Source organism: Capnocytophaga endodontalis (genome assembly GCF_002209445.1).
GTDB lineage: Bacteria > Bacteroidota > Bacteroidia > Flavobacteriales > Flavobacteriaceae > Capnocytophaga > Capnocytophaga periodontitidis.
Window position 1 is genome coordinate 1,998,529 of record NZ_CP022022.1, and the last position, 57,671, is coordinate 2,056,199.

General features: G+C 35.9%; 49 protein-coding genes and 3 tRNA genes (2 of these 52 only partly in view). 36 read left to right on the plus strand and 16 right to left on the minus strand.

The window, feature by feature from the left end; genetic code table 11:
• The 11 genes from CBG49_RS08915 to CBG49_RS08965 all read left to right on the plus strand — a co-directional run.
• On the plus strand, positions 1–110 hold the 3' end of the coding sequence (locus CBG49_RS08915) for an MlaD family protein (RefSeq protein WP_088594219.1). It extends 841 nt beyond the left edge of the window; only the last 110 of its 951 coding nucleotides appear in the window; the start codon falls outside the window, past its left edge; it ends in the stop codon at positions 108–110.
• 8 nt (positions 111–118) lie between these two features.
• Positions 119–1,435, plus strand: a complete 1,317-nt coding sequence (locus CBG49_RS08920) for a 4Fe-4S dicluster domain-containing protein (protein WP_088594220.1) — start codon at positions 119–121, stop codon at positions 1,433–1,435.
• A gap of 91 nt (positions 1,436–1,526) precedes the next feature.
• Complete coding sequence (locus CBG49_RS08925; RefSeq protein ID WP_088594221.1) at positions 1,527–2,222, plus strand: cell division ATP-binding protein FtsE; 696 nt, start codon at positions 1,527–1,529, stop codon at positions 2,220–2,222.
• A gap of 42 nt (positions 2,223–2,264) precedes the next feature.
• Positions 2,265–3,224: a D-2-hydroxyacid dehydrogenase gene (locus tag CBG49_RS08930; RefSeq protein WP_088594222.1), complete on the plus strand. Its 960-nt coding sequence runs from the start codon at positions 2,265–2,267 to the stop codon at positions 3,222–3,224.
• 7 nt (positions 3,225–3,231) lie between these two features.
• Entirely contained in the window at positions 3,232–3,627 is a 396-nt protein-coding gene (locus tag CBG49_RS08935; protein ID WP_002678182.1) for a DUF937 domain-containing protein, read from the plus strand.
• A gap of 72 nt (positions 3,628–3,699) precedes the next feature.
• Positions 3,700–4,134, plus strand: a complete 435-nt coding sequence (locus CBG49_RS08940) for a nucleoside deaminase (protein ID WP_009413124.1) — start codon at positions 3,700–3,702, stop codon at positions 4,132–4,134.
• Positions 4,131–5,999 (plus strand): BamA/TamA family outer membrane protein, encoded by a 1,869-nt coding sequence (locus tag CBG49_RS08945; protein ID WP_088594223.1) that lies wholly within the window; start codon positions 4,131–4,133, stop codon positions 5,997–5,999. Before CBG49_RS08940 ends, CBG49_RS08945 begins: the two co-directional genes overlap by 4 nt.
• Positions 6,000–6,086: 87 nt before the next feature.
• Positions 6,087–6,374, plus strand: a complete 288-nt coding sequence (locus CBG49_RS08950; protein WP_088594224.1) for an ATP-dependent Clp protease adaptor ClpS — start codon at positions 6,087–6,089, stop codon at positions 6,372–6,374.
• A 47-nt stretch (positions 6,375–6,421) separates the two neighbouring features.
• Complete coding sequence (locus tag CBG49_RS08955) at positions 6,422–7,198, plus strand: 3'-5' exonuclease (protein ID WP_088594225.1); 777 nt, start codon at positions 6,422–6,424, stop codon at positions 7,196–7,198.
• 72 nt (positions 7,199–7,270) lie between these two features.
• Positions 7,271–9,469 carry a RelA/SpoT family protein gene (locus tag CBG49_RS08960; protein WP_088594226.1) on the plus strand — a complete coding sequence of 733 codons (2,199 nt, stop codon included), beginning with the start codon at positions 7,271–7,273 and terminating at the stop codon, positions 9,467–9,469.
• Position 9,470: 1 nt separating this feature from the next.
• Positions 9,471–10,013, plus strand: coding sequence for an RNA methyltransferase (locus tag CBG49_RS08965; RefSeq protein ID WP_088594227.1), 543 nt, complete (start codon positions 9,471–9,473; stop codon positions 10,011–10,013).
• Between the two features lie 58 nt (positions 10,014–10,071).
• Here the strand turns inward: CBG49_RS08965 and CBG49_RS08970 are convergent.
• The 7 genes from CBG49_RS08970 to CBG49_RS09000 form a co-directional block, all read right to left on the minus strand.
• Positions 10,072–10,144, minus strand: a tRNA-Gly gene (locus CBG49_RS08970).
• Between the two features lie 113 nt (positions 10,145–10,257).
• The gene (locus tag CBG49_RS08975) at positions 10,258–10,671 is read right to left on the minus strand and encodes a hypothetical protein (RefSeq protein ID WP_088594228.1); all 414 of its coding nucleotides are present in this window, start codon (positions 10,669–10,671) and stop codon (positions 10,258–10,260) included.
• 7 nt (positions 10,672–10,678) lie between these two features.
• Positions 10,679–11,209, minus strand: a complete 531-nt coding sequence (locus CBG49_RS08980; RefSeq protein ID WP_088594229.1) for an STM3941 family protein — start codon at positions 11,207–11,209, stop codon at positions 10,679–10,681.
• A 4-nt stretch (positions 11,210–11,213) separates the two neighbouring features.
• On the minus strand, positions 11,214–12,161 hold the full coding sequence (locus tag CBG49_RS08985; protein ID WP_088594230.1) for an NAD(P)H-dependent flavin oxidoreductase: 948 nt from the start codon (positions 12,159–12,161) through the stop codon (positions 11,214–11,216).
• 3 nt (positions 12,162–12,164) lie between these two features.
• On the minus strand, positions 12,165–12,584 hold the full coding sequence (locus CBG49_RS08990) for a VOC family protein (RefSeq protein WP_088594231.1): 420 nt from the start codon (positions 12,582–12,584) through the stop codon (positions 12,165–12,167).
• A 1-nt stretch (position 12,585) separates the two neighbouring features.
• Positions 12,586–12,942, minus strand: coding sequence for an MmcQ/YjbR family DNA-binding protein (locus tag CBG49_RS08995; RefSeq protein ID WP_088594232.1), 357 nt, complete (start codon positions 12,940–12,942; stop codon positions 12,586–12,588).
• A gap of 104 nt (positions 12,943–13,046) precedes the next feature.
• A complete protein-coding gene (locus tag CBG49_RS09000; protein WP_034555524.1) occupies positions 13,047–14,531 on the minus strand; it encodes a cellulose synthase family protein in 1,485 nt (494 codons plus the stop codon).
• A gap of 394 nt (positions 14,532–14,925) precedes the next feature.
• Here CBG49_RS09000 and gyrA point away from each other — a divergent pair, with 394 nt between their 5' ends.
• The 8 genes from gyrA (at position 14,926) to murC (ending at position 26,499) form a co-directional block, all read left to right on the plus strand.
• A complete protein-coding gene (gene gyrA, locus CBG49_RS09005) occupies positions 14,926–17,439 on the plus strand; it encodes a DNA gyrase subunit A (RefSeq protein WP_088594233.1) in 2,514 nt (837 codons plus the stop codon).
• Between the two features lie 107 nt (positions 17,440–17,546).
• On the plus strand, positions 17,547–19,886 hold the full coding sequence (locus tag CBG49_RS09010) for a hypothetical protein (RefSeq protein WP_088594234.1): 2,340 nt from the start codon (positions 17,547–17,549) through the stop codon (positions 19,884–19,886).
• A 15-nt stretch (positions 19,887–19,901) separates the two neighbouring features.
• Positions 19,902–21,122 carry an alpha/beta hydrolase gene (locus tag CBG49_RS09015; RefSeq protein WP_088594235.1) on the plus strand — a complete coding sequence of 407 codons (1,221 nt, stop codon included), beginning with the start codon at positions 19,902–19,904 and terminating at the stop codon, positions 21,120–21,122.
• A gap of 130 nt (positions 21,123–21,252) precedes the next feature.
• Entirely contained in the window at positions 21,253–21,969 is a 717-nt protein-coding gene (locus tag CBG49_RS09020) for a copper homeostasis protein CutC (RefSeq protein ID WP_088594236.1), read from the plus strand.
• Between the two features lie 44 nt (positions 21,970–22,013).
• Positions 22,014–23,225 carry a metallophosphoesterase gene (locus CBG49_RS09025; RefSeq protein ID WP_088595298.1) on the plus strand — a complete coding sequence of 404 codons (1,212 nt, stop codon included), beginning with the start codon at positions 22,014–22,016 and terminating at the stop codon, positions 23,223–23,225.
• 9 nt (positions 23,226–23,234) lie between these two features.
• Positions 23,235–24,314 carry an undecaprenyldiphospho-muramoylpentapeptide beta-N-acetylglucosaminyltransferase gene (gene murG, locus CBG49_RS09030; protein ID WP_088594237.1) on the plus strand — a complete coding sequence of 360 codons (1,080 nt, stop codon included), beginning with the start codon at positions 23,235–23,237 and terminating at the stop codon, positions 24,312–24,314.
• Positions 24,311–25,156 (plus strand): hypothetical protein, encoded by an 846-nt coding sequence (locus CBG49_RS09035; RefSeq protein ID WP_088594238.1) that lies wholly within the window; start codon positions 24,311–24,313, stop codon positions 25,154–25,156. The genes murG and CBG49_RS09035 overlap by 4 nt, the downstream gene beginning before the upstream one ends.
• Positions 25,153–26,499: a UDP-N-acetylmuramate--L-alanine ligase gene (murC, locus tag CBG49_RS09040; protein WP_088594239.1), complete on the plus strand. Its 1,347-nt coding sequence runs from the start codon at positions 25,153–25,155 to the stop codon at positions 26,497–26,499. The genes CBG49_RS09035 and murC overlap by 4 nt, the downstream gene beginning before the upstream one ends.
• A gap of 61 nt (positions 26,500–26,560) precedes the next feature.
• Here murC and CBG49_RS09045 read toward each other — a convergent pair whose 3' ends face one another.
• Together CBG49_RS09045 and fumC are read right to left on the minus strand one after the other, a co-directional pair.
• The gene (locus tag CBG49_RS09045; protein ID WP_088594240.1) at positions 26,561–29,488 is read right to left on the minus strand and encodes a M16 family metallopeptidase; all 2,928 of its coding nucleotides are present in this window, start codon (positions 29,486–29,488) and stop codon (positions 26,561–26,563) included.
• Between the two features lie 96 nt (positions 29,489–29,584).
• Positions 29,585–30,982, minus strand: coding sequence for a class II fumarate hydratase (gene fumC, locus CBG49_RS09050; protein ID WP_009413104.1), 1,398 nt, complete (start codon positions 30,980–30,982; stop codon positions 29,585–29,587).
• 172 nt (positions 30,983–31,154) lie between these two features.
• Between fumC and prfA the strand changes: the two genes are divergently transcribed.
• The gene (gene prfA / locus CBG49_RS09055; protein WP_009413103.1) at positions 31,155–32,228 is read left to right on the plus strand and encodes a peptide chain release factor 1; all 1,074 of its coding nucleotides are present in this window, start codon (positions 31,155–31,157) and stop codon (positions 32,226–32,228) included.
• A 174-nt stretch (positions 32,229–32,402) separates the two neighbouring features.
• Positions 32,403–34,025, plus strand: coding sequence for an IS1182 family transposase (locus tag CBG49_RS09060; protein WP_227002861.1), 1,623 nt, complete (start codon positions 32,403–32,405; stop codon positions 34,023–34,025).
• Between the two features lie 122 nt (positions 34,026–34,147).
• On the opposite strand, the gene CBG49_RS09065 is transcribed toward CBG49_RS09060, so the two are convergent.
• From CBG49_RS09065 to CBG49_RS09080, 4 genes are all read right to left on the minus strand, one after another.
• Complete coding sequence (locus CBG49_RS09065) at positions 34,148–36,049, minus strand: S9 family peptidase (RefSeq protein WP_088594241.1); 1,902 nt, start codon at positions 36,047–36,049, stop codon at positions 34,148–34,150.
• Positions 36,046–37,185, minus strand: coding sequence for a heparan-alpha-glucosaminide N-acetyltransferase domain-containing protein (locus tag CBG49_RS09070; RefSeq protein ID WP_088594242.1), 1,140 nt, complete (start codon positions 37,183–37,185; stop codon positions 36,046–36,048). The genes CBG49_RS09065 and CBG49_RS09070 overlap by 4 nt, the downstream gene beginning before the upstream one ends.
• 149 nt (positions 37,186–37,334) lie before the next feature.
• Positions 37,335–37,877, minus strand: a complete 543-nt coding sequence (locus tag CBG49_RS09075) for a DUF4199 domain-containing protein (RefSeq protein ID WP_088594243.1) — start codon at positions 37,875–37,877, stop codon at positions 37,335–37,337.
• A gap of 27 nt (positions 37,878–37,904) precedes the next feature.
• On the minus strand, positions 37,905–39,173 hold the full coding sequence (locus CBG49_RS09080; protein WP_088594244.1) for an acetyl-CoA hydrolase/transferase family protein: 1,269 nt from the start codon (positions 39,171–39,173) through the stop codon (positions 37,905–37,907).
• Between the two features lie 115 nt (positions 39,174–39,288).
• Between CBG49_RS09080 and CBG49_RS09085 the strand changes: the two genes are divergently transcribed.
• Positions 39,289–39,699 carry a BrxA/BrxB family bacilliredoxin gene (locus tag CBG49_RS09085; RefSeq protein ID WP_009751177.1) on the plus strand — a complete coding sequence of 137 codons (411 nt, stop codon included), beginning with the start codon at positions 39,289–39,291 and terminating at the stop codon, positions 39,697–39,699.
• A 76-nt stretch (positions 39,700–39,775) separates the two neighbouring features.
• Here the strand turns inward: CBG49_RS09085 and CBG49_RS09090 are convergent, their stop codons facing one another.
• Positions 39,776–42,952 (minus strand): efflux RND transporter permease subunit, encoded by a 3,177-nt coding sequence (locus CBG49_RS09090; protein ID WP_088594245.1) that lies wholly within the window; start codon positions 42,950–42,952, stop codon positions 39,776–39,778.
• 283 nt (positions 42,953–43,235) lie between these two features.
• Between CBG49_RS09090 and lon the strand changes: the two genes are divergently transcribed.
• Positions 43,236–45,692, plus strand: coding sequence for an endopeptidase La (gene lon, locus CBG49_RS09095; protein WP_088595299.1), 2,457 nt, complete (start codon positions 43,236–43,238; stop codon positions 45,690–45,692).
• A 36-nt stretch (positions 45,693–45,728) separates the two neighbouring features.
• Positions 45,729–46,400: a GTP cyclohydrolase I FolE gene (folE, locus tag CBG49_RS09100; RefSeq protein ID WP_009751174.1), complete on the plus strand. Its 672-nt coding sequence runs from the start codon at positions 45,729–45,731 to the stop codon at positions 46,398–46,400.
• 58 nt (positions 46,401–46,458) lie between these two features.
• Here the strand turns inward: folE and CBG49_RS09105 are convergent.
• A tRNA-Ala gene (locus tag CBG49_RS09105) sits at positions 46,459–46,532 on the minus strand.
• 91 nt (positions 46,533–46,623) lie between these two features.
• Between CBG49_RS09105 and CBG49_RS09110 the strand changes: the two genes are divergently transcribed.
• From CBG49_RS09110 to CBG49_RS09120, 3 genes are all read left to right on the plus strand, one after another.
• Positions 46,624–47,391, plus strand: coding sequence for an enoyl-CoA hydratase/isomerase family protein (locus CBG49_RS09110; protein WP_088594246.1), 768 nt, complete (start codon positions 46,624–46,626; stop codon positions 47,389–47,391).
• Positions 47,388–48,497, plus strand: a complete 1,110-nt coding sequence (gene alr / locus CBG49_RS09115; protein ID WP_088594247.1) for an alanine racemase — start codon at positions 47,388–47,390, stop codon at positions 48,495–48,497. Before CBG49_RS09110 ends, alr begins: the two co-directional genes overlap by 4 nt.
• A 69-nt stretch (positions 48,498–48,566) precedes the next feature.
• Positions 48,567–48,639: transfer RNA gene (locus CBG49_RS09120), tRNA-Met, on the plus strand.
• Between the two features lie 88 nt (positions 48,640–48,727).
• Here CBG49_RS09120 and CBG49_RS09125 read toward each other — a convergent pair.
• Complete coding sequence (locus CBG49_RS09125) at positions 48,728–49,198, minus strand: helix-turn-helix domain-containing protein (RefSeq protein ID WP_088594248.1); 471 nt, start codon at positions 49,196–49,198, stop codon at positions 48,728–48,730.
• A gap of 370 nt (positions 49,199–49,568) precedes the next feature.
• Between CBG49_RS09125 and CBG49_RS09130 the strand changes: the two genes are divergently transcribed.
• The 9 genes from CBG49_RS09130 to CBG49_RS09170 all read left to right on the plus strand — a co-directional run.
• Complete coding sequence (locus tag CBG49_RS09130) at positions 49,569–50,615, plus strand: M14 family metallopeptidase (RefSeq protein WP_088594249.1); 1,047 nt, start codon at positions 49,569–49,571, stop codon at positions 50,613–50,615.
• A gap of 102 nt (positions 50,616–50,717) precedes the next feature.
• Positions 50,718–51,200: an Lrp/AsnC family transcriptional regulator gene (locus tag CBG49_RS09135; protein WP_002678948.1), complete on the plus strand. Its 483-nt coding sequence runs from the start codon at positions 50,718–50,720 to the stop codon at positions 51,198–51,200.
• A 101-nt stretch (positions 51,201–51,301) separates the two neighbouring features.
• A complete protein-coding gene (locus tag CBG49_RS16105) occupies positions 51,302–53,563 on the plus strand; it encodes an AAA family ATPase (RefSeq protein WP_227002862.1) in 2,262 nt (753 codons plus the stop codon).
• Entirely contained in the window at positions 53,544–54,860 is a 1,317-nt protein-coding gene (locus CBG49_RS09145) for a 5-methylcytosine restriction system specificity protein McrC (protein ID WP_088594250.1), read from the plus strand. Before CBG49_RS16105 ends, CBG49_RS09145 begins: the two co-directional genes overlap by 20 nt.
• Positions 54,861–54,872: 12 nt before the next feature.
• Positions 54,873–55,568 (plus strand): class I SAM-dependent methyltransferase, encoded by a 696-nt coding sequence (locus CBG49_RS09150; RefSeq protein ID WP_088594251.1) that lies wholly within the window; start codon positions 54,873–54,875, stop codon positions 55,566–55,568.
• A 10-nt stretch (positions 55,569–55,578) separates the two neighbouring features.
• A complete protein-coding gene (locus tag CBG49_RS09155; RefSeq protein WP_088594252.1) occupies positions 55,579–55,977 on the plus strand; it encodes a hypothetical protein in 399 nt (132 codons plus the stop codon).
• Positions 55,978–56,049: 72 nt separating this feature from the next.
• Positions 56,050–56,883, plus strand: a complete 834-nt coding sequence (locus CBG49_RS09160; protein WP_088594253.1) for a hypothetical protein — start codon at positions 56,050–56,052, stop codon at positions 56,881–56,883.
• 12 nt (positions 56,884–56,895) lie between these two features.
• Entirely contained in the window at positions 56,896–57,384 is a 489-nt protein-coding gene (locus tag CBG49_RS09165) for a DUF1877 family protein (RefSeq protein ID WP_088594254.1), read from the plus strand.
• Positions 57,385–57,411: 27 nt separating this feature from the next.
• A protein-coding gene (locus tag CBG49_RS09170; protein ID WP_088594255.1) for an ABC-F family ATP-binding cassette domain-containing protein crosses the window boundary here: on the plus strand, positions 57,412–57,671 show its 5' portion. 1,360 nt of this gene lie beyond the right edge of the window; the window shows 260 of its 1,620 coding nt (coding positions 1–260); its start codon is at positions 57,412–57,414; its stop codon lies off the right edge, out of view.

Sequence of the window (57,671 nt, forward strand, 5' to 3'; positions counted from 1 at the left end):
AATTACTATTACAAGATTTGCGTTTGAATCCTAAACGTTACCTTCACTTCTCTGTTTTTGGTAAAAAAGCTAAAGTATACGAACCTAACGACGAAGAAAAAGCTGAATAAACATATTGATGAGCTTCCTTCCTAACATAGTATTTTTAATACTTCTCTGTATAGGAGGAGGCTTTTTTATTTATAATATACGCAAACTTATTAGGAATATCCGTTTAGGAAAAGCTGAAGATACCTCTGGTAATCACAAAGAGCGACTCAAAAATATGTTATGGCTTGTCTTAGGACAACAAAAAATGTTAGTACGTCCCATAGTAGGAATACTACATATTGTTGTATATGCAGGTTTTTTGATTATCAATATTGAGTTGTTAGAAATTCTCATAGATGGTATTTTGGGTACTCATAGAGTATTTGCTCCTTTAGGAAAATTTTATAATTCTTTGATAGCTTCTTTTGAGATATTAGCTCTTTTAGTAATTGTTTCAGTAACTGTATTTTGGATAAGACGGCATATCCTAAAAATACCTCGATTTCACAAAGCAGAACTCAAAGGTTGGGCTAAAAAAGATGCAAGTAATATCCTCTATGCCGAAATGGTGATGATGAGCCTTTTCTTGCTGATGAATGCTGCCGATGCCCAATTACAAGCACTGCAAGTACCTCATTATATACAAGCAGGAACTTTCCCTATAAGTCAATGGCTACGCCCTTTATTACAAAATGTTTCTGTAGGAACTCTTATTATCATAGAACGCAGTTGTTGGTGGTTACATATCATTGGAATATTATGTTTTCTAAACTATCTCTACTATTCTAAACATCTACACATATTATTAGCTTTTCCTAATACTTATTTTGCTTCTATACGTCCGTTAGGCACTTCTAAGGTAAACCCTATAGTAACACGAGAGGTAAAATTAATGTTAGACCCTAATGCCGATTCTTTTGCAACGGCTCAAGATACTAACCCTCCAGATAAGTTTGGAGCTTCGGATGTAACCGATCTTACGTGGATACAACTGATGAATGCTTATACTTGCACCGAGTGTGGGCGTTGTACTGATGAGTGTCCAGCGAATCTCACAGGTAAAAAACTTTCTCCTCGTGCTATTATGATGAAAACTCGTGACCGATTAGAAGAAATAGGTCGCAATATCGACAAACAAGGCACTTTTCAACCTGACGGCAAACAATTGTTAGGTGATTATATTACTCCTGAAGAATTATGGGCTTGCACTACTTGTAATGCTTGCGTAGAAGTCTGTCCTGTAGGAATTAACCCACTATCTATTATTATGGATATGAGACAATATTTAGTAATGGAACAATCAGCAGCTCCTGCCGAACTCAATGTAATGATGACTAATATAGAAAATAATGGAGCGCCTTGGGCATATAGTCAAGCAGATCGTGCTATAGTTTTTGATGAATAAAAGTGTGCTTATATTTCTGTTATCTAAATAATTTTACTACCTTTGCAGGAATTTTTTAAAGTAAAACACACAACTTTCAGTATTTATATCAATGGAAAATCCAGTATTACATTTAAAAGAAGTGTCTGTATATCAGAAAAATAATCTTATTTTATCCAATGTGAATCTCACTGTTGGAAAAGGAGAATTAGTATATCTCATCGGTAAGACAGGCTCAGGAAAAACTAGCTTAATCAAGTTACTTTATGGTGATTTACCCCTTACTAAAGGACAAGGAAAAGTAGTAGGTTTTAATCTTAAAAATCTTACAGAAGATGAAATTCCTCTGCTTCGTCGTAAGTTAGGAGTAGTATTCCAAGATTTTAAACTGCTTACGGATAGAAGTGTATATGATAATCTCGCTTTTGTTCTAAAAGCTACAGGGTGGACAGACAAAACCAAAATAGATAAACGCATTGAGGAAGTACTCGCCAAGGTAAAAATGCAGAATGCTGGATTTAAATTTCCTCACGAACTCTCAGGAGGTGAACAACAAAGAGTAGCCATAGCACGTGCCTTATTGAACAATCCAGAACTTATTTTAGCCGATGAGCCTACAGGTAATTTAGACCCTGAAACCAGCGTTGAAGTAATGCAAGTACTTAAGGAAATTAATGCCTCAGGGCGCACTATACTAATGGCAACTCACGACTATGCTCTTATTCTTAAATTTCCATCTAAAACATTAAAATGTGATGGTGAACGTATCTTTGAAGTAGTACAAAGAAGAGTAAAAAGCGAAGAATAAAAAATAAATAAAAATATAGTATATTTAAATAGACAGATAATAATGGCAATAAAAATATTAGCAAATGATGGCATTTCCGATTCAGGAAAAGAAGCATTAGAAAAAGAAGGGTTTGAGGTAATCACCACAAAAGTAGCTCAAAACCAATTGATAGATTATATAAACAAAAACGCCATTGATGTACTTTTAGTGCGTTCAGCTACTCAAGTACGCAAGGATATTATTGATGGTTGCCCTTCACTGAAGCTCATAGGTAGGGGAGGAGTAGGTATGGACAACATAGATGTAGATTATGCTCAAAGTAAAAATCTACACGTAATCAATACTCCTGCTTCTTCAGCTAACTCGGTGGCAGAACTCGTATTTGCCCACCTTTTTACTGGAGTGCGCTTTTTGCACGATGCTAACCGCAATATGCCTTTAGAAGGTGATACTCAGTTCAACGAACTGAAAAAAAACTATACCAATGGTGCTGAACTGCGTGGTAAAACCATAGGTATTATAGGTTTTGGACGTAGTGGGCAAGCAGTAGCTCGTATTGCTATAGGTTTAGGAATGAATGTATTAGCTTACGACCCTAAAGTAAAAGAAGCTGTAGTAACACTTGATTTTTTCAATGGACAAACCATACCATTCACCATCAAAACGGTAGAAAAAGAACGTTTATTGATGGAATCTGACTTTATCACCCTCAATAATAGTCCAGCTCAAGGAGGTTATGTGCTTGACACTCCTGAATTTAACTTGATGAAAGAAGGGGTAGGTGTAATAAACTTGGCAAGAGGAGGTGCCTTAAATGAGGTAGCTCTTATAGAAGCCTTGGAGCACGGCAAGGTAGCTTTTGCAGGTTTAGATGTGTTTGAGAACGAACCTAACCCCGCTATACAAGTACTAATGCATCCTCAAATATCACTCACCCCACACATAGGGGCATCTACTAACGAAGCTCAAAATCGTATAGGTTTTGAATTAGCTTCACAAATTGCAACCTTATTAAAATAATTATACTATGGCAGGAATTTTAGATTTTTTAGGAGGTGATAACCTCCAACAACTCGTGAAAGGATTGAGCGAGAAAACAGGTATTGGTGCTGATAAAGTAAGCTCTGTAGTAGATTCATTCAAATCTATGTTTGGCAATGCTGAAGGCAATGATATCTTAAACAAACTCACTGGCGATGGTAAATCGTCTACTTTGAACGCTATCAGTGAGAAAACAGGCGTTTCATTAGATGGTGTGAGTAAAATTTTTGAGAATTTAACCCCAATGATTTCTAACTTTTTCTCAGGTAAAGGTGGTAATATTGGTGAAATGATTACTTCTTTCTTCGACAAGAACAAAGATGGCAATGTAATGGATGATATAATGGGAGGTATAGGTAACCTCTTTGGAGGAAACAAATAATAATTCTCATACACTAAAATCTTATTACTTTGGCAGAGTTTTTGTACTTTGCCAAAGTAATTTTTATTTCAGATGAATACTGACGAGTACTTTATGCAAAAAGCTTTGGAGGAAGCTCAAATCGCTTTTGAAGAGGACGAAATCCCTGTAGGAGCTATTATAACAATTGACAATAGAATTATAGCTAAGGCACATAATCTTACTGAACGCCTAAAAGATGTAACTGCACATGCCGAAATGCAAGCCATAACTATGGCTGCTCACTATCTGGGGGGTAAATATCTCACAGATTGTACTATGTATATCACTTTAGAGCCTTGTGCAATGTGTGCAGGAGCTCTGTATTGGAGCCAGTTATCGCGATTAGTTTATGCTGCTGATGACCCTCATAGAGGTTTCAAAGCAATAGGAGGTAAATTACATCCTAAAACAGAGGTTGTTACGGGTATTTTATCTGAAGAAGCTACTACTTTATTAAAGCAATTTTTTCAGCAAAAAAGGAAATGAGAAAAACCTTTACTCTTATAGCACTCTTTCTCTTGGGAATGAATTATCTTCTTTCTCAAGAAATAGATACTTTAAAGGTAAAAGACTCGCTATTAGAAGGCATTTCACCTGAAAGAGAAGCTAAAAACAGAGTATTTTATGAGAGAATCAGAAACTTCTTTAGCAAATATAAGCTCACTAAAAATCTCAATAACTTTATTATAATTGAGGAAAAGACATCCGAAGGTACAAGCACCTCTACCGTTACTCCTAAAAAAGCCCCTTCTTATCAAGGGAAAATCATTAGAAATATCGTTATTACTACCTTAGACCCTTTTGGGTTTGATGAGAAAGATTTAAGCAAAGTACCTAACACTCGTTTGGAGCGTTTTGGCAATGCACTTCACGTGAAAACCCGCGAAAGTACGGTTCGCAAGTTTCTCCTGTTTAAAAAGGATAAGCCTTTAGATACCCTTTTGCTGAGTGAAACTGAACGTGTATTGCGCAATCAGCGGTATATCCGTAGGGCACAAGTGTGTGCTATCCCTGTGAGTCAAACCTCCGATTCAGTAGATGTGCAAGTGAATGTGCTCGATAGCTGGTCTATATACGTCGACGGGGACTTGGCAGGCAGTAGAGGCTGGACACGACTTACCGAGCAAAATCTCTTTGGGATAGGACACGAACTCTCGCTCACCTATCAACAATACTTTTCAGGAATCGGGAACAATGGTAAAGGCTTTAATTATGTGGTGAGAAACATCAAAAACACTTACATCAATGTGCGAACCGGTTATTATTCCGATTACAAGAACTATTTTTCAAAGAGCATACAGGTAGAGCGACCGCTGTATTCACCTTTGGCACGCTGGTCGGGGCGCCTAGGTTATTACGAATACCGATATGAAGACGAAGGTATTAGTTATCGCGACTCTATCTATATTCCTATCCTAATGACACGCACCTTCGATGCTTTTGGTAGTTGGATAAAGCCCCTCAGAAAAGTAGAAAATAAGTGCATCAATAACTTTATCATAGCTGGACGTTTTCGCAATATAAATTATTACGAGAAACCTTCTCCCGAGATAGACCCCGAGCAATATTACGGCAACGAGAACCTATATCTCACTCAATTCACTCTCAATAGTACAGGCTTTGTAAAAGACCGCTATATATTTCGCAACGGCGATATCGAGGACGTAGGAATAGGGCGTTCTTTGTTTCTCACCTCAGGCATACTGCGGAAGAACTACGCTACTTTGCCCTATCTTGGTATAGGCCTTGCTGAGGCAAACTATACCAAGCGTGGCTACTACCATTCTATCAATTTTGAGGTAGGCACATTCTTTAAGGACGGCACGAACAAAGAAACTGTGCTAAAAGGTGAAGGCACCTATTTCAGTAAATTGTTCAACATAGGCGATTGGCATTTTCGTCAGTTCTTGCGTTCCTCATTTGTAGTAGGTTTTAACCGAAATGTATACCAGCGAGACAGGATCAACTTAAATGAATCTAATGGTATCTTAGGCTTCAGTAGTCGTGAAGTATACGGCACACGCAAACTAATTTTTACTTCTCAAACACAAGTTTATGCACCTTTTCAGTTATTAGGTTTTAGGTTCAGTCCATTCCTATCAGCCGATGCAGGTTTTATAGGTAGAAATAATACAGCTTTTTTAAAAACTGAAGTCTATTCTAAAGTATCTTTGGGGTTCTATATATCTAATGACTACTTACCCTTTGGCGCTATAGAGTTTTCATTTGGGTATTACCCTAATATACCTGGAACGGGTAGGAATATCTTTAAATTTACAGGGATTACCAACGACGATTTTAGATTGCATAGTTTTTCTCAACGATTACCAAATGTTGTGTCGTTTAGATAACAAATGCTTTACAATAAGAAATATTAAAATAAACATTTGCACAATTCATTTATTTACCATACTTTTGTATCATTATAAAAGCAAATTATGTTACAAAATAATTACCAAGAAGAAACCTTTGCAGAGGAAGACGTGATAGAGCTTATAGATGATGAATGTCATCTCATTTTATACAATGATGATGTCAATACTTTTGATCACGTTATCGATACCTTAGTAGAGGTTTGTCATCACACTTTTGAGCAAGCCGAGCAATGTACTATTATTGTGCATTTCAAGGGAAAATGCGATGTAAAAACAGGAAGTTATGAATATCTAGAACCTCTTTGTACCGCACTTCTTGATGCTGGACTCTCTGCTCAAATAGAAAATTAATAATTACTATTTTTAAAATTATTCATCTTTAACTATTCACTAAAATCGTGGAACTAAAACTATCAAAACCTATTTGTTTTTTTGACCTTGAAACTACGGGCATCGATATTACCAAAGACCGTATCGTTGAAATATCTATCTTAAAAGTCTACCCCAATGGCAATAAAGAAAGTAAAACGTGGCTCGTAAACCCCACTATTCCTATCCCAAAAGCTGCCTCAGATGTACACGGCATTACTGATGAGCGCGTTGCGGGGGAACCCACTTTTAAAGAGCTTGCCAAGCAAATCCATAATATGATAAAAGATTCTGACCTTGCTGGCTACAATTCCGACCGTTTTGATATTCCTTTGCTTGCTGAAGAAATGTTGCGTGCCGAAGTAGATTTTGATTTGGGGAACCGAGTATCGGTAGATGTACAAACTATTTTTCACAAAATGGAACAGCGTACCCTCTCGGCAGCCTATAAGTTCTATTGTGGTAAAGACCTTATTGATGCGCATACAGCTTCGGCAGATACTAATGCCACTTATGAAATCCTCAAAGCCCAGCTTGACCGTTATGACAGCTTAGAGAACAACATCAAAAAACTCAGCGAGTTTACTTATCGAAAACAAATAGCCGACTTTGCTGGGTTTATTGGCTATAATGACAAAGGCGAGGAAATCTTTACTTTTGGGAAACACAAAGGCAAACGTGTAGAAGATATTTTTGACGAAGAACCAGGATATTTTGGTTGGCTTCTCGGTGCCAACTTCCCATTGTATACTAAAAAAATCCTTACGGCTATCAAGCTCCGTAAATTATCGGCTACTATTAAATAAAAAATAGCTCTAAAACTTCAGCAAAGTTCCAAATTTTGCTGAAGTTAGAATTTTCTACATTCATTTTTATTTATGGAAACAAACACCGACTTAGAAGAAGAAAACAAAGCCATTGCCCGCGAGTATAAAGAACTCTTGCGTATTAGCTATCAAACCTTGAGTGATGAAGATAAAAAACTCATTCGCTTGGCGTTTGATACAGCTGTTGATGCGCACAAAAACCAACGCCGAAAAAGTGGGGAGCCTTATATTTTTCACCCTATTGCCGTAGCTAAAATTGTTGCTTCACAAATAGGATTAGACGCTATAGCCATTGCGTCGGCTTTGTTACATGATGTAGTAGAAGATACCGACTATACAATTGAAGATATGGAACGGCTTTTTGGTAAAACTGTAGCTCATATTGTAGAAGGACTTACCAAAATTTCGAGTATGAGCCGTGAAAATGATATCTCTTTACAAGCCGAGAACTTCCGAAAGCTCCTCCTCACGATGAACGACGATGTGCGTGTGATTCTCATCAAAATTGCTGACAGACTCCACAATATGCAAACGATGGATTCGATGGCAGAATACAAACAAGCCAAAATAGCTTCAGAAACACTCTATATTTATGCACCTATTGCTCACCGCATTGGCTTGTATAACATCAAAACAGAATTAGAAGACCTCGCCCTTAAATACACTGACCCCGAGCGCTACAATAGTATCCTAAACAAAATGGAGGAATCCAAAGAAGAACAACAGGAATACATTGAGGCGTTTACTAAAATCGTAGAAACCTCTTTAACACAACAAAAAATTGATTATTATATCAAAGGGCGCCCAAAATCAATCTATTCTATTTACCGAAAAATGGAATCGCAAGGTGTGAGTTTTGAAGAAGTTTACGATAAATTTGCAATTCGCATCATCTATAAAAGTGAACCAGCTGAAGAAAAGTTTTTGGCTTGGAAAATATACTCTATTGTTACCGACCACTTCCGTCCTAATCCCACCCGATTGCGAGATTGGATTTCCTCGCCTAAATCTACAGGTTATGAAGCCTTACACATTACTGTAATGGGTCCAAAAGGCAAATGGGTAGAGGTGCAAATACGCAGTGAACGTATGCACGAAATCGCTGAAAAAGGTTATGCTGCCCATTTTAAGTATAAACACGGCGATCAAAAAGAAGAAGGCATCGAAATGTGGCTTAATAGACTACAAGAAGTCTTTGAAAACAGCGAGGCAAATGCTGTAGATTTTGTAGAAGATTTCAAACTCAACTTGTATTCTAAAGAGATTTTCGTTTTTACCCCTAATGGTGAGATAAAATCTCTCCCGAAAGGTGCTACACCACTTGATTTTGCTTTTTCAATACATACAGGAGTGGGTTTAAAAACACGTGGAGCCAAAGTAAACAATAAATTAGTACCCTTAAACTATGTATTAAAGAGTGGTGAAACAGTAGAAATTATCACTGCCGAAAATGCAAAGCCCACTAAGAACTGGCTCAACTATGCTACCACTGCTAAAGCACGTAGTAAGATAAAAAATGCTCTGAAAGAAGAAACAAAAGCTGTTGCTGCTGAAGGAAAAGAGATTTTAGTTCGAAAATTAAAGCAATTGAAGGTTACTCTTAATGAAGAAGTAATGAATGAGCTAGTGAGTTACTTCAAAACAAAGACGAGTTTAGATATTTACTATCAAGCAGGAACGGGAGAAATCAGTAACCAAATGCTAAAAGAGTTTGTGTCTCATCGCACGTCTTTCTTTGGTTTATTCAAAAATAAAGTAGTTAAAAAACCTACTGAAGAACCTGTTTATTCGCCCAACGTTCACTATGATAGCATTGTGTTTGGTAAAGAAGAAGAATCTTTAGACTATACTTTTTCAAAATGTTGCAATCCTATCCCTGGTGATCCTATTTTTGGGTTTGTTACTATCAATGAAGGGGTAAAGGTACATAAAAAAACTTGTCCGAATGCCATTTCGATGCAATCGAATTACGCTTATCGTATCATTCAAGCTAAATGGGTAAAATCTGATGAAAGAGATTTCAAAGTGAGTCTTAGAATTAGTGGTATTGACCGCGATGGACTCATTAGCGATATCTCAAAAGTGATTTTGGATAGCAAATTTGTAAAGCTCACCAACATTAATATTGATACTGAAGGTAATGTATTCAGCGGAAAAGTCTCTATTTCAATCAACAACAATGCTACTTTAAAAAAACTGATGCAAGATATTAAGAACATTAAAGGAGTAGATAAAGTAAACAGACTATAATATGCGTAAATTAGCGAATAATGAACTCAATAGATTGGATATTGAGCAATTTAAGAAGGCTGAAAAAACACCTTTAACAGTAATTTTGGATAATGTGAGAAGTTTGAACAATATAGGTTCTGTTTTTCGCACTTGTGATGCTTTTTTAATTGAAAAGATATACCTCTGTGGGATTACCGCCACTCCTCCAAACAAAGAGATTCATAAAACAGCTTTGGGTGCGACTGATAGTGTGGCATGGGAATATGTAGAAAATACACTTTCGGCAGTAGAAAAGCTAAAAGAGCAAGGAGTTTATATTATTAGTATTGAGCAAGCTGAAAATTCTACAATGCTGAATGATTTTCAGCCTAACGGAAAGCAAAAATATGCTATTATCTTTGGCAACGAGGTAAAAGGAGTGGGACAAGAAGTGGTTTCAGCTTCTGATGAGGTGATAGAAATTCCACAGTATGGTACTAAACATTCTCTGAATATTTCGGTAAGTGCAGGAATTGCTATTTGGGAGTTAACAATGAAGCTCAGGAAGCATACAATGTTATAAAAATAGAAATGATAAACAAAAAGCCTGATAACAATATGTTATCAGGCTTTTTTTGTAGAGCGGGAGACGAGGTTCGAACTCGCGACATTCAGCTTGGAAGGCTGACGCTCTACCAACTGAGCTACTCCCGCAATTATAGTGATATAGATATATTTTCTGAGTGCAAATATACAGTCATTTACTATAATCTTCCAAATTTTTTAATACTTTTTTTGTTGAGCTTTCTGCAAATAAAAGTAAATACTTATAAATCAATCTCTTTTTTCTTACTATTTTTCTTTTGATAAAAGTAAAGACAAATGTATGAAGATAAATACCCAGCATTTATGGATAATAATAACAAAGTTCCACGTAAAGGGTGAGTCCAACTACCTATAAAACTTTCATCAATAGCATAAATCAACAATATAATATAAGGAATCCAAAATAAGATTGTTTTTTTTAAGAATAAAAAGCTACTGATAAGCAAACATAAAGGTAAGGCATAAAATAATATAAGTCCCACTATAAAACCCCACCCCCAAGCTTTGTTTGTATCAGCTTTTAACCAATCGATATAAGCTTTTTCTCCAAGTATATAAACTAAGAATGCTATACAAGTTGCAAATATAACAAATGACAATAGTATAATTACTTTGCATAAAGTTTTAAAGTGCATATTCTTACTAATTTTTATCTTTATAAGTAGCAAAACTTACTAAAAGTAGCGAAACAAGTTCTTTATGACTGATTTTCATTGTAGAACTTGCAATACTAATAGGAGCTCCATACATTTTCTGACTCCATTGCATCATCTTTTTTACAAAAAAGTTCTTTTCATTAGCAATAAGAGTTTCAGGATTTCTCACTTGTATCAAAATACTCTTATTTCCTTTGATTTCTAATTCTTGAAAGCCTATTATTTCTTCCCAAGGAATAAGATAATACTTTTGTATTCTTATGTGTAGGGCTTTTTCATCTATGGCAAGTACCCATTGATTGTTTAGCAAGTTTTTTATGATAAAAAATAGAGCTGTTAAAGCAAAAACTACAACGATAATACCTATAGCTTCTATAAAAACAATGCTTCTTTTGCTGTCTTTAGATAATCCATTGGCATTTAGAAAACAAAATAAGCCTATTGCGAAGAAAATAATGGTTAAGAATAGTAGAAAAATGTTTTTCTTTTTGCTAGTGTAAATTTCTATTCGTTCCATTGTTTTATTTTAAAGCTGTAAGTCTTTCTATACCTTTGTGATACTCTGTTATAATCTCATCAATAACTTCTTGTACACTTTGTACTTTAGTAATGAGTGAAGCTGCTTGTCCTATTTCAAGCTCACCTTGTTCCATATCTCCTTCAAACATTCCTTGTTTGGTACGACGATTTCCCACTAAGGCTTTTAGGTTCTCAACAGTAGCTTGTTGGGTATTGTATAGCTCTTTAACTTGTTGATAAAAGCCATTTTTTAATAACCTTACTGGGGCTAATTCTTTCAATGTAAGCTCAGTATCTCCTTCACCAGCTGCCACAACCTTCTCTTTGAAAGCGGGGTGTACAGACGCTTCAGTAGTAGCAACAAATCTACTGCCTATCTGTACCCCTTCGGCACCTAAGGCAAGAGCAGCAAGCATTCCGCTACCTGTAGCAATTCCCCCTGCAGCAATGAGAGGAATATCTAATACTTTACGTACAGCAGGAATGAGCACCATTGTGCTAGTTTCTTCACGTCCGTTGTGACCACCCGCTTCAAAGCCCTCAGCTACCACAGCATCTACACCGGCAACTTGGGCTTTAAGGGCAAACTTACTACTGCTCACTACGTGAGCTACTTTTATGCCTTCTTTTTGCAATAAAGACGTATAGGTAGCAGGATTTCCTGCCGAAGTAAATACAATCTTTACCCCTTCGCGCAAAATCACTTCAATAGCTTTGTCCATTTCGGGGTACATAATAGGAATATTCACCCCAAAAGGTTTATCGGTAGCCGCTTTACACTTACGTATGTGTTCTGTAAGGGTTTCGGGGTGCATAGAGCCTGCGCCCAATAGTCCCAAACCGCCTGCATTGCTCACTGCTGAAGCCAATCGCCAACCACTTGCCCATATCATTCCTCCCTGAATAATAGGATATTGAATATTAAAAAGTTCTGTAATACGTGTTTTCATTGTCTACAATTTAAGATTGTTATTCTCATCGAACGCCCAAAAAGGATTATAAGCGACTTCAAACACATAACCGTCTAAATCTTTAAAGTAACCGCTATAGCCACCCCAAAATACTTTTTGAGCAGGTTTTATTATAGTTGCTCCTAATTCTTTAACTTTGGCTAATACAGCGTCTACTTCCGCTTCCGAGGTAGCATTGTAGCTGATAGTCATTCCTGCAAACGAACTTGGCTCATAAGGCAAAGTAGTATCTTCTGAAAGTTCTTCTAAGGGGTAAAGCCCCAATACTATGCCTCCCAAAGGAAAAAGAGCATAGTTGTTCATACTTTTATCTGATTTTTGCCAACCTAAGCCTTCGTAGAAACTAAGGGCTTTTTGAAAATCGCGAACGCCCAAAGTAATCAAAGTAAATTTTTGTCTCATACTATTGATTTGTTATAAGTTCTTTTTCTTTTTTAGGAACTTTAGCGAGTACTTCTTCGTAAGAATGTTGTACCATTTCTTCAATAAGAGTAGGAGGGAGGCTCTCTACCAAAACTGTATTCCAAAGTTTTTTGTTTAAGTGATAGCCTGCTACAATCTTTTCAGGGTATTGCTCACGAAGCTCCAAAGCGCGCTCAGGGTTGCATTTGAGACTTGCCCTCAAAGGAACGCTTTCTAAATTCGTAAGCACGAATATCCTTCCACAAATGCGAAAAGCCAATATGTCCTCGCCAAAAGGCATATCTTCAGTAGTATGTGGTAAGGACAAACAAAAGTCTCTGAAAGTTTCTAAGTTCATTGTTTTAGGTAAGAGATAAGATAAAAGGGTTGCCTATTATTCAAGACAACCCTTTATTTTATACATTCCATTCATTTGCTAATTTACAAATATACTAATACTAATTAAGCTTTTGAGGTAAGCGATTTGAAAAATACAAATCCAAAACCTAAAGTAAGCATACAGTGGAATGGAAACATCCCAAAATCATTGAGACGAACAGCACTATATAATCCAAAAGCAAAGTACAACATTAGTAAAAACTCTACTATCATATTAGGTGATAGTTTAGTGTTGATATATTTATTGTTTTTCCAGCTATCACTTAGCGAACTGATGTTGAACTTAGGGGTACGTACAAACTCGCTGCGTTTGCCACTATGTCCTTCAAGTACAGCAATAGTATTGTGGAAAGAAAATCCTAAAGCCACTGAGAAGAATGTAAAGAATAGTTTTACATAGTTCAAAAAGTCATCAAAAGTCTTCCCTTGCAAGTTCTTATAAGTAAACCAATAGCAGATAAACAAAATAATAGTACTTGTTATAAAGAAACTAGTGAAGTGGAATATCCATCCTAAATGACCGTATTGATTTTTGAGGTATAACATTGGGATACTGAAAATGGCAGTGATAAACACCCATAAAAACATTGAGCTGTTCAAGAGGTGCATTACTCCGTGGAATTTAGTTTTCCATCCAATATTTTTAGCAGCGAGTAAACGACCTACACTTTTGCGGAAGTTTTCAGCACCTCCTTTGTTCCAACGGAATTGTTGTGAGCGCGCTGCCGAGATAACTACAGGAAGCTCTGCAGGAGTTTCTACATCTTCCAAATATTTAAACTTCCAATTTTTTAACTGAGCGCGATAGCTAAGGTCTAGGTCTTCGGTAAGTGTATCGCCTTCCCAATTGCCAGCATCGTATATACAAGCTTTGCGCCAAATACCTGCAGTACCATTGAAATTTATAAAGTAGCCTTTAGAGTTACGCCCTACTTGTTCAAGAGTGAAGTGAACATCAAGAGCAAGAGCTTGTATTTTAGTAAGGATAGAGTAATTACGATTGATATGTCCCCAACGGGTTTGTACTACTCCTATTTCAGGGTCTTTGAAGTATATTACAGTACGTTTAAGCCAGTCAGGTTGTGGTAAAAAGTCAGCATCAAAGATAGCTATAAAATCACCTTTAGCGATAGCTAACCCTTCTTTTAGGGCTCCTGCTTTGAAACCTTGACGATTTTCACGTCGTATATGCTGAATATCTAAGCCTGTAGCTTGTAAATTTCTAATAATTTCAGCGGTTTCAGCTACCGATTCGTCAGTAGAGTCATCAAGCACTTGTATTTCAAGTTTGGTGCGCGGATACTCAAGTTTAGCAATGTTTTCAAGTAAACGAGGTACTACGTACTTTTCATTGTAAAGTGGTAGTTGGATGGTTACGTAGGGTATCTCTTTTGGGTCAAGAAGGTTGAACTTAGGAGACTCGTCATTTTGTTTGCGGTGTTTTAAATAGTTCAGCAGCAAACTAAGCATTGAAAGACTATATAAAAAAATGCCTATCAAAGCTGTACAATAGATAATAATAATTGTGTAATTAATAAATGTTGCCATAAATTATTGTTTTATGTTCTTTTATTTTGCAAAAGTACGCGTTTTTTTGAATACGCCAAGAAAAAAAAGAATTATTTTTTAGAAAACGTTTTTAATTAACTGATTTTTAAAGTGTAAAAAAATAACCACTCTTGTAAATCAGGCTATTATCTATTTCAAAACAGAACCTCATTTTTCTTTGTATATTCTGCAGAAATAGCCATTTAACTTCCATCCAATTTGCCAAAATATTTTAGCTAATTGCTAATAGACAATTATCAATTACATATTGAATATCAAAAACTTAAAAAAAATAGAAAAAAAACATCAACTTTTTTTATTGCTATCTCAAAAAAACTTTGTATCTTAGCCCGCTAATTGTAATAAAAACCTTACTTTTATATAGTAAATAATTATGACAGAAGGAGAAAAATTGATTCCTGTTGATATCAGCGAAGAGATGAAATCTGCTTACATCGATTATTCGATGTCAGTAATCGTTTCGCGCGCATTACCCGATGTGCGTGATGGGTTGAAACCTGTTCACCGTCGCGTGCTCTATGGTATGTTCGATATGGGCGTACTCAGCAATCGTCCCTATAAAAAATCAGCTGCCATTGTTGGGGAAGTACTTGGTAAATACCACCCTCACGGCGATACCGCTGTGTATGATACTATGGTGCGTATGGCTCAGTACTGGAGTTTGCGCTATATGCTCGTTGATGGGCAAGGTAACTTTGGTTCTATGGGAGGTGACCCACCTGCCGCAATGCGTTATACCGAAGCCCGTATGCGCAAATTCTCAGAAGATATGCTTATTGATATCGATAAAGAGACTGTTGACCACCAACTTACTTATGATGATTCTCGTGAAGAACCTATCGTACTCCCTACCCGTATTCCTAATTTATTAGTGAATGGTTCTGCGGGTATCGCTGTGGGTATGGCTACTAATATGGCTCCTCATAACCTTAGTGAAGTAATTGATGGTACCATCGCTTATATCGATAATAATGATATTGAAATAGATGAACTTATCAAACATATCAAAGCTCCTGATTTCCCTACAGGTGGTATTATCTATGGTTATGAAGGAGTAAAAGAGGCTTTTAAAACGGGACGCGGTCGTGTGATTATACGTGCTAAAGCTGAGTTTCAAGAGGTAAAGGGCAAAGAATGTATAGTCGTTACCGAAGTACCTTATCAAGTAGATACATCTATCTTACTGAAAAAAACCTCCGATTTAGTAAAAGAAGGTAAGTTAGAGGGTATTACTGATGTACGCGATGAATCAGCTCGTGGTAAGATTCGTATTGTTTATATCCTAAAACGTGATGCTGTACCTAATGTAGTACTAAACAACTTGTTTAAACATACTGAATTACAAACTTCTTTTAGTGTGAATAACATTGCTTTGGTAAATGGTCGCCCTCAGCTATTAAACCTTAAAGAGCTTATTTATCACTTTGTAGAACATCGTCATGATGTGGTATATCGTCGCACTGATTACGAGTTACGTAAAGCTAAAGAACGTATCCATATCTTGGAAGGTTTTATGAAAGTGATGGCTACCGAAGATACAATGGGTAAAGCTATTGAAATCATCCGTTTTCACGATAAACCTAAAGAAGATTTGATAGCTGAGTTTGATCTTACAGATATTCAAGCCGAAGCTATCTTAGCCTTAGCTCTACGTCGTATCAACAAAGCGTTAATCTTACAAACTAAAGAAGAATACGAACAAAAATTAGCCGAAATACGTGATTTAGAAGATATCTTAGCTCGTAAAGAACGCCGAACTGAAATTATCAAAGAAGAACTTCTTGAAATAAAAGAAAAATACGGCGATGCCCGTCGCTCTACTATTGAGTATGCAGGAGGTGAGTTTAGTGTAGAAGATATGATCCCCGATGATAAAATGGTCATTACTATTTCTCACGCAGGTTATATTAAGCGCACTTCTCTCAGTGAGTATAAAACACAAAGTAGGGGAGGGGTAGGTCAAAAAGCCTCTACCACTCGCGACCAAGATTTCTTAGAACACCTATTTGTAAGCTCCAACCACCAGTACCTATTGTTCTTTACCCAGAAAGGTAAATGTTTTTGGATGCGTGTCTACGAAATCCCTGAAGGTAGCAAAACTGCCAAAGGTCGTGCTGTACAAAATCTTATCAATATAGAACAAGACGACAAGATCAAAGCCTTTGTGAGCGTTCAAAATCTCAAAGATGAAGAGTATATTAATAATAACTACCTCATTATGGCTACCAAACAAGGTACTGTAAAGAAAACCTTGCTCAAAGAATACTCCCGCCCACGTCAGAATGGTATCAATGCCATTACTATTAAAGAAGGCGATGAGCTTATCGAAGCTAAACTTACCTCAGGCAGTAGCCAGCTGATGTTAGCAGTGAAATCAGGTCGTGCAATACGTTTTGGGGAAGAGAAAGTGCGTGCCGTAGGGCGTAATTCTCAAGGGGTACGAGGTATCGACCTCAACACCGAAAATGATGAAGTAGTAGGTATGATAGCTATCGAAAACCCACGTGAAGAAACCGTATTAGTTGTCTCTGAAAACGGTTATGGAAAACGTTCATACATCGATGACCCCGAAACACACGAAGCAGTATACCGTATTACTAACCGTGGAGGTAAAGGGGTAAAAACTATTTCTATTACTGAGAAAACAGGTCAGTTAGTTGCTATCAAGAGTGTTTTGGAAGGCGAAGACTTAATGATTATCAACAAATCAGGTATTGCAATACGCCTCTCCATCGATACACTGCGCATCTCTGGACGTGCTACCCAAGGTGTAAAACTCATCAACATCAAAGGTAAAGACTCTATTGCTGCCGTTACCAAAGTAATGAAAGAAGATGATGATGAAACCGATGCTACTGAGGAAGTAACACCTCCTACCGAAGAATAAAAATCTGTGTTCATAATTTAATAAAGAAAGGTCAAACGGAAGTTACTTCATTTCTCTTTTGGTAAGAACTTACTTCCGTGATTACCTTTCTTTTTTTATTTTATACTATGGGAAAAACAATCAACATACAAAAAGTTGCCCTTAAGCAAAACGCCCTTTATGTTCCTGATAATATGGCCTCACAAAGAGCTATACAACCAGGAACATTAGAACTAGTAGCAGCTCTTCGCAAGCACGGCTTTGGCGTTACTGAAAACCTCCTTCACGCAATCAATGGTACTAATAGCGAGTTTCGCCAAGAGGTGATACGCATTATTAAGGAAGTACTCAACGTCAATCTCAATTGGGCACCTCTTATCAAAAACTGGGAAGTACCTACAGGCGAGAGTGCGATAGATCATATTATCACAGATTTCTACAATCAGTATCCAGACCTGATAAAATATGATGATGAGTACTCTAGCTATTATTACGATTACTATCAAGACGAAGATGAAAGATATAACGATTCTTACATACCTAAACACGAGCGATTTTTAGCTTGTGGACACTATATTCCTTATGGTACTTTCCCTTTGTGGCGTTATAATGGTTGTCCTTTCTGTGGTACCCCTTTTGAACTTGGAGAAATAGAATATCAAGGACAAGGTAGCAAACTCAAAATCCTTGATCTTTGGCGTGAAGCGGAAGCCAACACCTTTTTTCAAAACTTGCTAAGCTCTAAAACCGCCTTAGATGCTACTCAAGCAGATTCTCTTAAGCTTCTACTGCCTTATTTCTCTGTAGCCAAAGAAACAACTATTGAGATGAAGGAAACCCTTATCTTAGTAGTCAATAGCTACCTTTCTGAAGGAAAGGAAAAAGAAGCAGGAGGCTGTTTCCGCACTCCTACCGATATTCTTCGCTATTTATGGTATAAAAAAACAGGCTTCTTACAGATAATCCCTCCTAAAACAATTGTTGCTAAAAATGCTAAAAACAACCAGCATATAATGCGTCAATTAGATAAGAGTGAGCAAACTAAAGCTGAAGCAAAACAAGCTCTCAAACTCAAGTACTCTCGTGAGGAATGTGCCCGAGTAGCACGCTGGCTAAATGATTTGTCTCTTTCAGCTGAGAAGGCTTGTGAATTAATGCACCCTAAGCGCGAAATGTGGGTGCGCTTTATTCGTGCCTTGCGTTTAGCCGAGTATAGCAAGAAAAAAGGCTTTGAAAAGCTTGCTACACTATTAGACACCTTCTATCATCAGAAATACGAAGTGTGGCAAAGCAAGGTTCAACAGGCTTACCTAAATGTAGATACCGATGCTGTTTTAGAATATCTAAAAGAACGCCCTTCTCAGTTTGCGCGTTCACTATTCGCTACTATGTTATGGGTGGGTGCAGAAGATACGATTGTAGCCTTCAAAGAAGTAATAGACCAAGTGCCTATACGTTTGCTCTTTACCCTTAATAATTATGCTGATCTTTACTTTACACCACAGGGTACACGCCCTGTAAAAATCATTACAGGCGATTATATAAATGCTCCTAAAAATCAATGGGTAAATTTAGGTTATAACGAAGAGCAATTAGCTCAGATGAAAACAGCTGTAGAAGACCTTTGTTTGTGGACAATACGCAGAAAGTTCGCTACACAACCCAATCCTCATAAAACGATATTTATAGATAAACAGTTGTATTATATCCCTTTGCCTATAGGTGATAGAAGCAATAATATACAAGACTTCAATGCTACCCTAATGGGGACAAAATTTCCTTTAGAAGGCAACGAAGTACGCCTCTTTATGCAATGGGGTAAAGACCTCCCTGCCCAGCATCTCGATATGGACTTGTCTTGCTATATTATCTTTGACGAAGAATGTAGAATGGAAAATGAGATGTGCTTTTTTGGTAAACTTACCGCTACGGGGTGTCAGCACAGTGGTGATATTCGTAGTATTCCTAATAAAGTAGGTACTGCCGAGTATATCAATATCGATGTAAATATCTTGCGCCAAAAGAAAGCTAAATACGTAAGTTTTGTGTGCAATGCTTATTCTAATGGGGCACTATCTCCTAATTTAGTAGTAGGTTGGATGGATAGTAAGCATAAAATGAAAGTATCTGAGCGTACAGGGGTAGCCTATGACCCTTCTACCGTGATTCATCAGGTGCGTATCGCTCAATCATTACAAAAAGGACTCCTCTTTGGTATCTTAGATGTAGAGGCTAAAGAGATTATCTGGATGGAACTCCCTTTCCAAGGACAGCTTGCTAATGACCTATCTCTCAATACCGTAAAAACTCTACTCGATAAGTTAAATGCTAAAACTACTATCGGCAACCTGGTAACCCTCAAAGCCGAAGCTCAAGGATTGCAAGTAGTAAGCGACAAAGCTCTCGCCGATGAAGTGTATGATATACAATGGGCAGAATATGGGAAAGTAAATGAATTGTTTTTATAGTTAAAATAAACAGATATGAAAAAATACATACTATTCAGTGCTATAACCTTATTTGTTATAGGGCTACAAGCACAAAACAAATTCAAAGTAACGCCTGATGAGGCACGTAATGGTTCGTATACTATTAGCCCTACTTTACCTAAGGACGGAATGGTAAAAGCAGGCACGGTTCTTACACTCAAAGCAACCCCTGCCACTGGCTATATTTTTGATAGTGGTTATTACTCCTTACCAGAACAGTGGGGGGCTATGTTTTATGAACAATCTACACCTGAGTTCAAAGTGAAAGTAGACAAAGATATGAATGTAGGAGCTTGTTTTGTACCTAAAAAAGCGGAAGCTAATCTGAAAGTAGTGCAAGATATTGTTTATGCTAAACCGGGAGTAAAACCGCTGAAATACGATGTATATAGTCCTAAAGGTAAGCAAAACCTACCTTGTGTTGTAATTATCCACGGAGGTGGATGGAGCTCCAATACTGAATCGGTGATGAGAGGTTTGGCACGCGAACTAGCAAACAGTGGCAGATATGTGGTTTTCAACATTGATTATCGCTGGATAGACAAACTAGACGGAGATAGTACTCCTACTCAATTGCACCAAATTATAGAAGATGTGTATGGAGCTTTGTTACACATTGCTGAAAACGCTGCTAAATACGGAGGCGATAGCAGTAAGTTATTCCTTACAGGTGATAGTGCGGGAGGACATCTATCTGCCTCAGCAGCTAACTTTGTAGAACGTATAGGTGACAAAGGTTTTGGTAAAATACAAGGTGTGTATGAGTTTATGCCTACCTATATGCCTAAAGGAAAAACAGTAACTCAAGTGCGTAATGAGTTGGCTAAAGCTATCAAAGCTGTTGCCCCTAGTTATGGAGTTTTTCGTCCAGAAACTCTTGCTTTTATGTTTAAGAACTATCCTTTTTTGAACGAAATAGCTCCTATCAATAATATTCCCGAGGCTGCTAAAAGAGCTGTACCTCAATTGTTATTGCGAGGTTCAGAAGATATGCTCATCAAAGATGAAGAAGTAAAGGCTTATGAACGCGCTCTTGCCAAAGCTGGTCAGAGAGTAGAGTACATACAAGTAGGAGACGCCAATCACGCTTTTTTCGATTGGAAACCTGATACTAAAACACAAGCAACTTTCAACAAATACGGCAAATACCACGCTCACGAAATGTTGTTGTTCTTTGATTCAGTATTAGAAGATCTTAACAAAACTAACAACTAAAGAAACATCTTCAAATATAAATATCCGAGGAAGTATAATACTTTTCTCGGATATTTTTATATTAATTACTCATTCTTCATTGCTAATTATCAATTGTTTTGTACATTTGCGCTCTAAATTAACAAAGACTATGATTTATGAAATATGTGCCAGCTCTTTTGAGTCGGCTAAAAATGCTGAAATAGCAGGTGCTACCCGTATAGAGTTGTGTAGCGAATTAGGTGTAGGAGGGGTAACCCCCAGCTATGGATTAATTAAAAAAGTAATGGACGAACTCTCTATCGGTAACTGTGTGCTGATACGTCCTCGCAGTGGTAATTTTACTTATACCGATGAGGAGTTTGATGTGATGTTACGCGACATCAACCTCTGTCGTGAATTAGGTTGCCAAGGAGTAGTAACAGGGGTGTTACATCGCGATAACACAATTGATGAAGAACGTACTGCACGCCTCAAAGAAGCTGCAGGTACTATGGAATTTATCTATCATCGTGCTTTTGATTGTGCCCCCGATCCCATTGCTGCAATTAAAACCCTAAAACGCTTGGGTGTTGAACGTATTCTTACCTCAGGGGGTAAAAAATCAGCTATTGAAGGATTAGAACTGCTTAAAGAACTCAACCGCATAGCTGCAGGTCAACCCACAATTATGCCTGGGGGTGGTATCAATCCACAGAGCATTATACAGATAAAAGCTGCTGGTTTTACCCAAGTGCACTTTTCAGGTACAGTTTTTGAGGATTTGTGTACATCTTTGCCTTTCTCATTTAAAACAGAGGCGTTTTTAGACGAAACAAAACGCCCTATTTCTAATGTTGAAAACATTAAAAAAATTATGAATAATTAGCCAGTTTGTTGTCAATTAACAAATTGGTAAATTGACAAATGAATATGGTTTATATAATTCTTATTGGTATTTTTATCATTTATTTTCTACTAACATTTTATGCAAGTAGAAGTTTAAAAACCCTCAAAGTTCCCCGTTGGGTAGAATGGCTATTTTGGCTCATCACAATAGGAGTGGTAATTCACTTGTTGTACCATTGGTTCTGTAGAGGAAAAGTTGTATGGAGTGCCCCTCAACAATATGCTGTTGCAGGGCTACTTACGTGGCTTATTATCTGTTTGTTTGTAACTCTTCCTTTGTTATTAGAAGATATTACACGACTTATAAAAGCTATATTTCGCAAACCTACTAATGCATCACGTATTCCTTCTCGTCGTAAGTTTGTAAGTACTTTAGGTTGGGGATTGGCAGCTATTCCTTTTGCTTCTATCCTCTATAGTATTTTCAAAGGAAAATATAACTACAAAGTTTGGAAATACACACTGTATTTTGATAACCTCCCTAAAGCATTTGATGGCTATCGCATTACTCAAATATCCGATATTCATTGCGGTAGCTTTGATAACTATGAGAAAATACGCTATGGAGTAGAGCTTATCAACTCACAAAAAAGCGATGTAATCCTTTTTACTGGCGATTTGGTGAATAATTTGGCAAATGAGGTACACAATTGGAAATCACTTTTTGCTACTCTCCAAGCACCTGATGGAGTATTTTCTATTATGGGTAACCACGACTATGGTGATTATTCCTCTTGGGAAACTCCTGAAGCTAAACAACAAAATTTAGAGCATTTATTTCAATTACAAAAACAAATGGGGTGGCAACTATTGCTTAACGAACATTGTTATTTAGAACGTAATGGCGAAAAAATAGCTTTAATAGGGGTAGAAAACTGGGGACACGGTCGATTTTCTAAATATGGCGATTTGAATAAGGCTATGGAAGGTGTAAATACCGAAGATTTTAAAATATTAATGAGTCACGACCCAACTCATTGGCAAGAGATTGTGTTACCTGAAAATAAAGATATTCAACTTACTCTCAGTGGTCATACACACGGGATGCAATGTGGTATTGAAATACCTGGGTGGCTAAAATGGAGCCCTTCACAATATATTTACAAATATTGGGGAGGAATGTATGAAGAGGATGGTAAATACCTGAATGTAAATAGAGGTTTTGGTTATCACGCTTTTCCTGGTCGTTTAGGAGTATGGCCTGAAATCACAGTTATTGAACTTAAAACTAAATAACTAAATTGTATGAAAAAATTTATTATCTCAGGAGGTGGTACTGGCGGACATATATTCCCTGCCATCGCTATTGCCGATGAAATAAAAAAACGTTTACCTGAAGCCGAAATACTTTTTGTAGGGGCTAAAGATCGTATGGAAATGCAAAAGGTACCTCAAGCTGGTTATCCTATTAAAGGCTTGTGGATTTCAGGAATTCAACGTAAACTCACTTGGCAAAATTTGATTTTTCCACTAAAGTTTATCCATAGTCTATGGAAATCCCGACAAATCATTAAGCGTTTTAAACCTGATGCTGTCATAGGTACAGGGGGGTTTGCCAGTGGAGCTGTAGTAAAAGTAGCAGGACAAATGGGAATCCCTACTTTTATTCAAGAACAAAATTCCTATGCAGGCATTACCAATAAGATGCTTGCCAAAAAGGCAAAGAAAATATGTGTTGCTTATGATGGTATGGAAGTTTTCTTTCCAAAGGAGAAAATCGTAAAAACGGGTAATCCTATTCGTGGAGGTTTATTAAATATAGAGCAACATCGCGAAGAAGGTTTATCGTATTTCCAACTTAATTCTCATCAAAAAACACTTTTGATATTAGGAGGAAGTTTAGGAGCACGACGCATCAATCAGTTAGTAGAAGCTCAGTTGCCTTTATTTGAAAAATTAGGGGTACAAGTGTTATGGCAATGTGGCAAACTTTACTATGAAGAATACAAAAAGTATAATAGTTCACAAGTACACGTTTTAGCTTTTATTGATCGTATGGAACAAGCTTATGCCGTTGCCGATATAATTATTTCACGAGCAGGTGCAAGTTCTGTAAGTGAATTATGTGTAGTAGGCAAACCTGTTATATTCATCCCTTCACCTAATGTAGCCGAAGATCATCAAACTAAAAATGCACGTGCTATAGCTGATAAACAAGCTGCTATTTTAATAAAGGAAAATGAATTAGATAGTAAATTTGCAGATACTTTTAGCAGCTTGATAACTGATGAAACTCAACAGCAAAATCTTTCGTCTCATATTAAAGCGCTAGCTCAACCCAATGCAACCAAAGAAATTGTAGATTTAATAATAAATAACAGATGACTAAATTTTTAACCTTTATAGCTCTCTTAGGAGGAGGAGTGCTTTCTATAGCACAAACTATCTTAAAACCCTCTGTATTTATAGATACTAAAAGTGATGATTTCAAAAAAGGTATTGTAGAAATCAAAGAATATACAAACTATGAAGTATATCAACAATTACAACGCAATCTCAAATCAGGTAACTCAGCTGCTATCAATGCTGATATGATACGTCAGGCATTTATCACGAGAAAGATAGCTTTACAAAAAGGTACTTACATCATTGATAACAACGAACAACATTTCGAGTTTGAAATAGGTAATAGTGGTCAATTAGTAGGTGAAGGTAAATTTGTAAATAAAAAGCGTAACATTCCTTCTACTTATATTTTTAACAATGGAAAACTTGCTGAAATTCATATTTTTACTCCTGAAGGAAGATTACGCAAAAAAAATATCTTCAAAGGTAATACTATAGAAGGATTGGTGTATGACCATGCTGGAAATATTGCTCAAAAAATAGAAATATACACTAATTTAAAAGAAGGCGCTGACCAAATAGTAACTAATTATCACAAGAATGGCAACCCTAGTAAAGAAATAAATACTATTAAAAACACTACCAAAGAGTATTATCAAAATGGCAAACTCAAACTCGAACAAGTAAACAGTAAAACTACTACCAAATATGACCCTGAAGGAAAAATAACTGAAAAATGGTATGTTACTGAAAAAGGTAACTGTAAAGAGTTATATGAAAAAGGGGTAATCTCTCAAAAAATATGTGAAGATCGCAGTATAAAAGAAACCACTGTGAGCACTTATAAAAATGGTAAATTATTAGAAACAAAGAAATTATGAATTTACAACCAATAACAAACGTTTATTTTATAGGTATTGGAGGTATAGGAATGTCTGCCCTTGCACGTTATTTCAATGCCAATGGCAAAGTAGTAGCTGGTTATGACCGTACCTCTACTGATATTACTGAAATGCTTGAAAAAGAAGGTATAAAAGTACATTTTACCGATGAGGTAGAAGTTATACCAGCTTCATTCAAAAATACTACAACTACTTTGGTGGTTTATACACCTGCTATCCCTAAAGATCATAAAGAACTGACATTTTTTCAAGAAAATGGCTATCAAGTAGTAAAACGATCAGAAGTGTTAGGCTTCATTACTAAAAACTCCTTTTGTTTAGCTGTTGCAGGTACTCACGGTAAAACTACAACATCAAGTATTTTAGCCCATATTATGGTAGAAAGTGGAGCTTCGGTAAGTGCTTTTTTAGGAGGTATAGCCGAAAATTTCAATAGTAATTTGGTACTCAAAGGTAGTGAATATACAGTAGTTGAAGCCGATGAGTTTGACCGTTCATTTTTACGACTTTCACCTAACATTGCTTGTATTACCTCTATGGACGCCGATCACCTCGATATTTATGGTGATGAGCAACATCTTATAGAAGGATTTCACGAATTTGCTGGAAAAATTAAACCTGGAGGCAGTCTCATTGTACGCAACGGACTAAACATAGCTGGTGAAACGTATGGTTTAGATGATAATTCTGATTACAGTTTCCAAAATATTCATATTGTAGATGGTATTTATCATTTTGATTTCAAATATGCAGGAGGTATTTATAAAGATATTACCTTTATGAAACCAGGGCGACACAACTTACTCAATGCTTTGGCAGCTGTTACTATGGCTGTAAAAGCTGGAATTGCTCCTGAAAAATTGTTACCTCACTTAGCTACTTTTAAAGGGGTAAAACGTCGTTTTTCATATATCATTAAAGAAAAAGACTTTGTTTTCATTGATGATTATGCACATCACCCTTCCGAAATCAATGCGCTATATCAAGCAGTAGCTGAAATGTATCCTAATACTCCTAAAACTATTGTTTTTCAACCTCACCTTTTCTCTCGTACACGTGATTTTATGAATGATTTTGCAAAAAGTCTATCACAATTTGATGAGGTGATACTATTAGATATCTATCCTGCACGTGAATTATCTATAGAGGGGATTACTTCACAAGTTTTATTAGAGAAAATAACTACTTCTAAAAAAACTTTAGTAAGCAAAACTGAACTTATTCCTCTTCTACTCAAGAAACGTCCTCAATTATTATTAGCTGTAGGAGCAGGTGATATAGGAGCTGAAGTAGCTCATATCAAAGAAGCTATGAAAAAGTAAAAACTGAAGAAAATAACAAAAAAATGAGGCTCACCTTTTTTGATGAGCCTCGTTTTTATTTTTAGTATCCGAAGAGTTCTTCTAAAGAGAGTTTTTTGAAATCTCCTATTTTTTGAAGTTCATCTTTTGAAAGTTTCTTTTCAGAAGCTAAAATTACATAAGTATAAGGCTTTTTGGAAAGGTATTTATCGTGGAAAGTTTTTATCTCTTTCATTGTAATACCATCTATATTTTGATATACTTGCTTGCGTATATCATCCTTAAGACCTAATTCTTTTGCTGCTAAATAACTATAAATGATACCATCTTGAGTAATACGTTCAGTTTCTATTTCTTGTTTGATTTGTAGCTTGGCTAATTCGAGATTAGCTGGTAATTCAGGCATTGTATTGAGCAGTTCATTCATAGCCTCAACAGCTTCTTTAAATTTGTCAGCTTGCGAACCTACATAGGCAAGCACATAGTATTTATCAGTTTTCTTTCTTGGTGAAGCATAATAACCATAAGTACTATATGCTAACGCTTTGCTTTCGCGAATGGTTTGGAATACCAAAGACCCCATACCTCCACCAAAATAGTTATTGAATGCACTAATTACAGTACTTTCAGCAGGGTTGAAAGGAACAGTATTGCGCACCCAGCGTGTTTCAGCTTGTACCATTTCATAATCAGTAAAAAGTACTTGGTTTTTAGTCTGTTCTACTTGTTTAAACTCCTTTTTAGGAGCTACTTTAGCGAACTTAGTAGGTACTTTATGCAAAGGTTTTAGTTTAGCTGTAAGTTCTGAAAGTGTAGCAGGTCCATAATAAATAACGGTTTGCTCTACATTGTTCAAATTTTTAACTCTATCTACCAATTCCTTTGCACTAATCGTATTAATTTCGGCATTAGAAAGTACATTGTTCACCTTATTTTTAGAACCATAAAGAGCATAATTAGTAAGTGCTTGCATAATAGCCCCACGATTAGCTTTTACATCTACACGTGATTTAGCAACACGTGCTTTAAGTGCTTGTAATACTTGTTCATCTGGTTGAGCATTGAGAACTAAATCTTCATAAAGTTTAACAGCAGCTTCAAAATTCTCTTGTAAACCTTCTATTGATACATAAGTATATTCTTCTTCTGTAGAGATTTGGAAGCTGGATGCTATCTTATAAAATTCTTTTGAAATTTGTTCAGCTGATTTCTTATCAGTTCCTAAAAATTGGATGTATTGGGCTGCTATAGGCATTTTCAAATCATTAGCTGAACCTATTTTGTAGCGGAAACTCAAACGATACAACTCATTATCTTTATTTTGTACATACAATACTTCGGCATTACCTAATTTACCTTTTTGCAAATCTTTACTGTAATTTAAGAATACAGGAGCTACTGGAGTACTTGGCATCTCGTTGATCATTTTCACAAAAGCTGATTGTTTATCGGCATTAGTTTCAACAGGAGTAATAGCAGGTTTTTCAATTTTTTCTACATTGGTGCGTTGTCCTTTCTCTTTATAAATAGCCACATAGTTATTACCTAAGTATTTATTAGCAAAAGCGACAATATCGGCTTTAGTAAGTTTAGAAAGATTATTTACATAAGCTACTTGGTCTTTCCAGTTGAGATTATCTGTAAAAGCTGCCATCAACATATTAGCGCGATTGCTATAAGATTCAGTTGCTTGAATCGTTTGTTTTTTCAAATTGTTGATAATAGAAGGAATAAGATCGTCATCAAAATTACCTTTTTTAAGGTTTTCTATTTGCCCTAACATAAGATCTTTTACTTGTTCTAACGACTGTCCTTGTAAAGGAGCTCCTGATAGATATAGTACTCCATAATCTATAAGTGTATAAGCAAAGGCACTGGCTTTTAGTAATTTTTGTTTCTTTACAAGATTCAAATCGATAAGCCCAGCATTGCCATTGGTAAGGATTTCACCTACTAAATCAGCTAATAGAGCATCTTTATCTTGGTTACCTGGCAAACGGAATGCTATAGAAACACTTTCAGCATCAGGACCTACTACTTTTTTGATGATAGGGGCAGTGATAGGTGCTTCTTTCTCAAAAGTATATTGAGGTACAGGTTTAGGTTGCATATAGCTAAAAGCCTTATCAATTTCGGCAATAGCTTTATCAGGATTGAAATCACCAGCCAATATTACTGCCATATTATTAGGTACATAATAGGTTTGGAAGTACTTGCGAATTTCTTTTAATGAAGGATTTTTTAAATGTTCTACCGTACCAATAGTAGTTTGCAAGCCATAATTGTGTTTTTTGAACAACTCAGAGAAAAGAGTTTCAAATACTTCACTATTATCGCTATCCAAAGAGCGATTTTTTTCTTCATATACAGCTTCTAATTCGGTATGGAAAATACGAAGCACAGGATTGCGAAAACGTTCAGATTGTACAGCAATATACTTATTGATAGCATTTGCTGGTACATCATCAGTATAAACAGTTTTCTCAAAAGAAGTAAACGCATTAGTACCTTGTGCTCCCATAGCAGTCATCATCTTGTCGTACTCATTAGCAATTGCATACTTGCTAGCTACCCCCGATACTGAATCAATTTTCTTATAAATAACCTTACGTTTAGCAGGGTCTTTGGTGTGATTGTACTCTTCATAAAGGGCATCAATTTTGTCTAATTGTACCTTTTCTTTGTTCCAATCAAGAGAACCGTATTTATCAGTTCCCTTAAAGAGCAAATGCTCTAAATAATGTGCAAGTCCTGTATGAGTAGCAGGATCAGTTTTACTACCAGCCTTCACGGCTACATAACACTGAATGCGGGGTTCTTTATTAGTAGGACTTAGGATTACTGTAAGCCCATTTTTCAAGGTATAAAACCTTGCATTGGTAGGATCGTGGGTAACATATTTATAAGTGTACCCGCCACTTTGAGCTTCTTTCCACTCGTAGTTTTGAGCAGTAACCCCGAACGATATAGCTATAGTAAACAGCCATAAAAATAGATTTCTTTTCAGCATAAAAATATAGTTTTAAAATGTGTATTAAAAGAAAAGGGTATCTAAAAAGTTGTTTCCAGATACCCTCTATTTGTTACATAAGTTATTACTTATTAATTATTTAAGGCTTCCTACCATATCTTCAGGGCGCACCCATTTATCAAAGTCCTCAGGAGTAACATAACCAAGGCGTACAGCCTCTTCTTTGAGGGTTGTACCATTGCGGTGAGCTGTTTGAGCAATTTCGGCAGCTTTGTAATAACCTATTTTAGTATTAAGAGCTGTGACGAGCATCAACGAGTTGTCTACTAATTCTTTAATACGTTTGTAATTAGGTTCGATACCACTTGCGCAATGTTCTTCAAACGATACACAAACATCACCTAACAACTCAGCTGATTTAAGGAAGTTAGAAGCCATTAATGGTTTAAATACATTCAATTCGTAATGACCTTGAGTACCACCTACTGAAATAGCTACATCGTTACCCATTACTTGTGCTGCTACCATTGTCATCGCTTCACATTGGGTAGGATTTACTTTACCGGGCATAATAGAACTACCTGGTTCGTTAGCAGGGATGAGAATTTCACCAATACCAGAACGAGGACCTGAAGCCATCATACGAATGTCGTTTGCAATCTTGTTTAATGATACAGCCAATTGCTTGAGGGCACCGTGGCTTTCTACAATAGCGTCGTGAGAAGCTAAAGCTTCAAATTTGTTAGGAGCGGTTACAAAAGGTAGACCGGTGAATTTAGCAATATACTCAGCTACTTTCACATCATAACCTTTAGGAGTGTTGAGCCCTGTACCTACAGCAGTTCCACCTAAAGCGAGTTCTGAGAGGTGTGCTAAAGTATTTTTGATAGCGCGAATAGCGTGATCAAGCTGAGCTACATAGCCTGAAAGTTCTTGTCCTAAAGTAAGTGGTGTAGCATCCATAAGGTGTGTACGACCTATCTTTACTACATCTTTAAAGGCTTCAGCTTTAGCGGCAAGGGTATCGCGTAGTTTTTGAACCCCAGGAATAGTTTTTTCAACTACCATTTTGTAGCAAGCAATATGCATACCTGTAGGGAAAGTATCGTTAGACGATTGTGATTTATTCACATCATCATTAGCCTTTAACACGGGGTCTCCTTCTCCTATTTGTTTGCCAGCTAACACTTGAGCACGATTGGCTATAACCTCATTCACATTCATATTAGATTGAGTACCTGAACCGGTTTGCCAAATTACCAATGGGAATTGGTCATCAAGTTTGCCTTCGAGAATCTCGTCACAAACTTGAGCAATAGCATCGCGTTTTTCGGCTGAAAGTACGCCTAAATCGAAGTTAGCATAGGCAGCAGCTTTTTTAAGATAGGCAAAGCCGCGGATAATTTCAATCGGCATAGAAGCGGGTGCACCGATTTTGAAGTTGTTGCGTGAACGTTCTGTTTGTGCTCCCCAATATTTATCGGCTGGCACCTTCACTTCACCCAAAGTGTCTTTTTCAATTCTATAACTCATTTTGTTTGTATTAGTTAAAATAATCTTCTTTTAAAAAACGCTACAAAGGTACATTTTATTTTCTAAATATTAAAATTTTTTTAAGAGATTTTTTGTTATGATAATTCTGTAATTTGCTAATTAGCTAATTAATTGCTACCTTTGCGCCCTCAAAAAGATTATTCAGAATAAAATGCTTGATAAACTAAACATTGTTAAACAACGCTTTGATGAGGTATCGGATTTGATTATCCAACCTGATGTGATTGCCGACCAAAAACGTTACATTCAGCTTAATAAGGAGTATAAAGATCTAAAAGAGTTGATGGATAAACGAGAAGAGTACATCAATGTAACTGGCAATCTTGTTGAAGCTGAAGAAATTATTGCCGATGGTAGTGATGCTGAAATGGTGGAGATGGCTAAGTTACAATTAGAAGAAAGCAAAGAACGCTTACCTCAATTAGAGGAAGAAATCAAATATATGTTGATTCCTAAAGACCCTGAAGATGCGAAGAATGCTGTAATGGAAATACGTGCTGGCACAGGTGGAGATGAGGCTTCTATCTTTGCTGGAGACCTTTATCGTATGTATACTAAATATTGCCAAAGCAAAGGCTGGAGTACTTCGGTAATGGATTTCAATGAAGGAACTGCAGGGGGCTACAAAGAGATTATTTTTGAAGTTACAGGTGATAATGTATATGGTACTTTAAAGTTTGAAGCAGGAGTACACCGTGTACAGCGCGTTCCTCAAACTGAAACACAAGGGCGTGTACATACTTCAGCTGCTACTGTAATGGTATTACCAGAGGCTGAAGAGTTTGATGTAGAACTCAATATGGCAGATGTAAATATTATTCGTACAACCTCTACAGGCCCTGGCGGACAGTCGGTGAATACTACTTATTCTGCTATTCAACTCCAGCATATTCCTACAGGTATAGAGGTGCGTTGCCAAGATGAAAAATCTCAACACAAAAACCTTGAAAAAGCATTGAAAGTATTACGTTCTCGCCTCTACGAATTAGAACTTGCTAAAAAAATGGAAGCTGATTCTGCTCGCCGTAAGTCAATGGTATCCAGTGGTGACCGTTCAGCTAAAATACGCACTTATAATTATCCTCAAGGTCGCGTAACTGATCATCGTATCGGGCTTACTCTCTATGATTTACAGAATGTTATCAATGGAGACGTTCAACGCCTTATTGATGAATTACAACTTGCTGAAAACGCTGAAAAACTCAAAGAAGGTGATGTGTTTTAAAGAAGTAAGATAACAAAAATAGTGTTACTAAATAGAAAAGAGCCTGTCCGAAAAGTTTTAACAGGCTGATTATCAGCAATGAATAAAAAAGAGGCTATCTTTTGCCAGATAGCCTCTTATTATTTGGTGTTTTACCACAAAAGTTGTATCTTTGTGGTTCCTAAAAAAAACACAATGACAAAAGTATCATTTAAATCTGAACCTTACAAATTTTTAACACTTTTCCCCGAGAATATTTTTGATAAGTTAGATAGTAACCACCCTGCTAAATTAGTAGAAATGGTTGTTAATCAGTTAGATATAACTGATATTATTCAAAAATATAAGGGTGGAGGCTGTTCTGCATACCACCCTCGTACAATGATAAAAATAATCTTCTATAGCTATCTTTCTAACATTTATTCTTGCCGCAAAATGGCTATTGCTGTCAAAGAAAATCTCCCCCTTATGTATCTTGCAGGAGGTACAACTCCTGATTTTAGAACAATCAATGACTTTAGAGGTAAAATTTTGAAAGATTCTTTGCAAAAACTTTTTGCTGAAATAGTAAAACTCTTAGTAAAAGAGGGTTATCTAAGCCTTGATGTACAGTATATTGACGGTACAAAAATAGAATCAGCTGCTAACAAATATACTTTTGTGTGGAGAGGTTCTGTAGAGAAGTACAAGGAGAAGTTAGAGGCTAAAATAAATAAAGTGCTCTCTGATATAGAAGATAGCATACAATCAGATAACCAAGAGATTATTAAGCAAGAACTTCCTAAAGAAATTAATACCAAAGAACTTAAAGAGAAATTAGCTGAGATTAATAAAAGGCTAAAAGAACCTACTAAAAAACAAGCTAAGGAGTTAGAAAAACTTCAAAATGAGCATCTTCCAAAGTTAGAAAAATATGAAGAAAGTCTAAAAATAATGGGAGATAGAAATTCTTATAGCAAAACAGATACAGATGCAACTTTTATGCGAATGAAAGATGACCATATGAAAAACGGTCAGCTCAAACCAGCTTATAATGCTCAAATATCCACTGAAAATCAGTTTATTACTCACGTTAGTATACACCAAACACCAGGTGATACCAATACTTTAGAGAGCCATTTAGATGGTTTTGAAAAGAGCTATCAGAAACAAAGCAAAGAGGTATGTGCCGATGCAGGTTATGGTAGTGAAGAGAACTACCAAATGCTGAAAAAGAAAGAAATAGAGGCTTATGTGAAGTACAATTATTTTCATAAAGAGCAGAAGAAAAAACAAAAAGAAGATCCTTTTTTGGTTCAGAATATGTACTATAATCTAAAAGAGGATTATTATGTATGCCCAATGGGACAGAAATTGAGCAATGTAGGGAAAGGAAAACGGACTTCAAGTAATGGATATGAATCAAAAGTTACTTATTATCAAGCACAAAGGTGTGAGGGGTGTCCACTAAGAGGCTTATGTCATAAGGCAAAAGACAACCGAAGGATAGAGGTTAATTATCGATTAAATCACTTAAAAACAGAAGCAAGAACCTTATTAATGAGTGAAAAAGGGCGGTATCATCGCAGTAAGCGACCGATAGAAGTAGAAGCAGTATTTGGTCAACTAAAAAGTAATAATAAGTTCAATCGGTTTACACATAGAGGCAAAGAAAAGGTAGAAATGGAGTTTTTACTAATGGCAGTTGGGCATAATTTTAGAAAATTAGTATCCAATAAGGCGACTACTACCAAAAAAGAAGCAAAAAGCAATGAAAATGTGGTAAAAACACCTCAAAATGCTACTTTTTCATTTTTTTACCTTGCCCAATCTGCTTAGGAACTCTAAAAACAATCTTTTTTTAGCCAACCATAGAGTAATCCTCAAAAAAAAGAGGCTGTCCTTAAAAGTTTAAACTAAACTTTTCGGACAGCCTCTTTTCTATTTGTTGTTCCATTATGTTATAGTGTTTCTTTTAGCCATTTGAAGAACGTTCTCTGCCATAAGAGTCCATTCTGAGGTTGTAATACCCAGTGGTTCTCATCAGGAAAATAAAGTAACTCACTTTTGATGCCTCTCAGTTGAGCTGCTGTAAAAGCTTGGAATCCCTGTTCTTCGGGTACTCGGTAGTCCTTTCCTCCGTGAATGATGAGAATAGGGGTGTCCCATTCTGTAATCTTCTCTATAGGATTGAACTCTTTATACGATTTTTGCGCTACGGCGTTCTTTTTATCCCAATAAGCACCTCCTATTTCGTTGTTGTTGAAGAAGAGCTCTTCGGTAGTACCATACATACTTTGTAAGTTGAATACTCCGCAATGGGCAATAAACGTCTTGAAACGTTTTTGGTGAATACCTGCTAAGTAGTAGATTGAATATCCTCCGTAGCTGGCTCCTATAGCTCCCAATCGTTCTTTGTCTACATAAGGTTCCTTAGCAATATCATCAATAGCCGATAGGTAATCGCGCATTGGCTGTCCGCCCCAATCTCCACTAATTTGCGCATTCCATTCTACCCCAAAGCCTGGTAATCCTCTGCGGTTGGGAGCTATCACTATATAACCTTGCGAAGCCATTACTTGAAAGTTCCAACGGAAACTGTAAAATTGGCTCACAACAGATTGTGGTCCTCCTTGGCAGTAGAGTAGGGTAGGATACTTCTTGTTAGGGTCAAAGTTGGGTGGGTAAATTACCCAAGCGTGCATTCTCTTACCGTCAGTAGTTTTGATGATACGCTCCTTAATAGGACATTCAGCAATCCCTTTATATAGCTCATCATTAAAATGTGAAAGCTGTGATAGTGTTATGCGTCCTTTTTTCTCTTTTAAATTGATAGTATACAGTTCAGCTGCGTGGTTCATATCCGTGCGTATCAGAACCAATTGGTCTCCTGCTTGCCCTACTATACTATTCACATCAAATACCCCTTGTGTGAGTTGTCTTGGAGTGGTATCTTTACTAAAAGGAGCTAATACAAACACTTGCTCTGTTCCTTGGGTAGCCGCAATTAGGTATATTTGCTTCCCATCGTTGCTCCACCGGTAACTGAAAACAGTATTATCCCAGTTAGCTGTAAGGTTAATGCGCTTGCCGTCCTTCAATATATAAAGGTCGTTTTTATCAGCTTCATTACCATCGTGTGCCATACTCAGCCACGCAAGAACGCCTTCTTTGCTATACTGAGGGTTGGTGTCATACCCCATCATTCCTTCGGTGAGGTTTGTTGTTTTTTTCGAGGTGAGGTCGTACTCATAGATATCAGTATTAGTGCTTAGTACATAATCAGTGCCTACTTTGGCTTTCGTAACATAAAGTACCTTTTTACCGTCTAGACTCCATATATAATCCTCATCACCTCCAAAAGGTAACTGCGGACAGTAATAGGGCAGTCCTTCCATTATATCGGTTTGCTTACCTTTACTATCTTCTATCATCACGTGATTGTAACTGCCTTCATTCCACGTGTCCCAATGGCGGTGGTCTAAGCTACTGTACAGCTTCCCTGATGATTTTTCTAAGTCGGTATAGAAGTCTTTCCCTAAAACCGACTTTAATTTTACTTCCTTATGAGTGAGTTTTAGGCTTTTATCGGTATTGTGTTTAGCCGTAAGCTTTTCTACCTCTTCTTTGCTTATAGGAATGGGTACACCTCCTTTTACGGCAAGTTTATAGTATTCTTTGTTAAAAGTATTTTCCTTTATATTTGGAGTACTCACACTCACCAATACATATTGCTGGTCGGGGGTAATACCTATACCATTCACGCGATGTAGTTCCCATAGTTTTTCGGGGGTGAGAGGTTGTTGTGCTTGTATGCTATTAAATACCATAACCGAAGCTAAAATAATAAGATGTTTTTTCATTCCTTAACAAATAAGGCAACAAGCCTTCCTAATAGTTTTACAATAAATTGGTAACTCTCTACCAAAAACGCTCTGATTTCTTTTAATACAAAAGCAATCCCTGATTTGATAACAGGTTTTATCCGGTTGTAAATAAATGATAACCATACGCACACAGCTATAAAGGCAGGCGCTCCTAATACCACTTGATAAGGTTTTAACTGCCCTCCGAAGTGCTGTATAAGCCCGTGTGAGGTAATACTACCGTATATGATAAAGCAGTGTATAACGTAAATCGATAGGGTGTTTTGCCCAATAGTTTTAATCAGTTGTGAAGTAATCACATTGCGCATTAGGGCAAAGAAACCAAATACAAGCAATACATTCCCCAAACGTAAATAAGCAAAGTCCTGCATTAATCGCTCAAAAAATGGCGAATGGTTGATATAGAACAGTTGTTCTATCATAAAGTGAAAACCCCACAACAAGAATGCTCCTACGCTTAGAAATAGCAGAATAGCATTACGGTATAGGTGAGGGTGATTTTTATATCGCTGAAATAGATATCCCATAAACCCTCCAAACGACACATAGCCAAACCAAGGAAAAATAGGAAAGAAACTACCGTGTACACGAGTCAGATAATTAGCAATCGGCAAGGGTAGTGAATCAAAGCGCAAATCCTTGTAAAAAGGCTCAAAAGTGAACGCCAATAGGGTAGTGGTGAGCAATATCGTAGGCATTACCCACGACTTGCGGTTATATGAAAGTAAGTAAGTAGCGATAAGCAACAAGAGTGAAAGCCCAATACAGTGCAGTACATCTACACTTTGGAAACTCATACGCAAGAAGTAAGCAATACCGATGAGCATCAGTCCACGCCTAATACCTTTCATCACACGAGGATTGTTCCACCCCACTTTTGTAGCATCACTTTCTTTTACCAATAAAAAAGTGAAGATAAACCCCGAAACAGTGAAGAACACAGGAGCGGTAATACCTGTACAATAATGCCAAAACCAGTAGATAAAGTTGTTTTCATCGCGATAACGATCAGCAATAAGTCCATTTACAAAGTGCCCTTGTAACATCATACAAATAGCAAAGGCACGAATTACATCAATAAAATCAAGTCTGAATTTCTTTACTTTTTCCATACTTATAATGTCTTAAAGAGGTTGCAAAGGTACAAATTAATTAACAATTAGCAAGTAATAGTTAAGAACTTGTCTTTTTTATAAACAAAAAAACTTTGCTAAAATCCTTAGATTTTAGCAAAGTCTAATTTAAGTTATTTTGTTGCTTTTTAAAGAGGCATTGGCTGTTCTTTTTTCTTCACAACTCCTACAATAGCTGAGATGATGAGTCCTCCAATAGCCGAAAATATTATAGAAGTAGAAAATGATGAAACGATAGAAGGTTTGTTAGCATACATTTTATCTTGGAATTCTTCTAACTGTTCTTCATTAAAATTTGCCATAGCACTCATTTTCTTCATTGCAACCTCTACTACCTTATCATAGTAGTCAGAGTCAATAATAGTTGCGTATATCACTTGGTAAATAGCTCCAATCACTCCTGCTATAACAGCGACCAGTACCCCTACTTTAATAGCTTCTCCTATAGAGAGAAAGCCCTCATTAGCTTTTTTGTATTGTTCTACCGCCATTACAATAAAAACTACAGAAATGGCTATATTTATTAACCAAGTAATAACAGCTAATAAAGTGCTATCAGTATACAAAAAGTCAGTTATGTATAACAATACGGTAAAGGCTACAGATGCAAGCCCTAATAAAATTCCATTTCTAAGTGCAATACTTAAGAAGTTTACATTTTTTGTTTCCATAAGCGAAATAATATTTAAAGTTAATTTTTATTTATACATTTCAAAAGCTGCTCTTTCTAAAGCTTCTCTATGATTAGGATGCGCTATGGCTATCAGTGCTTTAGCGCGTTCTTTTAGGCTTTTGCCAAACAGTTCAGCAACTCCATATTCAGTTACTATATACTGTACGTGTGCTCGAGTAGTAACTACACCTGCTCCTTGCTTGAGAAAAGGTACAATTTTACTTTCCCCTTTATTAGTTACTGAAGGGAATGTAATAATAGATTTACCTCCTTCACTTAGCATAGCTCCACGCACAAAATCTATTTGTCCACCAAAGCCTGAATAGATAGTGCTACCTATAGAGTCTGCACATACTTGTCCTGTGATATCTACTTCTATAGCCGAATTGATAGAAATCATCTTGGGATTCTGACGAATAACAGATACTTCATTGGTATATGAAGCCTCTGCCATTTCTACTGAAGGGTTATGGTCTATAAAATCGTATAACTCTTGTGACCCCATCGCAAATGAAGCTATGATTTTACCTTTATCAATTTTCTTTTCGTAGCCATTAATAACTCCTTTTTTTACCAAATCAAGCACTCCTTCAGTAAGAAGTTCTGTATGAATACCTAAATTTTTAAGGTGTCCCATTTCACCTAAAGTAGCATTTGGAATATTTCCAATACCCAATTGTAAAGTACTGCCATCTTTTATAAGGGGTACTATATGTTGGGCTATCTGCTTTTCTATAGCATTGGGTTCTGAAAGATGTAATGAAAAAATAGGAGCATCTTGTTCTACCAAATAGTCTATTTCATCTATATGCACAAGAGCATCGCCATAAGCGCGTGGCATTTTCTTATTTACTTTTGCTATAACGCATTTAGCATTGCGAATGGCCGATTTACAAGCCTCTACGCTCACTCCCATAGAGCAGAATCCAAATTTATCAGGGGGCGATACTTGTATAAGTACTACATCTACTTTCACCTGTTTGCGATCGAATAGTAATGGCATATCACTTAGAAAAATAGGTGTATATGATCCATTACCTGCTTTTATTATATGTCGGACATTCTTAGAAAGGAAGAAAGAATCTATATAGAAACTATCTTTATATTTAGGGTCGGCATAAGGGGCATCTCCTTCTATATGGATATGCCCGATGGTAACATTTTTTAACTCGGGTGCTCGTGCTACAAGGGCGTCTACTAATATTTCAGGTACGGCTGCTCCTCCGTGTATATAGACAAAATCACCGCTTTTCACTACTTTTAAAGCTTCTTCGGCAGTTGTAATTTTTTTCATTTAAAATTAATGTTTAGTCAGTGGCTCAAAAGTACAACATAATTTCTAATTGACAAAATAATTTGTGATATATTTTTTTTTATTACCTTTGCACCCAATTTAAAAATGAAATATTATGTATCCACCTGAATTGATAAAACCAATGATAGAAGAACTAACAAACGTTGGTTTTCAAGAATTAAAAACAGTTGAAGCTGTAAAAAATGCTATTGAACAAAAGGGAACTACCCTTGTAGTAGTGAACTCTGTTTGTGGTTGTGCGGCTCGTAATGCACGCCCTGCTGTGCTTTATAGTTTACAAAATGCTAAAAAACCTGACCATCTCACTACAGTTTTTGCAGGAGTTGATAGAGAAGCTACGGAAGAAGCACGCCAATATATGTTACCATTTCCTCCTTCTTCTCCAAGTATTGCTTTATTCAAAGATGGAGAATTGGTGCATATGTTAGAGCGTCATCATATTGAAGGTCGTATGGCAGAAGTAATTGCTGAAAATCTTCAACAAGCTTATGATGAATTTTGTTAACTAAATGTTTATTGTATGTTATTAAAAAAGAGCTGTCCTCAATTGGACAGCCCTTTCTTTTTATAAAGATGAATAGTTATACTTCGTGTTCGCCTTTGATGTCTCTGTGCTCGTAATCAGCAATCATCAGTTTTTCGTAATCAGTCTTAGTACCTTTACCAAAACGTCTGCCAATATTGTCAAAAATAAGGTATACCAAAGGCACTACAATAAGTGTTAAGAATAATGAGGAAATAAGTCCACCTATAATTACAATCGCCAAACCATTGTTCACTTCGGCACCTGCTCCATTGGCAATAGCAAGCGGAATCATACCTGCTACCATTGCGATAGTCGTCATTAAGATAGGGCGTAAACGGGCGTGGTTTGCTTGTATTAATGCAGTTACAGTATCTTCCCCTTCTTGCTTGCGGTGGTTAGCGAAGTCTACTAACATAATCGCGTTCTTAGCAACCAACCCGATAAGCATAATGATACCTAAAAGAGTAAAGATATTGAGTGACATATTAGCTAATGCCAAAGCTACTAAAGCTCCAATGAACGAAAGCGGTATAGAGAACAATACTACAAAAGGTCGTGAAAAACTGTCGTATAACACTACCATTACCATATAAACTAAGAGAATAGCTGCAAAGAGCGATATAAACAAGGTGCCGAACCCTTCGTCTTGCATCTCTTGGTCACCTGTAAACACAAAGTGTACGTTAGCAGGTTTTTCTAATTGGTCTATCTTAGTTTTCCATTCTGAAACTATAGTACCTGTAGGACGACCTACCGATTGAGCTTTTACGGTTACCGAAGGTGATTTGTCATAACGTTCTAGCTGTGTAGGTCCTGAAGCATAAACAATATTAGCAAATTGTGATAGTTTTACCTGTTGTCCCACTGAGTTGATAAACATCATATTTTCTATATCGTCTATAGACTGACGGCTACCTTCTTCAAACACTATATTAATATTGTATTCTGAATCTCCTGTACGGAACTTACTGTCGTCATTACCATTAAAAGCGGTTCGCATCGTTCCCCCTACAGTAGCAATATTAAGTCCTAACATTGCCATCTTATCGCGGTCTATCTGCACATTTATTTCGGGATTACCAGATTCTGAGGAAAGCTTAATTTCAGTAGCACCTTCAACAGTTTTAAGAAGCTCAGCTGTTTTCTCAGCGTACTGTTGGGCTACTTCCACATTGTCAGAAGTAACTACCAAAGCAATTGGTGATTGCTCAGCTCCCATCAATCCTACAGGCACCGTCTTTACTTTAGCTTCTACTAAATACTGACTCAGTTTACGTTTCAGCTTTGCCGCAATTACGTTAGTCGATTCATTACGTTCTTTTTTATCGATAATAGTAAGTTGTATTTCCGATTTGTAAGGAGTTGCTTGTGAAGCTCCCATACCACTGGTAGACTGTCCTACAGTAGTAATCATACTCTCTACCAAAGGTTTATTGGTACCCTCTACTTTTAAGCTACGAAGATAATTTTCAGCTTTTTGGGTCATAAAGTTAGTCTGCTCTAAGGAAGCATCTTTATTCAATTCAAACTGTACTAAAAACTTTCCTCTATCCATATTAGGCATAAACTCAGATCCGATAAATCCAGTAGGAATCAATGAACAAGAACCCGCAAAAAGGAAAAATACCAAAATAATAGTTTTCCATTTATTGGCAAATACCCATACCAATAAGTCAGAGAAGAACTGTGTAAAGCGTTTGAGGTATCCTTCAAAGCCTATGGTTAGTTTTCCTAAAAATGAATTGGGATTTGCGTGTTCTAATTTTCCAAACCTAGAGTACAACCAAGGGACTACTGTAAAAGACATCAATAATGAAAGCATTGTAGCAATAGCTACAGTCAAACAGAACTCACGCAATACTTTTACTACAATAGCATTACCTAATGAAATAGGGACAAACACTACCACAATTACTAAGGTAATTGCCATTACAGTAAGCACAATTTCCTTAGAGCCATCAAAAGCAGCACGCACTTTATTCTTACCCATCTCCATATGGCGGTGAATGTTTTCTAATACTACAATAGCATCGTCCACCAAGATACCTACCACCATCGAAAGGGCAACAAGGCTCATCAAGTTCAGTGTAAAACCAAAGAAATACATACCTATAAAAGTAGCGATGAGAGAAGTAGGTATAGATACCATTACAATAATAGCATTACGTAGGCTGTGGAGGAAGAAGAACATCACTACTGCTACCAATACAATTGCCAATATCAAATCGGACATTACAGAGTTGGCTGCTTCTAAGGTGAACTCACTGGTATCCTCAGCTAAAAGCATCTTTACACCTTCATTTTTATACGTTTGTTCTATTTGAGCCATTTTTTTGCGCACCAACTCACTCACCGATACTGCATTGGCATCGGTTTGTTTCAATACTTGTAACAAGAGAGTATTTTCTTGGTCTATGCGCGCTATTTTGGTAGCTTCTTCTTCGGTGTCTTGTACATCAGCTACATCCGAAAGTCGTATCTCTACTCCATTCTGTGAAGCAAGTATAAGGTTGCGCAATTGTTCTACATCTTGTAATTTACCAAGTAAACGTATAGAAGTACTATTCTCACGAGTTTTAATTTTACCCGAAGGAATTTCCATATTCGAAGCTGCAATTAATTGTTGTACTTGAGCAATAGAAAGACCATAACCTTCTAACTTCTTAGCATCAATGCTCACACGTATTTCGCGTTTGCGACCACCTATTATATTCACTTGTGCTACTCCTGGAACACGTGATAACTCTGGCTGTATTTTTTTATCTACTAAGTCGTACAATTCTTGTGCCGATAACTTAGAAGTTACCCCAATAGACACAATAGGCAAATCGGAAAGAGAGAATTTATTCAATGATGGTTCTTTAGCATCATCGGGCAAATCAGCTCTTATTGCATTAATTTTGCGCTGTGCCTCATTAAGGGTGTTATCTACATTCGCATCGTTAGTAAGTTGTACTACTACCACCGAAAGGCTTTCATACGAATATGATTGTATCTTTTTGATATTTTCCAAAGCCGAAACGGCATCCTCGATTTTCTTTGTCACGGTGCTCTCAATCTCCGAAGGAGAGGCTCCCGCATACACAGTAGAGATCGTAACTACATTCACTTCAAACTTAGGAATGAGTTCGTAGTTCAATAACTTATACGAATAGAAGCCACCAAGTAGCAACAACAAGAGCATCACAATAAGTACACTGGGACGCTTAATAGAAAGTTTAATTAAATCCATTTGTTTATTTGTTCTAAATCGGCGGCAAAAGTACAACAAAAAACTTAATAAACAAAAAAAGTTTCCAAAAAATATTTCCTTCAATTACACTACTATAATTTCTTTTTCTATTTAAAATCTATCCTTAAACTAATTACCTAATCTTGGCACATCTATTGCAATATATACGCAAAACATTAACTATTTTTTATTTAGTGTCTTGTTTGTCAGTAATTTATATATATTTTTTTACTTGTATAAAATAATCACTACTGACAAAATGACACTTTCTAATAATACAAATATGAATATAGGAAATTTTGACAGCCTTGTTGCTGAACATATCGATGAAGATACTGAATTTATACCACTTCTCACTTTAGAAGATGAAGAAGAAATAGAACGTGAACGCATTCCTCACGTATTACCTATCCTCCCCTTAAAAAATACTGTACTTTTCCCAGGCGTAGTAGTGCCTATCACTGCAGGGCGTGATGCTTCTATTCATCTTATTAATGAAGCTTATGCCACTACTAAAACAATTGGTGTGGTAGCCCAATTAGATGAAAAAACGGAGATTCCAGAAGGTAAGGATCTCTTCCGCTTTGGTACAGTAGCTCGTATACTTAGAGTACTAAAAATGCCTGACGGCAATGTTACTATCATTATTCAAGGTAAAAAACGTTTTGAAATAGAAAGTTTTGTTGAAGAAAAACCCTATATCAAAGCGGTGATCAAAGAAATGTCGGATATAAAACCCGACCCTAATGATAAAGAATTTGAAGCAACTATTGATGCAGTAAAAGACCTTTCTATTAAAATTATACAGGAAAATCCAAACATCCCTTCAGAGGCTGCTTTTGCTATCCGAAACATAGAAAGTTACTCGTTCCTCATTAACTTTATATCATCCAATATGAATGCTACCGTTTTGGAAAAACAAGGCGTATTGGAAATTGATGAGCTGAAAGAGCGCGCTACAGCTATCTTAAAATATTTAAACATCGACTTGCAACGTCTTACTCTGCGCAACGAAGTACAATCGAAAACTCGTATTGATATCGATCAGCAACAACGTGAGTACTTCTTGCATCAGCAGATGCGCACTATTCAAGAAGAATTAGGCGGTGTATCGTATGAGCAAGAGATGGAAGAACTCAAAAAGAAAGCTAAAACCAAAAAATGGGACGACAAAATAAAAGAACTCTTTGAAAAAGAACTCAGCAAACTACAACGCACCAATCCTAATAGCCCCGACTATGGTATCCAGCGCAACTACTTAGAAGTACTCTTAGAATTACCTTGGAATGAATATTCTAAAGATAACTTCGACCTAAAACGTGCTCAGAAAATCCTCGATAAAGAACATTATGGATTAGAAGAAGTGAAACGTCGTATCATAGAGTATTTAGCAGTACTCAAACTGCGTAATGATATGAAATCACCAATTTTGTGTTTCTACGGACCTCCTGGGGTAGGAAAAACTTCTTTAGGTCGTTCTATTGCTAAAGCCTTAAATCGCGAATATGTACGAATGTCTTTAGGTGGTTTGCACGATGAGGCTGAAATACGTGGGCACCGTAAAACTTATATAGGTGCAATGCCTGGTCGTATATTACAGCAACTCAAAAAAGCTAAAACCTCTAACCCTGTTTTTGTGTTAGACGAAATTGATAAATTAGGTAGCAATAGTTACCAAGGAGATCCTTCTTCGGCAATGCTCGAAGTGCTTGACCCTGAACAAAACAGGGAGTTTTACGACAATTTCCTCGAAATGGGCTATGATCTCTCTAAAGTAATGTTCATCGCTACTGCCAATGATCTTTCTACCATACAACCTGCTTTACTCGATCGTATGGAACTCATCAACGTAACAGGTTATACTATAGAGGAAAAAACTGAAATAGCCAAACGACATCTATTGCCAAAACAATTAGAAGAACACGGTATGAAAGATACTGATTTGCTGTTAGGTAAAAAAGAAATAGAACGCATTGTTGAAGGCTACACTCGTGAATCTGGTGTGCGTGCTTTGGAAAAAGAAATTGCCAAAGTAGTACGTTATGGAGCTAAAAACCTTGCAATGGAAGAAGCGTACGACCCTAAACTCACTATAGAAACTATAGAAAAAATATTAGGACCTGCCCGCTTAGAACGTGATAAATATGAAGACAATGAGGTAGCAGGTGTGGTTACTGGATTAGCTTGGACAAGTGTAGGAGGTGATATCCTCTTTATAGAATCTGCCCTTTCTAAAGGAAAAGGTGTACTGAATATTACAGGTAACTTAGGTCAGGTAATGAAAGAATCGGCTACCATCGCCTTAGAATATTTAAAAGCTAATGCTGAACGATATAATCTTAACCCTAAACTCTTTAGCAATTACGATGTACACATACACGTACCCGAAGGAGCTACTCCTAAAGATGGTCCAAGTGCTGGTATTGCAATGCTCACCTCATTAATGTCTCTTTTTACCCAAAAACGCGTGAAAAGACACCTTGCTATGACAGGTGAGATTACCTTGCGTGGGAAAGTTCTCCCTGTGGGTGGTCTCAAAGAAAAAATTTTAGCAGGAAAACGTGCAGGTATTAAAGAATATATTTTATGTAAAGACAACGAAAAAGACATCTTGGAAATCAAACAAGAATACCTTAAAGGACTTACTTTTCTCTATGTAACCGATATGGAAGAAGTAATACGTTTAGCAATTACCAACCAAGATGTAAAACACAAAAAAGTTTTAACATTTGATGAATAATTTGTATCTTTGCATTCTCATAACATAAAAAACATAATGAATAAAAATCAAGAAGAAGATATATTAGGCGACAACCATATTGCCACCTCAGCTGTTACACCTCTTAGAGCTGATGCTTTTCAGTTAAGCGAAAGTGAAAAAATAGCTGAAATAGAAACACACGTACGTGCTATCCTCCACACTTTGGGAATGGACTTAACTGATGATAGTTTGAAAGGTACCCCTAAACGTGTAGCTAAAATGTTTGTAAAAGAAATTTTTGGGGGCTTATTACCTGAACGTAAACCTTCAATGTCTACTTTTAATAACTCTTACCACTATGGTGAGATGTTAGTTGAGAAGAATATAGTAGTATATTCTACTTGTGAACACCATTTATTACCTATAGTAGGGCGCGCCCATGTGGGGTATATTTCTAATGGCAAAGTGTTAGGTCTTTCCAAAATGAATCGTATAGTAGAGTATTATGCAAAACGTCCACAAGTGCAAGAACGACTTACAATGCAAATTGTCCAAGAAATGCAACGCGCTCTCGGTACTGAAGATGTAGCTTGCATTATAGATGCTAAACACTTGTGTGTAAACTCTCGTGGTATAGAAGATATTGATAGCAGTACAGTTACTGCTGAGTTCGGTGGTAAGTTTAAAAATCCTGAAGTAAGAAAGGAATTTTTAGAATATATCAAATTAGAAACAAGATTTCACTAATTTTAAATGTAATTAGAAACTAAAAAAGCTATCCCAAGAAAGATAGCTTTTTTAGTTGTGGAGAAGATGGGGCTCGAACCCACGACCTTTTGGCTGCCAGCCAAACGCTCTAGCCAACTGAGCTACATCCCCATTTGCGCGGCAAAGGTAAAATATTTTTTTGAATTACCAAACCTATTTGCAAAAAAAGTTTTATTTTTGCCGAAAATTTATATTAATAATAATGACTGATAGATTACAAGGTTCTTTATATACAAAAATAGATAAACAATTGGCTATCACTACCTTTGGACATCCAAACGCCAACTCTTTTCCTTTAGAGTTACTCAATAGACTTACCAAAGAAATTGAGACTCTTTCTGAAAACAAAGAAGTAAGTATCATTCTTCTTAAAAGTGAAGGAGATAAGGCTTTTTGCGCTGGAGCATCTTTTGATGAACTTTTAGCAGTTACAAATGAAGAAGAGGGTAAACGATTTTTCGAAGGCTTTGCACACCTTTTTTTAGCAATGCGTCGTTGTAAAAAACTCATCATTGGTCGTGTACAAGGCAAAGCTGTTGGAGGTGGAGTAGGATTGATCGCTGCTTTAGACTATGCGTTTGCTACTGAAGCTTTGAGTATCAAACTCTCTGAACTATCTTTAGGTATAGGTCCTTTTGTAATAGCCCCTGCCATTCTTCGAAAAGCAGGACAATCAACTCTCAATGAACTATTTATGGCGCCCGATCAGTGGAAAAGTGCTTATTGGGCTCAACAAAAGGGATTAGTAGCACGTGTATTCGAAAATACAAAAGATATGGATGAGGCTATAGAGCATTTCATAGCTACCCTACTAAAATCTAATCCTATAGCTTTGTCAGAAATGAAACGTATTACTTGGCAACACACTGAACATTGGGAAAAAGAACTAATTGATAATGCTGCTATTTCAGGTAGATTAGTACTTTCAGAACAAACAAAATTAATGTTAGAAAAATTAAAGAATAAATGAAAACAGAAGAAACCATTTTAGAAATCAACCTTACTGCATTAGAAAAAAACATTCATTATTTAAAAAACCGACTCAAACCTACTACTTTGTTCTTAGCTGTAGTGAAAGCTTCTTCCTATGGAAATAATTCTGTAACCATAGCGTCTCACTTACAAAAAAAAGGATTAGTTAATTATTTTGCAGTAGCTTACACTTCTGAAGGTATTGCACTTAGAAAAGCTGAAGTTACACTTCCTATTTTAGTATTACACCCACAACCTATAAACTTTGGTGATATTGTAAAATATAACTTGGAACCTACCTTATATTCACAACGTATTGCCAAACTATTCTTAGGCTATGCTGAAAAACAACAATTAGCAGACTATCCTGTACACCTTAAATGTAATACAGGGCTCAATCGTTTAGGCTTTGATTTGAGTGAAATAGAAGAGGTACTTACTTTGTTGAAAAACAATACTACTGTAAAAGTAAAAACAGCTTATTCTCATTTAGCTGCTTCCGAAGATATGAATGAGAAAGAATTTACTGAAAACCAAATAAATACCTTTATAGCTTTTCAAGAAAAAATAAACACAATTTTCACTCATAAAGTACTCTATCACCAATGTAATACTTCAGGCATACTAAACTATCCTCACGCACAATTTGATATGGTACGTTGTGGCATAGGAATGTATGGATTTGCTAATGATACTAAACTACAACAATATCTTACACCTATTATGACATTAAAAAGTGTAATCTCTCAACTACACACTTTGCAAATAGGTGATAGCTTAGGTTATAATCGTGGTTATATTGCCAACCATATCACTAAAACTGCAACAATCCCTGTAGGTCACGCCGATGGTATCAATCGTATTTATGGCAAGGGAAAAGGTTTTGTATTCATCAATGGAAAAAAAGCCCCAATTATTGGTAATGTATGTATGGATATGATTTTAGTAGATGTTACTGAAGTTCCTTGTCAAGAAGGTGATGAAGTAATTGTATTCGATAAAAATCATACAGCTGAAACGCTAGCCGAAGCAGTAGGTACCATTTCTTACGAATTAATCACCTCTATGGCACACAGAATCAAGAGAATATATTTGGAAGATTAAAAAAATACAAAAAAAGTTTTTCAAAAGTTTGGTATTTATAAAAAAGGTTGTAACTTTGCACACAGAAATCGCGGGATAGAGCAGTAGGCAGCTCGTCGGGCTCATAACCCGAAGGTCACTGGTTCGAGTCCAGTTCCCGCTACAGAATAGGCGTAATTAGTTGGATAATCAACTAATTACGCCTAACTTCTTAAAATGTATGGGTCTTGTTTGGGGCTATTTTCCTCCACCTAACTATCAAAAACTTCAAAATGATTATCTTCATAAAAAAAGATAATACGCTTAATTTTCTTTCCTACAGTATTATTCACTATAGAAGATGGTAAAGATACTTCTTTATCTAAACTAACTTTTTTTTCTTCTTTAATAGGAGAGGATAGAGTAGGAGAGGGACTTTCCATTTCTATTTCTGGAATATCACTGAATAAGTCAGGTTGTTGTACTTTTTTAGGTACGGAAAATTCTTTCTCTTCTTTACGAGGAAATGTTCCTTTTCCTTGAGTTATCCAATACATATCCACCTCTGGAAATTTTTCTATGAGCTTTAAGATAAAATCTAAACTCGGCTTATTGCGTTCTGATAGAAGATGTGATATTCCTGAACGCTGAATTTCTAAAGTATCGGCAAAAGCTGCTGCATTCAATCCATAATAATCCATCACTTGTTGTAAGCGAATAGAAAAGTCTGATGTGTTTAACATTATAACTTATATCATTTTTATTAAGAATGTACAAATGTAAATCAATATTTTGAGATATACAAATTTAAAATAATAATATTTTCTTAACTACTGAAGTATTAATTTATTTTATTTACATAACTAATTTATTTACAACAATTAATGAATAAACTATAAAAAATTTCTATAGTACCTTTATGAGAGATTTTCTACTGAAAAATGTTTGTTTTTGTTATGATTACACCTGTAAAAATTCCATTAGGTTAATTCTATTTTATGTAAATGTAATTATAGATTACATTTGTAAAAATCTTCATGTTTAAGTTTTTACATATATATAATTGTCATCTATTAAAAATTTCTTATTTTTGTCCTTAAAAAATATATATAAATGGAAAAAAGACTTTCAGGACGTTATATTACCTATCAAATGATTATTCCTCTTTTAGATAAATATCCCTTTGATGAAATTATTCACTTAGGAAACTCTGTTAAAGGTATTCCTATTAACTTGTATAGAGTAGGTAAAGGTAATAAAAAAATATTACTTTGGTCACAAATGCACGGTAATGAATCTACTACTACTAAAGCTTTTTTTGATGTACTATTAAAACTTCAAACAGCTAATATTTTATCCGAATTGAGTATCTATTGTATTCCAATGCTAAACCCCGACGGAGCTAAATTGTTTACACGTGTAAATTACAACAATATTGATCTCAATCGTGATGCTAACGAACTTACACAACCTGAAAGCAAGTGTTTGCGTAAAGCTTATGACCTTGTACAGCCTGATTATTGCTTTAATCTGCACGATCAACGAACTATTTTCAGTGTAGGACGAACTCCACTTCCAGCCACAGTTTCTTTCTTAGCTCCTGCTTATAATAAAGAACGTAATATCAACGAAGTACGCCAGAAAGCAATGGAGCTAATTGTTGTAATGAATAGCATTTTACAACATCATATACCTAATCAAATAGCGCGTTTTGACGATAGTTTTAATATCAACTGTACTGGAGATAAATATACTTCATTAGGTACACCTACAATCCTTTTTGAAGCAGGACATTACCCTAATGATTATAACCGTGAACATACAAGATCTTACATAGCGATAGCTATTTTAACAGCATTAGAATACATTGCTACTTCTTGTGTTACAAATGTAAACTACGTAGATTACTTCAATATACCGGAAAACGACAAATGTTTTTATGATATTATCTTGCGTGATGATACACATAGTGGTAATGATGTAGGTATTCTTTACAAAGAAGTTTTAGAAAATAATCAAATCTCGTTTGTCCCTTATATTGTTGAAATTGATGATTTATCCACTAAATATGGGCATAAAGAAATACCCCTATCTAAATATCTTAATGCTCCTATCAATAAAAGTTCTATTGAAAATAGTTTAGATTTACAAAAGCTTTAACACAAAGTAATACAGAAAATGTAAAAAATAAGTCTTTTTATTTGGATAATTCAAAATAAAATACTTACTTTGCACGCTGAGTAAATTATAAAAATATAATAGATGGCGAGATACAAATTAGATGAAACTGATCATCAAATATTAGATCTGTTGATTGATGATACTCGAACCCCTTTTACTGAGATAGCCAAGCAGTTGGAAATTTCAGCGGGGACTGTTCACGTAAGAGTACGAAAAATGGAGGAACTTGGTATCATTAAAGGTTCTACACTCACAGTAGATTATGAACGATTGGGCTATACTTTTATAGCGTATGTAGGAATTTTTTTAGAGCGTAATCATCAGGCTCAATTTGTATTAGAACGTTTGGAAGAAATTCCTTTTGTAACAGTAGCACATATTACTTCAGGGCAGTACAATATCTTTTGTAAAATCCGAGCTCGTGACACCAAACACGCCAAAGAAGTGATCTATATGATAGATGATATTCAAGGGGTAGCTCGTTCCGAAACTATGATTTCTATGGAAGAATCTATCAACGACAAGCGTCGCCTTTTGCATAAAGCTTTCCGTGAATTACAATAAAAATAGTATTTAAACAACTTTGAAAGAGCTACCTAAAAAATAGGCAGCTCTTTTGTTATATACGGAAATTTGAGTATTTTTGTCGCTTAAAAATACAAAAAATGGAAAATGAGGAACTATACCAATTAAGAGATGAATTTTTAAGTACTTGGTCTTTAGAACAAGTGAAAGAAATGGCTATTGATGAATATACTAACCTCAATAAAGATGACTCTTTTTGCTATTGGTTAGAGAAAAAAACAGAGATATTAGGAAGTATTTGGGGTGGTTCATCATTTAAATTTGGTATTTATAAGAGAAGAAATACAGATAGAGAATTTGAAAAGAATGCTATATCTGATGGAGAATATGCTTGGCTTGACAAATATGGAAAAGAAAGAGATGAGGCTTTTAATAATGTGAAAAATATTATTATTGATATCATAAAGAAATCTCAAGCAGGTGATTTTAAAGCTATTGATTCTATAGATTTAGGTAATGCTATTAAATGGAAAATAGCTCATTTGTATAGTGATAATAGGATTTTGAATGTATTTTCAAAAGAAAAACTGATAGAAATAGCTAAAAAGTTGAGTATTGAGTTTGAGAAAAAGATTTCTTTTTATAACTTACAAGATTTAGTGCTTAAACAAAAATCTCCCGAAGAGGATTACTTTACTTTTGCCAAAAGAATATGGAGTTTAACAGCTAATAAAGAGGCTAAATATTGGTTATACAGTCCTGGTGAACAAGCTGTTAAATGGGAGGAGTTTTATAATGAAGGTATTATGGCTATTGGCTGGGACAAATTAGAAAATTTAGAAAATTACGCGGATAGAAAATCTATTCTTAAAACCCTAATAAACAATTATGGAGAAAGGAAAAAACAACCTAATAACGTTTCTGCTATTGATGATTTTTGCAATGGAGAAAATAAAATAAATATAGGCGATATTGTCATTGCTAAAAAAGGAACAAAAACTTTATTAGGCTATGGCAAAGTAATCTCTGATTATTATTTTGATGACGAAAGAACTGCATATAAGCATTGTCGTGAAGTTAAATGGCTAAAAAAAGGAGTATGGGATGTTGAAGATAATTTATCTCCAAAAACACTTACAGATATAAAATTAGAAAAAGCTCAATACTTACTAAATATTATGAACGGAAATACACAAGCTCAAGAGGACAACCTCGTTATAAAACTTTTAAAATACAAACCTCAAATCATTCTACAAGGTCCCCCTGGTACTGGTAAAACTCGTGAGGCTAAACGTATTGCCAAAGCGTTATTAGGCTTAGGTGAAAATGATAGTTTAGAGGGCAATGAGCGATTCAAACTCATTCAGTTTCACCCCAGCTACTCTTATGAAGATTTTGTAAGAGGAATAGTCGCTAAACCTAACGAAGAGGGGAGTGGGATTGTATATACTGCTGAAAATAAAATATTAGGGGCTTTTGCTAAAGAAGCTTTTAATAATTGGCATAAAGCGCAACAAAGTACACAAACACTAAAAGAAGAAGAGGTTTTTGAGGCTTTCATTGAACATATCAAAGAAGAATTAGCTCAAAGTGAAGACTACAAATATCCATTAACAGAAGCTGTTTATCTTTTTGATGCTGATGATAAGCGTTTTAAATATAAAGGCGATAATTGGGAAGTACATAGTAATGGTTTGAATATGAATTATGCTGAAATTAAACGTATTATCGAATCGGGTGTAAGAGATAGACAGGGGGTAACCAAATTGACAACTATAGGTGGTCAAGCCAGACAACACGCCTCTTATTTTCTGAGAATTGTAGAAAAATACTATGAGTTTAGAGAAAACTATAAGCCTACAGTTGATAAAATACCTCTTAAAAACTACGTTCTTGTCATAGATGAAATTAACCGTGCAAACCTATCAGCTGTACTCGGCGAACTTATCTATGCCTTAGAATACCGAGGTGAAGCAGTACAAAGTATGTATGCTATTGAGGGAGAAAACAATCTTATTTTGCCCCCTAATCTCTATATTATCGGTACGATGAATACCGCCGACCGCTCCGTAGGGCATATAGACTATGCTATCCGCCGCCGCTTTGCCTTTGTAAATGTCTTGCCTAAAGATTTAACAAATGAATTAGGCGACCAGTTTGAGAGTAAGTTATTTGCTAAAGTAACTAACTTGTTCAATACTAATTTATCTCCTGAGTTCAAAAAGGAAGAGGTTCAATTAGGGCATTCATATTTTATTACTAAAAATACTCCTATCGACTTCCGTTGGGAATACGAAATCAAGCCTATTTTGCTCGAATATGTGAAAGATGGTATTCTTGCAGGGGAAGGGATAGAAACTACTATAAATAACCTTATCAACAATGAAAATAACGCTTCTTGAACATCAGCCTTATAGCATCAAAAAGGAAGGGGAAGCGCTAAAAATATTTGAAGCAATACCTGAGGTTTGTCCGTATATATTAAAAAAAGATAGACATGGAAATCCTGTCTATCCTTTTGAAATTAAGCGTACAAATGAGGGAGAAGTATGTTTGCAGGCAGGCTATTATATAGGAGCGTTGTGGTTGGTAAAACATCACAAATTTGTATACATAGAGCCTAAAATGAATAAAAAACAGATAGCTGAAGGCTCTCCTGATCAAGAAGAAGAATGGGCAGAAATTGACTATCTAAAAATGCTTCTCAGCATTGCGGGGCTTGATCCTAAAGATACACAAGACCTCATCAAAATCTATTGGGACGAACCTCCAATTACCATCGAACAGCAAAAAGACACACTTACGCCTTTTCTAATGGTGCAATTCCTATTGCTACTAAAGCGTATTGTGCGCAAAGGACTTAAAAAATCGTATTACACTGTAGAAGAGAATCTTAATAGCCGTATCAAAGGTAAGATACAGTTAGGGAAACACCTCAAACAAAATGTTTTTAAGAATAAACTCACAGCCCACGTGTGTAAGTATCAAGAGTTTGGAATGGATAGCCTCGAAAATCGATTTTTAAAGAAAGTTTTGCAATTTATCATCAGCTTTAAGAATACACATCCTAATTATTTTGCAGGTAATGACAAATCAATTCGCAAATTGATTACCTATTGTAGTCCATATTTTGAATTGATTTCAGAAGAAATTAATATAGAAAACCTCAAAAAACTTACTACCAATACTTTTTTCAAAGAATATGAGGAAGCTATTCGTATCGGAAAGCATATCTTAAAGCGTTTTTCGTATAATATCACCGAAACAACCCAACAAAAAGTAACTATTCCGCCTTTTTGGATAGATATGCCCAAACTTTTTGAGTTATATGTCTATAAAAAGCTACAAGAACAGTTTGGAGGTAGGAAAGAGGTACTCTATCATTTTATTGCCGATTATACCGAATTAGATTTTTTGCTCAACACTCCAGAATACAAAATGGTCATTGATGCCAAGTATAAACCTATTTATAAAGATAGCAGAGATATAGACGACATCCGCCAAGTAAGTGGCTATGCACGTTTAGAAGCTGTCTACAATGAGTTTAAAATAGAAGAAAATAAATTGATAGATTGTCTTATCATTTATCCTTCATTGGAAGAAAACAAAAGTTTGAACATAAAAAACAAAAAAGAAATTTCTAAATATAGAAATATCTATAAATTAAGTGTTTCTATACCATTAATTACTAATCTTTAGTCATTCATCATTATGTCAAAATTCTATAACGAAATTGCAGAAAAATACGACTTTATCTTTCCACTATCTCCAGCCCACCAAACATTTTTTGCGGATGAACTACAAGGGCATACTGTCCTTGATGTAGGTGCTGCTACGGGCAATCTTACCGCTTACCTAAGCTCACAAGGATACGAAGTTACCGCTATCGACCTCAGTGAGCGATTGATTGCCAATGCTGCCGAAAAGGGTGTTAACGTACAACAGCGCAATATGCTTACTATTGATGAGCTTTCTACCTTTGACAACATTGTTTGCATCGGTAATACGCTCCCACATTTGGATAGTAAGGCTTCCATACAGCTCTTTTTACAAAAAGCTTATGGACAACTCACCCAAGGGGGAAAACTTGTCCTGCAATTGGTCAATTTTGAAAAGTATTTTGCCCAGCAACAAGACGATTACCTCGGTAATCTCCCCCTGATAGCCAACGATAAGGTGAAGTTTGAGCGATTTTACTATTTCAATAAGGAAGGAAAAATTCGTTTCAAGACTATTTTGGACGATACCATAGAGAATGAGGAACTGTTACAGCCTATTTTTGCTGACGAACTTACCCAATGGCTCACCAAAATAGGATTTCAAGCCATCAATCTATATGGTAATTTCAAAAAAGACCCTTTTGATAAGGAAAAATCAATGGCACTGATAGTAACTGCTGAGAAGTAAATAGTAGCTTATGAGAATTATCAAATTAATATCGCTTATTATAGTTGTTTTGTTGTCTTCTTGTAAGCCTACCTTGCCAGATTTGACTAAAAGAGATCGGATAAAACTGCTCAAAAAATACGCGTTCTACTTATGTATGGAGCATAATTACAATCGAATAGACAGCACCTTTCGATTCTCGAAAGACCATATAGATGGGGTTGTATTTTTTCATTATGGCTTAGAGGGGTTAGAAAAGACAAAAGATTTCGTGATCCAAAACAAACAGTTTAAATTTCCTAACGGACTGTTAAAGAATGAAATGGCGGATCCTAAAGCAAATCTTATTTGTTTGGATTGTTTTGATTTTTATGAAAGCAAAGAATTAGACCATTTTGTAAGAAAAATAGAGAGAGGACAAAGAGAATAATTTTCTTTTAGAATCACAACTATTTCCATATCTTACAAATATTGTGTACTTTTGCGCAAAAATATGGTCGGTATGCAATTTATTATTTTTAGGAAAGTCTTATTTCTATTTAGCATTCTATCTTTTTTCCTATTAGGAAGTTCTTGTGATTTCTTATCTAAGAAAAAGGATGCTAATGTGATTGATACGAATAAACCTATTACTTCAACAACAGATGAAAAATCAACTACCTCAGTAATAGAAGAATATCCGACTGATTTCCCTGAGCAAGGAAATAAAATGGAAGATTTTGTGCCTAAACATTGGTCTGCTATAATAAAAGTAGATGGAGATCTCAACAAGGATGGCTTAACAGATACAGCTCTTATTGTAGAACAAGAAAATCCTAATAATATAAGCATTACAGAATATAATGATACGTTGAATACCAACCCAAGGGCTCTTTTGGTACTATTCAAACAGGAAAATGGTACTTACAAATTAGCCGCTAAGAATGATAAAGGTTTTATAGAGCCTCCAAAAGAAAATTCTTCTCTATTAGATCCGTTAGAGGAAGGTGATATAGACATAAAAAACAATACCTTACGACTGAATTTTCAATATTTCTTTTCAGCAGGCTCTTGGTATATTACCAATGTAGAGTATGTGTTCAGATACCAGAATAGCCATTTTGAACTTATTGGAGTGGAAACCAATAGTTTTGATAGGAGTACTGGAGAGGAAACTATAGTGAGTTTTAATTTGAGCACCAATAAGTTGGAAATCACTATGGGAGGAAATGTATTTGAAGAGAATGAGAATAATCCTAAAAAAGAAACCAAAACTTTTATGTATAATCCTAAACCCATTTTGGATAATATGGAAGCAACTGCTTACTTAACAATTTTGTATAACCGAGACGAATAATAAAAATATATTATGGCACGATTAGGCGTTTTTTATGCACTTAGTGATGAGCAGGTAGATACTATTGCAGAACAAGATGATGACAAGATGTATGCTTATATGCTCAACACCATTGAAGAAAATCTCTTGGGTACATCCAAAAGTTATCAGATAGATAAAGCGTGGGAGGGCATTCACTATTGTCTTTGTGAGGGTGATTGGTACAAAGAAGAAGGAATAGCTCCTAATATTGTTTTTGGAGGTTATTTATTATTAGATCATAATGATTGTGTAATATTTGTGAATGACCTTGATAATATTCAAAAAATTGTAGACTATCTTGAAGAGAATGATCTACAAGAGATTATCAAAAAGAATTTTGACAAAATTCCCTCAGACTACTCATATACTAAAAATGAGGAAGAACTTAACTATTTGTTGAGTTGGAGCAAAGGGGTATTAGATTTTTATAAATATGCTTTGAAGAACCAACTAAATACTATTTTTACCGTAGATCTTTAATTAATTATTAAACATTAATCATTAACAATGTTATCAGTATCCAATTTATCCGTACAATTCGGCAAGCGCGTCCTCTTCGATGAGGTCAATGTAACTTTTACACAAGGCAACTGCTACGGCATCATCGGTGCCAATGGGGCAGGCAAATCTACTTTCCTAAAAATCCTTTCTGGCAAGCAAGAACCTACTTCGGGGCGCGTGATCCTCGAACCGGGCAAGCGTATGTCAGTGCTTGAGCAAGACCACTACGCTTATGACGACTACACCGTTTTAGACACTGTGATTAT

Bases quoted from the DNA above. Each gene is read 5' to 3' on its own strand.
- CBG49_RS08920 (WP_088594220.1), top strand. From the start codon at position 119: ATGAGCTTCCTTCCTAACATAGTATTTTTAATACTTCTCTGTATAGGA.
- CBG49_RS08925 (WP_088594221.1), top strand. From the start codon at position 1,527: ATGGAAAATCCAGTATTACATTTAAAAGAAGTGTCTGTATATCAGAAA.
- CBG49_RS08930 (WP_088594222.1), top strand. From the start codon at position 2,265: ATGGCAATAAAAATATTAGCAAATGATGGCATTTCCGATTCAGGAAAA.
- CBG49_RS08935 (WP_002678182.1), top strand. From the start codon at position 3,232: ATGGCAGGAATTTTAGATTTTTTAGGAGGTGATAACCTCCAACAACTC.
- CBG49_RS08940 (WP_009413124.1), top strand. From the start codon at position 3,700: ATGAATACTGACGAGTACTTTATGCAAAAAGCTTTGGAGGAAGCTCAA.
- CBG49_RS08945 (WP_088594223.1), top strand. From the start codon at position 4,131: ATGAGAAAAACCTTTACTCTTATAGCACTCTTTCTCTTGGGAATGAAT.
- CBG49_RS08950 (WP_088594224.1), top strand. From the start codon at position 6,087: ATGTTACAAAATAATTACCAAGAAGAAACCTTTGCAGAGGAAGACGTG.
- CBG49_RS08960 (WP_088594226.1), top strand. From the start codon at position 7,271: ATGGAAACAAACACCGACTTAGAAGAAGAAAACAAAGCCATTGCCCGC.
- CBG49_RS08965 (WP_088594227.1), top strand. From the start codon at position 9,471: ATGCGTAAATTAGCGAATAATGAACTCAATAGATTGGATATTGAGCAA.
- CBG49_RS08975 (WP_088594228.1), bottom strand. From the start codon at position 10,671: ATGCACTTTAAAACTTTATGCAAAGTAATTATACTATTGTCATTTGTT.
- CBG49_RS08980 (WP_088594229.1), bottom strand. From the start codon at position 11,209: ATGGAACGAATAGAAATTTACACTAGCAAAAAGAAAAACATTTTTCTA.
- CBG49_RS08985 (WP_088594230.1), bottom strand. From the start codon at position 12,161: ATGAAAACACGTATTACAGAACTTTTTAATATTCAATATCCTATTATT.
- CBG49_RS08990 (WP_088594231.1), bottom strand. From the start codon at position 12,584: ATGAGACAAAAATTTACTTTGATTACTTTGGGCGTTCGCGATTTTCAA.
- CBG49_RS08995 (WP_088594232.1), bottom strand. From the start codon at position 12,942: ATGAACTTAGAAACTTTCAGAGACTTTTGTTTGTCCTTACCACATACT.
- CBG49_RS09000 (WP_034555524.1), bottom strand. From the start codon at position 14,531: ATGGCAACATTTATTAATTACACAATTATTATTATCTATTGTACAGCT.
- gyrA (WP_088594233.1), top strand. From the start codon at position 14,926: ATGACAGAAGGAGAAAAATTGATTCCTGTTGATATCAGCGAAGAGATG.
- CBG49_RS09010 (WP_088594234.1), top strand. From the start codon at position 17,547: ATGGGAAAAACAATCAACATACAAAAAGTTGCCCTTAAGCAAAACGCC.
- CBG49_RS09015 (WP_088594235.1), top strand. From the start codon at position 19,902: ATGAAAAAATACATACTATTCAGTGCTATAACCTTATTTGTTATAGGG.
- CBG49_RS09020 (WP_088594236.1), top strand. From the start codon at position 21,253: ATGATTTATGAAATATGTGCCAGCTCTTTTGAGTCGGCTAAAAATGCT.
- CBG49_RS09025 (WP_088595298.1), top strand. From the start codon at position 22,014: ATGGTTTATATAATTCTTATTGGTATTTTTATCATTTATTTTCTACTA.
- murG (WP_088594237.1), top strand. From the start codon at position 23,235: ATGAAAAAATTTATTATCTCAGGAGGTGGTACTGGCGGACATATATTC.
- CBG49_RS09035 (WP_088594238.1), top strand. From the start codon at position 24,311: ATGACTAAATTTTTAACCTTTATAGCTCTCTTAGGAGGAGGAGTGCTT.
- murC (WP_088594239.1), top strand. From the start codon at position 25,153: ATGAATTTACAACCAATAACAAACGTTTATTTTATAGGTATTGGAGGT.
- CBG49_RS09045 (WP_088594240.1), bottom strand. From the start codon at position 29,488: ATGCTGAAAAGAAATCTATTTTTATGGCTGTTTACTATAGCTATATCG.
- fumC (WP_009413104.1), bottom strand. From the start codon at position 30,982: ATGAGTTATAGAATTGAAAAAGACACTTTGGGTGAAGTGAAGGTGCCA.
- prfA (WP_009413103.1), top strand. From the start codon at position 31,155: ATGCTTGATAAACTAAACATTGTTAAACAACGCTTTGATGAGGTATCG.
- CBG49_RS09060 (WP_227002861.1), top strand. From the start codon at position 32,403: ATGACAAAAGTATCATTTAAATCTGAACCTTACAAATTTTTAACACTT.
- CBG49_RS09065 (WP_088594241.1), bottom strand. From the start codon at position 36,049: ATGAAAAAACATCTTATTATTTTAGCTTCGGTTATGGTATTTAATAGC.
- CBG49_RS09070 (WP_088594242.1), bottom strand. From the start codon at position 37,185: ATGGAAAAAGTAAAGAAATTCAGACTTGATTTTATTGATGTAATTCGT.
- CBG49_RS09075 (WP_088594243.1), bottom strand. From the start codon at position 37,877: ATGGAAACAAAAAATGTAAACTTCTTAAGTATTGCACTTAGAAATGGA.
- CBG49_RS09080 (WP_088594244.1), bottom strand. From the start codon at position 39,173: ATGAAAAAAATTACAACTGCCGAAGAAGCTTTAAAAGTAGTGAAAAGC.
- CBG49_RS09085 (WP_009751177.1), top strand. From the start codon at position 39,289: ATGTATCCACCTGAATTGATAAAACCAATGATAGAAGAACTAACAAAC.
- CBG49_RS09090 (WP_088594245.1), bottom strand. From the start codon at position 42,952: ATGGATTTAATTAAACTTTCTATTAAGCGTCCCAGTGTACTTATTGTG.
- lon (WP_088595299.1), top strand. From the start codon at position 43,236: ATGAATATAGGAAATTTTGACAGCCTTGTTGCTGAACATATCGATGAA.
- folE (WP_009751174.1), top strand. From the start codon at position 45,729: ATGAATAAAAATCAAGAAGAAGATATATTAGGCGACAACCATATTGCC.
- CBG49_RS09110 (WP_088594246.1), top strand. From the start codon at position 46,624: ATGACTGATAGATTACAAGGTTCTTTATATACAAAAATAGATAAACAA.
- alr (WP_088594247.1), top strand. From the start codon at position 47,388: ATGAAAACAGAAGAAACCATTTTAGAAATCAACCTTACTGCATTAGAA.
- CBG49_RS09125 (WP_088594248.1), bottom strand. From the start codon at position 49,198: ATGTTAAACACATCAGACTTTTCTATTCGCTTACAACAAGTGATGGAT.
- CBG49_RS09130 (WP_088594249.1), top strand. From the start codon at position 49,569: ATGGAAAAAAGACTTTCAGGACGTTATATTACCTATCAAATGATTATT.
- CBG49_RS09135 (WP_002678948.1), top strand. From the start codon at position 50,718: ATGGCGAGATACAAATTAGATGAAACTGATCATCAAATATTAGATCTG.
- CBG49_RS16105 (WP_227002862.1), top strand. From the start codon at position 51,302: ATGGAAAATGAGGAACTATACCAATTAAGAGATGAATTTTTAAGTACT.
- CBG49_RS09145 (WP_088594250.1), top strand. From the start codon at position 53,544: ATGAAAATAACGCTTCTTGAACATCAGCCTTATAGCATCAAAAAGGAA.
- CBG49_RS09150 (WP_088594251.1), top strand. From the start codon at position 54,873: ATGTCAAAATTCTATAACGAAATTGCAGAAAAATACGACTTTATCTTT.
- CBG49_RS09155 (WP_088594252.1), top strand. From the start codon at position 55,579: ATGAGAATTATCAAATTAATATCGCTTATTATAGTTGTTTTGTTGTCT.
- CBG49_RS09160 (WP_088594253.1), top strand. From the start codon at position 56,050: ATGCAATTTATTATTTTTAGGAAAGTCTTATTTCTATTTAGCATTCTA.
- CBG49_RS09165 (WP_088594254.1), top strand. From the start codon at position 56,896: ATGGCACGATTAGGCGTTTTTTATGCACTTAGTGATGAGCAGGTAGAT.